This window comes from Devosia pacifica (assembly GCF_014652635.1).
Lineage (GTDB): Bacteria > Pseudomonadota > Alphaproteobacteria > Rhizobiales > Devosiaceae > Devosia > Devosia pacifica.
This window is the reverse complement of the sequence record NZ_BMZE01000003.1, coordinates 501,268-558,938: the sequence shown is the minus strand read 5'-3', so window position 1 is coordinate 558,938 and position 57,671 is coordinate 501,268. Positions and strand designations below refer to the sequence as shown.

Sequence of the window (57,671 nt, the reverse complement as noted above, 5' to 3'; positions counted from 1 at the left end):
CCGGTAATGCCGCCGCGAGCACGATGAGTAAGGAGAGGGAGCCGAAAACCTCAGTTGGAATTGCCGGCACCAGCATAGCCGCGACCAAAGCGCATGCGCCGAACTGAATCACGAGCCTGAGGCGCGCGGAGAGCGGGGAGCGATCGTCCATGAACCCGAGTACCGCCAGCGCTCCACATGCAACGCATAGCACCGCCGCCTGTTGAAAACCGATTGCCCACAATATTCCCCATCCGCAAAGGCTGCCGGCAGCGATGCCAACGCCACCGCCGGTCGGCGTGGGCGCCTTGTGCGATGAGCGTTCGTTGACGCTTGCGATCATCTTCAGGGCCACGGCATGCCGGCGTACCAGCAGCACCGATGCGATGCTGACCAGCAGGGCAAGTCCACAGGCGAGAAGCGCGGTCTGCACGACGTACTCCTGCCGTCAGGCTCGCCCGAACACGTCCTCGATGCGCACGATGTCATCCTCGCCGAGATAGGCGCCAGTCTGGACCTCGATCAACTCGAGCAGAATCTTGCCGGGATTGGCCAGCCTGTGCGTGCACCCCAGAGGCAGGTAGATCGATTCGTTTTCGGTGAGCATCGTCACGTCGCCATCGATCGTCACCTCGGCAGTCCCGCGCACCACAATCCAGTGCTCCGCCCGATGATGATGGCGCTGCAAGGACAGCTGCATGCCGGGTTTGACGAACAGCCGCTTTACCTGGAAGCGCTCGCCCGAAAGGATGGAAGAATATCCGCCCCAGGGCCGATAGGCCGTCTTGTGAATCTCGGTCAGCGCCTGCGTGTTCGGGTTTGCGCGCAGCGTCTTGACCAGAGGCCCGACCTTTTGCGCCTCGCTCAGCTTGCCGACATAAACGGCGTCTTCGCTGGCGATCACAGCAACATCGTCAAGACCCTCGACCACGACATGCGCCTTGTCGGTGACGACCAGCATGTTGCTGGAATTGGAAAGCGTTGCCTCGCCACGGCTGACATTTCCGGCTTCGTCTTTATCCCCGAGTTTCCACACTGCGTCCCAGGCACCGAGATCCGACCACGCGAAACTCACCGGCACGACTGCCGCATGCTCGGTCTTTTCGAACACCGCATAGTCGACCGAAATGTTGGGAGCCTTGGAGAACGGCTCCTCGGCAAGCCGGACAAAATCGAGATCGACGCGTGAGTCTTCGACAGAGCCCAGCGCTGCCGCGTAGGTGTCCGGCGATAGCCGCTGGCACTCATCGAGAAACACTGAGGCCTTGATCATGAACATGCCGGAGTTCCAGGTGAATCCGCCTTCCGCAAGCATCGCCTCGGCGCGTTCCAAATCCGGCTTTTCGATGAAGCGCGCAACCTGATACACCCCGGCGCCGATCGAAGCGCCATTCTGGATATAGCCGTACCCTGTCTCCGGCCGCGTCGCCGTGATGCCGAAGGTCACCAGGTGTCCGGCGCGGGCCGTTGCCGCAGCCATTTCGACAGCCTGCCAATAACTCTCATCCGCATCGACTGCGTGATCCGACGGCAAGACATGCAGCACCGCTTCAGGCCCGGCCTCGCGCATGGCGTAAGCTGCGGCCGCGGCAATTGCCACGGCGGTATTGCGTGCGACCGGCTCGAGGATGGTGCCCATCAAGTCTTGGCCGAGTTCCAGCGCCTGCTCGGCGACAATGAACCGGTAGTCGCTATTGGTCAGCACCAGTGCCGGCGTATAGCGCCCCTTATCGGCAACGCGCTGCAGCGTTTGCTGAAACAGCGTTGTCGGCCCGGTCAGCTCGATAAATTGTTTTGGCCGCGCCGAACGGGACATCGGCCACAGCCTCGTGCCCTGTCCGCCCGCAAGTATCACCGGAACAATCGGATCGCTCACCGTTCACACCACCCTTTTAATTCTGTTCATGCTCAAGCACCGCCGCGCGCGCCGTTGCAAGGCCCCACATAAGCAGATCATCCGCTTCCTGCTGGCTGCCGCTTTCTGTGTAGCAGCGCAATTCCGGTGCATTGCCCGAGGCGCGAAAATGCACGATGTCACCGCTCGCAAGACGCAGGCGCACACCATCCGTCATATCCATATCGGCGACTGGCCCCCGCGCGCCGACCATGGTGCGCATGGCCTCCGGATCGGCGGTGAGTTTAGCCAGCCAGGCACTGCTTGCTGCTGACGGAATCTGCTGCAAACGGTCGCTCGCCGTGTACCGCGATGGCAGCGACGCCACGATGTCCGCCAGCGATTGGTTGCGTTGCCGCGACAGGCTCAGCACTGCAATGATTGGCAGAAGCGCATCACGCGTCGGCAGGGCAGAGAAATCGCTTGTGTCGGAGCCGAGCAGCACCCCGCCATTGGCCTCGAAACCGACAACAGGCGCCAGGGCTTCGCCGGCCGCGAGTTGCATGCCGCCAATGACAAAGGGTGACCCGACACGTGTTCTGTGAACGCTCTTGAACAGGCCAGAAGCCTCGATCGCGGTGCTCGAGGTCACGGGTGTAACCACTGCTTCAGCGCCGAGCCGCTGCGCCGTCAGAAGCCCGACGATATCGCCGCGCAGAAACCGCCCGGTTGCGTCCGAGATCAGCGGCCGGTCGGCATCGCCATCGGTCGAAACGATGGCATCGAGTGCCTGTTTCTCGGCAAAGGCCTGTGCGAGCGCGGTGTCTTCAGCGCGCAGTGCTTCGGTATCGACCGGAACGAAGCTATCGGCGCGTGCCATTGGCAGGCAGGTAGCCCCCAAAGCCTCGAGCACCGTGACCATCAGATCGCGCGCAACAGAAGAGTGCTGATATACGCCGACCGTAAGGCCCGCGAGCGACCACGTTGAGTTAAGGCCCGAATAGCGCTGTGCATAGCGGTCGAGCGCCGCGCCATCGGCTTGGGGAAGATCGACACTTGCCGGTTCCGACTCATGGGTTGCCAGCGATGCCGTGATGCCCGCCTCATCGGCCTTTGTGATCTCGCCTTGCGGCAGATAGAACTTCAGGCCGTTGCGGTCATCCGGGATATGGCTGCCCGTCACCATGATCGCCGGCAGGCTTCGGGTTTGCGCTTCAAGCGCCAGGGCAGGGGTCGGCAGCGTCCCGCAATTGATGCTTGCAACCCCAACGCGCGCCAGCCCCTGCGCGCAGGCGCGAGCAATCTGCGGACTGCTGGCGCGTAAATCCTGCCCGATCAGGACCGCCTCGTGCAGCGAACCTGTCGCCTGTTGGAGATGTGCGACGAATGCCTCGGCATAGGCCGCACAGGTCGCATCGCTCAACTCCGTCACGAGCCCGCGCAATCCACTGGTGCCGAATTTGAGGCTGCCCGTCACGCCTTGGCCTTCCCAAGCTTGGTTTCAGTGGCGACACTAATCCTTGATCGGTCTTCCAATGACAAGCGCTCTACCGCCAAAAAAACACTGGCTTTGGCGGTTTGCGGCGCGTGTTGCCATGCTGCGGCAAGCCCGATAGACAGGGCCAGCTTCGAGACTGGACCGCGCGCATGGACAACAGCACCACCCCGAACCGATCCGAACAGGCTGACGCGCCGAATACCGGCGCCGGGGCGGGACTGAAGGTCGAAGAAATCCTGGCGCGCGTTCGTGCCGAACTCGACTCTGAGCCGCCGGCCCGTCGTGATCCGGTGGCCGCCGGGGTCAAGCGCAGTCCGCGCGCCGATGCGATCGTCATGCCGGCCCTGCCGGATCCGGATGCGGAGCCTGCACCAGAGGCAGGCCGCAAATCTTACAAGCTCGATGATTTCACCGGCCTCGACGAGCGCAATTTCATGCGCGCTGCCTACCGCGTGGTTCTGGGCCGCGAAATGGACAAGACCGGCGAAGCGCACTACCTCGCCGGCCTTCGCTCGGGTCGGCTGAGCATGGTGAACATCCTCGGCGCGCTGCGCTGGTCAGCCGAGGGACGTGCGCGTGGCGTGCAGATCGATGGGCTTTTGCCCGCCTATGTGCTGCAACGGCTTCGCAGCATCCGCGTCGTCGGTCGGGTTCTCGCGCCGTTCGTCGAATTGCTGATGCTGTCGCAGACCATGCGCCAGATGAATCAGCGCATTGCTGCCGCCAATCTGCGCCATCGCGATCTGGTCGAGCACCTGGTGTCGACGCACTCCGCAATGCGGCGCAGCCTGATGAAGTTCGATGCTGATATCGCCCAGCTCGACAAGGATACCAGCGCCACGCGCGGACTGGTCGATGGTGGGGCAAAGCTCGAGATTGCTGCTGCGCGTCAAGAGATGCTCGAGCAGGCAAGGGCACTGTCTCGCGCGATTGCCGAAGTCGGCGAGGCGAAGCCTGAAACTGCCGCACTCTCCCCAGCCGCCGATGCACATGCGCTCGATAGTCTCTATGTCGCGTTCGAGAACAAGTTCCGCGGTTCGACGGACGAGATCGCCAAACGCGTTCGGCGCTATGTGCCGATGTTTACCGGGCTTGCGCCTGTCGCCGCCGGCGAGGTTGTGCTCGATATCGGCTGCGGGCGTGGCGAGTGGCTGAGCGTCCTCACCGAGGCCAATGTGCGCACCCGCGGGCTGGATCTCAATGTTGCGATGGTCGAGGAAGCGCGTCAGCGCGGACACGACGTGGTGGCCGGAGACGCCATCGCGTACCTGCAGCAGCAACCGGGCGAGAGCCTCGCTGGCGTCACCGGCTTTCACATCGTCGAGCATCTGAGCTTTTCGCAGCTGGTCGCTCTTCTCGATGCGGCCTATGCCGCGCTCAAGCCGGGCGGCGCTATTCTGTTCGAAACGCCCAACCCGGAAAACCTCGTGGTTGGCGCGTGCACCTTCAATTACGATCCGACGCACAACAAGCCCTTGCCGCCGGATCTGCTCCGCTTCCTCGCAGAAGCGCGTGGGTTCGAAGCCGGGCGGATCGTCCGCAACGAGAACGATTGCCAACTCGATCGGCCTGAAACCGGTTTTGCGCCGACCGAGGTCAATGACTGGTTCCGCCAGCCTGCCGATTATGCGCTGTTCGCGCGCAAGCCGGACGCAGCGGGTCAGGTCTGATGCGGGTCGGCGTTGCCACTGTCTATACGCCCGGAATTTTCGGCGGCGCCGAGTTTCACGCCGAGAACCTGATCGACGCCATTCGCGACGCGGGACACATGGTCCATCGCATCGCGCTGCCGTTTCAGTATGATCCGCCCGAGGCCTCGGGCCGCGCGCTCGAACTATGCGAAAAGGTCGATTTTTCGCGCTATGGCGGCGGCCAGATCGATACGTTGATCTGTCTTAAGTTCCCCAGCTACGTCATCGGTCACCCCAACAAGCGTGTCTGGCTGCTGCACCAGCACCGCGCCGCCTATGACCTTTACGATACGATTTTCGGCTGGAAGCGCGGGCGGGCGACAACCGATGCGGTCAGAAAGCGGATCATCGCTGCCGACAATAAGGCGCTGGGTGCATTGCCAACGGTGTTCACCAATGCCGGGCGCGTTTCCGAGCGCCTCAAGCGCTATAACGACATCGACTCAACGCCGCTCTATCACCCGCCGCCGGATGCCGGGATTATCAGCTCAAAACCGGCGCTCCCGTACATCTTTGTGCCGAGCCGGCTTGAGGTCCTGAAGCGCCAGGATCTGCTGCTCAAAGCGCTGGCCCGCACCAAGCAACCGATCCAGGCGATCTTTGCCGGCGCCGGCTCAATGCAGCGCCAGTTCGAGGAATTGGCCAAGGGCCTTGAGCTGATGGACCGCGTCAAGTTTCTAGGTGCCATCCCGCGCGCCGAAATGCTCGAACTGTACGCCAACGCGGCGGCGGTGTTCTTCGGCCCTGTCGACGAAGATTACGGCTACATCACCCTCGAGGCCATGCTGGCGCACAAACCGGTCATCACCTGCACCGATTCAGGCGGACCGCTTGAATTCGTCATCGATGGGGAAACCGGTGTCATCAGCGAACCGCAGCCGGCAGACTTGGCCGATGCGCTCGACAGGCTGATGGCGGATCCTGCTCGCGCTGCCGAGATGGGCGAGAATGGCTATCAGCGCTATCGTGCGCTCGATATCTCCTGGAACAATGTCGTTGAGACGCTGCTGGCACCGCAGCCGGCGCTCGCCACAGCAGCGGGCGCACCATGAAGATCGCCATTGTCATCCCGCACCCGGTGCCGCTGGCCCTTGGTGGCGCCGAGAACCTGTGGTGGGGCCTCCAAAAGCACCTGCACGAGAATACCGAGCATTCGTGCGACATCGTCTCGTTGATCTCGCCGGAAGGCTCGTTCTGGGAATTGATTGATTCCTATGAGGCGTTCGCCGAACTCGATCTCAGCGCCTACGATCTGGTGATTTCCGGCAAGTATCCGGCCTGGATGGTCGAGCATCCCAATCATGTTGTTTACCTGCTGCACCGACTGCGTGGGCTCTATGACACCTATCGCGGCGATCTACGCGTGCCCGAGCATCTTGGCAGCAAGCCGGTGCGTAGCCTGCTCGACTGGATGGCCGAGACCGACCCCGATATCGAGCGCGTTACAGAGCTGATTGCACGCGTTAGGGCCCTTCGCGAGCGTGACCTGCCCGAAGAGCTGTTCGCCTTCCCTGGCCCCTTCATCCGCCAGATCGTTCACTATCTCGATGATGCGGCGATGGCACCGAAGCGCATTCGTCGCTACGCGGCCAACGCTGCCAACACCGCAGGGCGCGACCACTATTTCCCGGATGGGGTGCCGGTGCTGCCGCTGCACCATCCGCCGCATCGCACGGACTATTACTGCGAAGACGCCCGCTACTTTTTCACCTCCAGCCGGCTCGATGGCGCCAAGCGGTTCGATCTGATCATCGAGGCGATGCGCCATGTCGATGGCGACACTGAGTTGCTGATCGCTGGTACCGGCCCTGATGAAGAGCGGTTGAAGGCTCTCGCCGCCAACGACAAGCGCATCCGGTTTCTCGGCTATGTCGCCGATGACGAGATGCCGGGGCTTTATGCCAATGCCCTCGCTGTGCCGTTCACGCCCTATGATGAAGACTATGGCCTGATCACGGTCGAGGCGATGCTGAGCAGCAAACCGGTGGTCACGACTTCGGATGCCGGTGGCCCGTGCGAGCTCGTGCGTGACGGTGAAAACGGCTTTATCACCGCGCCAGACCCTGCCAGCATCGGCGCGCGTCTTTCAATGCTTGCGGCGGACCAGAAGCTGGCCAAACGCATGGGCGCCGCCGGGCGCGATGCAGTGGCCCACATTACCTGGGAGAACGTCGCCGAAGCGCTTCTTGAGCAGGACGATGCCATTGCGGCGCCAGCGGTGGTGCAGCGCCGACGGCCCAAGCTGACGATCGCCAACACCTTCCCCGCAGATCCGCCACGAAGCGGCGGCCAGGCGCGCGTTTTTCACCTCAACCGTCATCTGGCGCGGGTGTTCGATATCGACATCGTTGCGCTGTGCTCAGGCGATACCGCCCCATCGCGCCGGCTGATCGCCCCGGGGCTGGTGGAATACTGCGTGCCGCACAGCGAGCGGCACGTCGAAAACCTTCTGGAACTCGGCCGCCACGTTGAGGGGGCACCGATCGATGACGTCACCGCGTTCGAGTGGTGGCGGTTGACGCCGGACTATGTGCAAACCCTCGAAAGTTCGGCCTTTGCCGCCGATGCGATGATCGCCTGCCATCCGTATCTGGTTCGCGCCATCCGCCACACAGCACCCACGCGGCCGATGTGGTATGAAGCGCACAACGTTGAACTAACGCTCAAGCAAAAGATCCTTACCGGTTCTGCGGCGCCGCTGCTGCCGCTGGTCGAGAGCGCTGAGCGCGAAGCCTGGCTCACCGCCGAACGCGTCTACGCGTGTGCGGATCGTGATCTCGAAGAGTTCGCGCGCCTTTATGGTCCGACCCGGGCGCGCCAGCATCAGGTCCCCAATGGCGTTGCGCTCGAAACCATGCCGTATTTCGCGCCGGCCAAGCGCAAGCGTTTGCGCGACGCTGCCGGTTTGCCGAGCAAGGTCGTCGCACTGTTCGTTGGGAGCTGGCACGGCCCGAACGTCGAAGCACTGCAACTGATCATCGATGCCGCCGCCGACATACCGTTTGTCGATGTGATGGTGATGGGTAGCGTTTGCATGCCCTTCATGAAGCGGGAACTGCCAGCGAATATTCATCTTCTGGGCGCGGTTGATGACCAGACCCGCAACGCCCTGTTGGCCAGCGCCGATGTGGCGTTGAACCCGATGCTCTCCGGCTCCGGGACCAACCTCAAGATGCTCGATTACTTTGCGGCCGGCATTCCGGTGATCTCGACGCGGTTCGGCGCACGCGGTCTTCTGGCGCAGCCGGACACGCACTATGTCGAGATGCAGCCGGACGGTCTGGCACAGGCGATCGAGCGTTTCGCCGAGGTGGATCGAGAAGCATGCGAGGTAACCGTCAGCGCTGCGCGTCGGCTCGTTGAAGCAGAGTACGACTGGAAGATCATCGCCGAGCGTTTTCTTCAGGAGCTCGAAGCAACCGGCTTCCCCGTGCCGCGCTAGGTGCTGATGGCTTTGTCGGCGCCGCGGACCACGTCCACTGTGGTGGGAATGTAGGTCTTCCCGTCGAACGGCTCTCCTAGGTTTACGACCGTGAAGATCATCGCCAGGTCGCGCCATTCGTAATTATCGACGAGATGGCTTTCTCCGCCCGAGAGCGCCAGCGACACCGAGTAATTGCCGGGGCCGAGATTGGCATCGAACCGGAAACCGAAGCTGAACGTCTCGCCCTCGGTGACATCGTCTATGCTCTGGTCTGCAAAGAACGTGTTGGTGCCGAACATCGTCTGGCCCAAACGGTCCTTCAGCGCAAAACCGAGCACCAGCTTTTCAAGGTCGGCATGCGCCCGCGCCGTCACCCGCAACTCGACGGGCTTGCCGACCGCCACGGTTTCGACGGCAGTGCCGTTACTGTCGTAAAGGGCGACGGACTCGATGCGTGCGCGCCGATCTCCCGAGATCGTCTGCACACGACCTGACGGATGGGCGATCGTTTCGATCTCCTCGCCTTCTTTCGCCGCGATCAGCGCATTGTAATAGTCCAGAACCTCTTCCGGCGAGCCGTCCTTCGCGACCTTCCCGGCTTCGAGCAGGATTGCGCGGTCGCAAATGCTCTGCAGCGCCGCTTTGTCGTGCGACACAAGGATCAGCGTCGTGCCCTGTTTCCGGAACGAACGGATCCGGTCGAAGCACTTGTATTGAAAGTACGCATCGCCCACCGACAGCGCTTCGTCGACGATCAGCACTTCCGGTCTAAAGGCCGTGGCGACGGCGAAGGCCAGGCGCACCTGCATACCGCTCGAATACACCCGGATCGGCTGCTCGAAATAATCGCCGAGTTCGGCAAAATCCTCGATCTCGGCGATCACGCCTTCGATCTCGGACTGATTGAATCCCATCATGCCGGCTGCCTGAAAGGCGTTCTGGCGTCCGGTGAACTCCATGTTGAAGCCCATGCCAAGCTCGAGGATGGCTGAGATCCGCCCGTTGACGGCGATGGTGCCAGTGGTCTGGCGCATCGTGCCGGTGATCAGCTTCAAAAGCGTACTTTTGCCAGCGCCGTTGCGGCCGACAATGCCGACAGCCTGTCCCGGCTCAACGGCAAAATTGATGTCGCGCAGCACCCAGCGCTCCTCGCTCGGCGCCATCGAAATTCCGCACAGGCTGAGAATGCGGTGCATCTCGCGCTTGTAGCGGCGGAAGGCCTTGCCAACACCGCTGACTGTCAAAACCGGCGCCGTCACAGCACATCCACCATTTCTGCGCTGGCCCGGCGAAACAGCATCAGCGCCAGGGCTAGCAGGCCGACCGCCAAAACACTCAGCCCCAACAGTGCCAGCGGCTGAGGCGGCAGGCCATAAAGGAACGTGCGGTGGTAACTGTCGAGCACCCAATACATCGGGTTGAGCATCAGGATCGGGCGCACGGATTCCGGCAGGATATCGACCATGTAGACGATCGGCGTCATCCAGAAGCCGAACTGCAGGGCAATGCCGACGATCTGGCCAACATCGCGCATGAAAACGTTAAGGACCCCCAGCGACAGCCCAAGGCCGGCCGCGCCTGCAGCGGTGATCAGCGTCAGGAGCGGATACCAGGCAATCGCCGGCAACGGATCATGGCCGAGCAGCACATAGGCCAGCACCACGAGGCCGAAAAACACCAGATTGTTGATGACCGATGAACCAACGACGATGATCGGCAGGACGATGCGCGGGAATGCGATCTTCTTGAGCGCTTCGGCGTTGTCGAGAAAGATGGTGACGCAGCGGTTGATCACTTCGAGGAACAGGAACCAGCCTGAGAACCCGGCGAGCAAGTACAATGAGTACGCGAACCGGTTATCGATCCCCGGCAGGCGCTGCGTCATCAGTGCCGACAGGATGAAAGCATAGATCGCCACCTGTGCCAGTGGCACCAGGATGATCCACAAGAAGCCCAGCCGGCTGCGGGCGACGCGGGAGCGAAAATCACCCTGTATGGATGCGAGAATGAAGTAGCGATATCGCCAGGCGGCACTGGCAAGTGAATTCAGCATGAAGGCTCCGCTCTGCGCGCCGGTTCGCGCCGACCTCTACTCCAAACGTGTGCCGAATGCACCCGCTTCATTGTCGCGTGGTGCGATACCACTGCGCGGTGCGTGCCAGCCCCTCGTCAAGACTCGCAGCCGGGTGCCAGCCGACGCTGTGGCTAAGGCTGGTGCTATCGAGCATCAGTGGCGCCAGCAAGCGTTCGACTTCCGCGGTCTTGCCGGTAACCGTGCCAGCCATCTCGATCAGGCGCGGTGAAACCGGGAACAGCCGAACGGGCACCCCGAGCGCCGCGCCGATGCGCTTCAACAGGTCCGGCAGCGTCACGTCCTCCTGGTCGCTGACGTTGAAAACCCGGTAGCCCGTGGGCTGCGCTGCCAGCAGGGCATCGATCGCCGAAGCGAGGTTGTCGAGCCCGAGATAGCTGCGCCGCGCGCTGATGCTGGCAAAGGGGAGCGGGAGGCCACGCCCAATCAGCCGGAACAGCGACAGCATCCGCGCCTTGACGCCGGGGCCATAGCACAGCGGGAGCCTGAGGGTTGTGATCGCCAGAGGTGTTCGTGCGCCTAGCGCCTGAAGCTGCTCTTCTGCTGACTGTTTGGAACGGCCATAGGCATCGTCTGGTGCCAGCGCGTCTGTTTCGCACGCGCCGGCTGCTGCCGCCGAAGGGGCGTAGACCTTGGAACTGCTCGCGAAAATGAACTGGCTGACGCCTGAAGCTGCGGCCATGTCGGCCAAGGCTGCTGTCGCGCGCGTATTTGTTTCGAAGTATGGCGCCTCATCATTGGCCATCGCCGCTGTGATGTGCGCCCGGCCGGCGAGATGCACCACCGCATCGCACCCCTCGATATGAGCTTGCCATATCGGGTCGCGCGCAAGCGGCAACCGATCGCGTGGTGCCCGTACGATCCATCCGGCAGCCTCGAGCGCCGGAACGACCGCCGAACCGGCAAAGCCGCTTCCGCCGGTGACAAGAACTGTGCGGGTCACCGGCGTTCCTCGATCACCCGCCGATAAAGGCTGACATAGTCATCGATCATGGTCTCGGCGCGAAACAGGTCTTCGGCGCGCGCCCTTGCGGCGGCGCCAAAGCGGCTGCGCATCTCAACGTCGCCATCGAGGCGCTGCATGGCTGTGCCCAGCGCATCGGCATCTGCCGGCGGAATGACGATCCCGGTTTGCCCATCAATATTGATATAGCTGGTGCCGGTCCCAAGCTCGCAGCTGATCATCGGCTTGCCGGCGAACGCCGCCTCAAGCAGTGCCACTCCAAAGGCCTCGGAGCGCAACTGCGATGGGAAGACGAACGCCTGAGACAGCGCCAGCAAAGCGGCCTTGTCGTCGTCACTGACGCGGCCAAGCAGGTGCACATTCGTCCCTGCCAGTGCTTTCAGGTCAGGGTCGAGCTCGCCCTGACCGGCAATCGCGACCGGTAGGCCGGTTGTCTTCGCTGCGCGCAGCAGAAATTCAATACCCTTGTAATAACGCGGTGCACCGACAAACAAAAAGAACCTATCGCCAAGGCGCTGTCGCCAACTATCGAGTGTCGCCGGATCAGGCGGCGCACCGGCACCATCAAGCCCGATCGGGATCACAGACGTCTTGTCGCGATACCGAGCCAGCACCGGGCTTGAGTGAACGTAATTCGGCGATGTCGCGACAATGGCGTCCATGCGCTCAAGAAAGCTGTGCATCAGCGGTGCATAGAAATGCCTCAGCCGCTTCTGCTTGACGATATCAGAGTGATAGGTGGCAACGCTGGGTTTGCCGTGCCGGGCGGCGTGGTGCAGCAGGTCCATCAGCGGCCACGGGTAATGGTAGTGCACAAGGTCGGCTTCCCGCGCCAGCCGCGAGAAATGCGAAAAGGCTGAGAGGGATATTCCCGTCGAGGCGACGTAAAGGTCCTGCCGGGCGGCTTCCGCCCAATGGTCTCCGACCGCGTAGCGCCCCGCCTTTGGCTCACGGCTGAGAAAGAACACGCCGCTGCTCACCCCATGCGCCGCGCTGCCTTGAGCAAGTTGCCAGATTACCCGCTCGATGCCGGTAAAGGAGTCTGGCAGATAGGTCTTGAAGACATGCAGAACCTTCACGGGGTGCTCCGGGCTGGGAATCGGCCGCAATTTGGCTGGCGCTCTTTAAACAATCAAGGCAGCCACGTTCGTGCCTGTTGAAATGCTACCAAGTCGCGACCGTATTACGTGCGTTCATAGGGCCGATCCAGAGCCTGGTAGTTTAACGATATTGAGGTGGATCAAGCAGCTTCGCTAGGTTAACTGCAGAAGGTGGACAGTGAATACAAAGTAAAAATCTAGATTCATGCAAAATTAATATTACCAATAGCTGAATTTGCATCAGAAAATGCGGAGTTTTTCGCGGAAAATGCGGTAATTCGGCTCCTGTACCTCTGAGAACAACAGGGAAATGTTGTTCGAGGAACGTACAATGGGTGCCACTGAAAGAGTTTCCGCCACCGGCGCAAAATTTGTCGACGATCTTCTCACACCGGCCAAGTGGGCCGCCGCCACCATCAGCTACGGCTTCGCCTCCAGCGCCAGCACCTACGGGGCAGGCTATGGTCTTGGTGAGGCCAACGATAGTTTCTCCGGCTTCGATGCGTCTCAGAAGAGCGCGGCGCGCGCTGCCTTCGATGCCTGGTCCGATGTTGCCGGTATCAGCTTCACCGAAACCTCTGCAGACGGCGCCGAGATCCGCCTCGCCAACTCCGGCAAGCCTTCGACCGCCTGGGCCTATGGTCCGTCGACTGCCGGTACTGGCGGCGACGTCTGGATCGGCGATGCGCGCTTCAATGATAACCCGGAACTGGGCAAGTATGCCTATATGACCATCATGCACGAGATCGGACATGCGCTTGGTCTCAGCCATCCGCACGATGCCAAGATGTCCGGTGCCGCGAGTGTCGAGGCTGAACTGCTGGCAGCCGAGGGCCTTTGCCCGTGTTGCGCCGGCGGGCTGCATGATGCAGCAGCCGGGCAGGGGACGCCCTCCGCCGCTCAGGCTGCGTTGTCGGCCATCGATTCAATGGCCTATTCCATCATGAGCTATCGCTCCTATGCCGGCGCCAATATTGGTGGTGGTTACACCAACGAGTCGAACAGCTACGCTCAGGGCCCGATGATGCGCGACATCGCGGCGGTGCAGGCGCTCTATGGCGCCAACTACAACACCCGCTCCGGCAACACCGTCTATCGCTGGAGCGAGACCACCGGCGAGAAGTCGATCAACGGCGTCGGCCAGGGCGCCCCGAGCGCCAACAAGGTGTTTGAAACCATCTGGGACGGCGGTGGCCGCGATACGCTCGAGCTGTCGAACTACAAGGCGGACCTCAAGATCGATCTGTCCGCAGGTGGCTGGTCCGATTTCGGCGGTCGCCAGCTGGCGGATCTCGGCGCCGGCAAGACTGCGCCCGGCAATGTCGCTCTGGCGCAGCTCGTCGATGGCGACACCCGCGCCCTGATCGAAAACGCCGTCGGTGGCAGCGGCAATGATACCATCTCCGGCAATGAAGCCGCCAATCTGCTGATGGGTGGCGCCGGCGATGACCGCCTTGAAGGCGTGGCCGGCAACAATATCCTGGTCGGCGGTTATCTCGGCAACGAACTGGATCTGGTCAGCATCAATGTGCGCGACATGATCTCGGTCGATATCGCCCCGATCAAGGCCGATGGCAACGATACGCTGATCGGCGGCGCCGGCAACGACGTGTTCATCCCCGGCGCCGGCACCAACAGTGTCACCGGCGGCGCAGGTAGCGATACGCTGGTGCTCGACTTTGCTTTCGAGGCGCTCGAGATCACCGGCGATGCCAAGACAACCCTCACCATCAGCTATGATGGCGGCTCGGTAAAGGCCACGGGTATCGAGTTTCTGGCCACCAATGACGGCATCTATTCGCTGCTCGGCCAGCCAGTCACTGCTGCCTCCGGCGAATTCCTCGAAGACATCATGCTGCTCTATAAGGCAGCCTTCGGGCGCGAACTCGATGCCGATGGCGAGGCCTATTGGAGCGGTGTCATCGACAGCAGCGACGACATGCTGCACATGGCCGGCTCGCTTCTCTACTCGCCGGAATTCGGCCAGCGCTTCGGCGAGGTCGAGACGCTCGGCAATGCCGATTACGTCAACCAGCTTTACAACAACGTTCTTGGCCGTGAAGGCGAAGCTGGCGGGCTCGACTACTGGATCGGCCGCCTAGAAGACGGCGCCGACCGCGCCCATGTCCTTCTCGCCTTCGCCCAAAGCGACGAAAACCGCCAGAACGTCTCCCTCGCCACAACTGCCTCGGAGCCGCTGGGCAAGGAAACGGAGATCGTCTCCGTCTCGCATGCCCAGTGGAGCGAGGTTTGGGGGTAGGCTGAAAGAGATGCCGACTCACGGCCGCACAACAAGGAAAGGGGCAGAGAGAAATCTCTGCCCCCTGTTGCTAAGAACGGACCGGTAAAGATGAACTAGGCTACTAAGTTGTCATCGAAAGCCGATGCGCCACCCATTCCCACGAACACCTGCATTTCGCTGTTGGCAACTACACTTCCGTTGGCGTCGATGGCGTTCAATCCGATTGTGAATACGCCATCTTCGTAATCCCATTCCTGACCGTATGTCTTAGAGGAGTAAGCTTGGAGAAATTCTTCAACAAACCCAAAATGGTAGTTTTGCGAGTTCTGGGCAACCTGCGCGCCGCCAACAGCGTCAGTTTCTCCGACGTTGTCAACGAATAGGAGTAGGTCTGGGGCGTTCCATACAGCCTGCGCGTCTTGTAGCGAGAAGTCGTCGGCGTTGACGATCCGGAACGCCTCAAAAGTCCCATCCGATTCGCCACTCAAGGCGTCAAGATCGGTCAGTTCCGCAAAGATAAATGAGGTGCTTTCCGTTGCGTCCAGATCAAAGTAAAGCTCGAACGTGAAGTCGCTGAGGCTGGATTCCGATCCGTTTAAGCCAGTCGCGATCGAAAAGTCGAAACTCCACTCCGCAAATTCGGCCCCGTCGCTCTGGCGGATGTATACACCCCCTTCTGCCTGGAAGTTGCCGCCACCTTCGTTAGTGACGTCGGCGTCGAATCGATCTCTGGCTCTAATTGCCAGTTCGATACCAGCGCCCTCATGGCGAGCAATAACGAAATCACCCTCGCCTGGTATGCCCGAACCGACCCACATGTTGTCACCGTTAAGTGCCGCCGGATCCAATCCGCCGTCGTCGACATCAATGAGGTAGTCCGAGCGGTCCCAACCCTTGTTGTAGTCGAAAACACGAACAGCGTCGTGGGTGGCCGAGCCGTAAGCACTGTCATTGCCCGAAAACACCGGGCGCGCCTCGTAATCGTCCGGAATTCGCTCCAGAAATTCTGTTTCAACATCATCTGGAAGGTTTCGGCCCATCAGCGAATCCTTATTCAAGTTCCCGAGCAAGTTGTCGTGCAGACTTTGGTCGCGAGAATTGGTAACCTTGGCCCCGAAGTCGGTGAAAGGTTCGCCACCGTTCTCGAGGTACCCGACGTATCGAATGCCCGTCTCGATCATGCCGGCGTTTATCTCGTCAACGTAGTAGCCTTCCTGCGAGTCTTCCTCGCGCGCCTTGACGTACTGGTCGTCCCAAATGTCCCAAGCGGCCTTTATGGCGTCGGCCTCGGAGTTATTGACTAGGAACGGTACTTCAATATTCGGAATTACGCCTTCAAGCTCGTAGTTTGCCTCAAGGGGGGAGCCAACTTCGGCTTCATCAATTGTGAGGCCAGTGATATTCAGTTGCCCCGCCCCTGTGACTTCCAGATTTTTCTCATGTAGAGCTGCTGCATGCGCATTAAGTTGAACACTTGCGCCAGTCAACGCGATCTCAGTAACCTCAGCTACTTCATCGGGAGTAAGCGTGACGCTCTGGTTTCCGGCTGCGAGCATCCAATCCCCGTTGACCGTGGATAGCGTAGCCGCCTTTTGAATAGTCAGAACGCCGTCCTCCAGTGTGGCGAGTGGCGTTGGCGTGCCGCCCCCACCTCCACCGCCGCCACCACCCGGTGCCGGGGCTTCGCCTTCATCCGGCGGCGTCTGGCCCTCCGGTGGCAGCGCCAATACCTCTTCGATGGCCTCTTCGATTTCTTCTCCCGTCGGGACACTGTCAGGGTCTGCGGTCACCTGGTTGAGGAATTGCTGGCCGTAAGCTTCCGCATTGGCGCCGCTATAGGCCGCAATTTCTTCCGGTGTGTCGAGGCTTGCGGTGAAAACGTCGGCCGCTGCTTCTTTGTTCTGGATGATCTGCGCATCCTCGTTCTGCGCGCCATCGAGAATGTTGATGGCAATGGTCTCGATCGGCAGAGTGCCGTTGTCGAGCGCATCCGTATAGAATGCCAGCCCCTCGGCATCTGGCTCGCGGCCGAACAGCGCCTGGTAGATCGCCGTCACGATCTCGCTGTTGCTCTGGCCGGCGAAGCGCTCTTCAAACTCCGGCGCATCGGTAAAGGCGGCGATCATCTGCGAGAGATTCTGGCCGTTATCGGTCACCTCATTCCAATATGCGAGGCCTACCGGATCTGCCGGCCGGCCGAAAATTGCTATGTAAACACCCTGTACGCTTGCCATTATACTGCCCTTTGAACGCGAATGACTTTATTGCGCACGCAAGCGGCTCTCGCCCGCTGCGCGTGAAAAAACTGCACAGTGCCTGTGGCACCGCTGCTCTGTCGTGTTTCAGGGATGACGCTCCTCCCCGTGAGGAGAAGCTTAAGTCAGTATAAACGCGTAAATCAATCGTTAAACAAAAATAGAGGTTAATACGTACGTCAGGAGACGGTGAGACACCTAATATCGTTGCAGAAAGTGTGATTTTAGTTCCATGTAAGAATTAAAGCATATGGCAATGTCCGCCCGACGAGGTAGGTGCTGTCACGGTTGCACTCGGACAAGTGAAAAGCCGCGCCGGCCCGGCGGCCGACGCGGCTTCTTACGGCACCGAGTTCATGCGGCTATTGGACGTCGTAATGGAAATTGCTTCCGACAAAGGCGAACAGTTTGTCCACGCCAGAGTCGCTTGCTGAGAACTCAATGCCCACTGCCGCATCGAAGAGCTTGGCGAGTATGTAATCTCCATCGTCGTTTAAATCGTCGATGTATCCGGCAAGTTCTTCAATCCCATCAAGATGCCCATATCCTCCAGTGCGCGTACCTCCCTCGCCCGGTTCATTGTCTCCTTCGCCGAAGCTGTTCACCAGGGTTTGCATGCTCCTCGAGGAACTGCCGATGATGTCCACGAGCTGGATGTAGAGATCGGCGCCGTCGGCGTCATCCGTGTCGAACCCGAGTGTAAACGTGTAGACATCACGATCAGTGTTTTGAAATACACCCTTGTAGTCCGTCTCGTTCTTGGACAGCTCAATGGTTTCCAGCATGCCGAAAACGTCCTCTTCCCCTTGCGAGAAGATCAGGCTGTCCGCCTGAATGCTGTTGCCGAGAGTGAACCCATGGATTTCGAGCGTGCCGGAAAGGCCCTGAAGGTCCACCGTTACGTCGTCGCTGCCATAGTTCTCATCAGAAATGCCGTCAAAGCGCTCTGTGTTGCTGCCCGCGTCGCTAAGCTGCTTCAGAACGAACGCATTGCCGTCGCGCAAGTCTTTGGGTGAGGCGGAAACATACTTATCATCTGAACCTGGTTGGAAGATCTGGCCCAGGGCGATGACCGAATCCGACCCGGCAGTAACCGTGTCGTCTTCCGTCGAGCCAAGGAAGAACCGAATGTCGCCAGTATCGGGCCCGGCGCTGAAGCTGTCGCTCTGTATGGAAAGCGTGACAGGCGGTTCAGAATGGTCGTCACTGCGAACTGCCATGTAGGTTAGGGCCTCATCCTCATTGTCGAAAAAGAATGAGAACATGCGACCTGTATCGCCGCTATTAACCTGAGTCACCACATAGGCAGTCTCCCACCCATTGATGGAGATGCCATCTATGCTTTGTTCTCCATACTCTTCTGCATAGATTCCGACAGGCTCGTCATCCCCCTCGCTTGCATAGTTCTCGAAGATAATATTGCCGAGAGTGCCTTCGAAAAAATTGAAAGGTTCGCCTTTTGCGTAAATCCCGACGCCGCCCCAGGCATTGTCGCTCGTGGTAACATTCGTCAGCGTAATGTTTTCGCTGTCTGAAAGGGTAATGCCGTTGCCGTTTGTCGTCCCCGCCACGCTGACGTCGCCGATCGAGGAATTTGTAACGCCGTTGAAGTCAATAGCTGTCTTCGTGGCGTTGTTTATGTCGATTTCCGAAAGTGTCACCCCGGATAGGGCCTCAGCCGCGTTCTTGTCTGGCGCGATCTTGAGGATAAAGGCCGAGGTGCCCGATGCATTTACGTCAAAGTCGGAAAGGGAAGCTCCTGCAGAGATGCGGAAGGCATAAACGTCCCCCGTGTTCGTAGCAATTGAATGCCCATTGCCGTTAATGGAGATTGCTTCGTCGATATTTAGCCGGCTCTCGATGGTCACGTCGGCGGCCAAATAGACTGCGTCGCCTTCAACGGCAGCGTCAACAGCCTTGTTTAAAGAATCATACCCGGCTTCACTATCCTCGCCATGATACAGCGTTACCAATGAGACGGTCGGGTAAATTTCGGTGGCTTTGCTTTCATTCCCGGCCCGGTCCGTCGCGGTCACGGATATTTCGTAGTCGTCGGGCGCGAGGTCTATATCGGCCCTAAAGTTGCCATTGCCGTCAGCGATCACCGTCAAAGGTGTTTTGTCGTCTATAGTTATCTTTACAGTTGATCCGGCTTCAGCCTTGCCTTCGATAGCAGCACCGCCTTCCACTATTTTGACGTTTGTCGGCGCATCAGGCGGGGTGGTGTCGCGTGAATTGCCACTCCCACTACCACTCCCGCCACCCGATGACGGCGGCGTCGGCTGTGGCGCAGGCTGCTCGCCTTCGCCGGGCTCGCTTGGTCCTCCGGTCGGCGGCAGCGCCTCCACTTCGTCGATGGCCTGCTCGATCTCCTCGTCAGTCGGCACGCTGTCCGGGTCTGCGGTGATCTTGCTGAGGAATTGCTGGCCGTATGCTTCGGCGTTGTCGCCGCTATAGGCCGCAATCTCTTCTGCCGTGTCGAGGCTGGCGGTAAACTTGTTGGCCGCCTCCAGCTTGTTTTCGATGATCTGCGCATCGTCGTTCTGCGCGCCATCGAGAATGCTGATGGCAATGGTTTCGATCGACAGCCCGCCGCTCTCGAGTGCCTCGGTGTAGTAGGCCAGCCCTTCGGGGTCCGGCTGGCGGCCGAACAAAGACTGGTAGATGGAGGTGATGATTTCGCTGCTGGTCTTGCCGGCAAACCGCTCTTCATACTCCGGCGCATCTGTGAACGCCGCGATCATCTTCGAGAGATCCTGGCCGTTATCCGTAACCTCGCTCCAGTAAGCCAGGCCCACCGGATCGGCCGGCCGGCCGAAAATTGCTATATAAACACCTTGTACGCTTGCCATTGTACTGCCCTCTGAAACGCTAATCCTGTGCCCACCACGGGCGAGGGAAGTCTTCTGACGCATGCTCGACCAATTGGATCGAGCGCGTATGCGCTGTTTTCCTTCCCTCGCAAAGATTTAGGCATGTATAATATTGTTAATCAATTGTTAAGTAATTGATTTAGTTAATAAATATGTAGATATACTTATGCGCGAACGCCGAAACTAAACAAGAATATGCGTTGTCCTACGCATTCACACTGATCAGATCGCTTGCCGCTTTGCTGCAGCCGAAATGGCGGGATTGCGCTTGTTTGTGAGGCGCTGCGCGGCTAGACGAGCCTTTTGGTGCACTGGGGCGCTAAGGCATGAAGCTTATTCTGGCGGTCGATCCGATCCGCTACCCGTTGACCGGCATCGGCCGCTACACGCTGGAACTGGCGCAGCATCTTAACGGCATGCCCGAGATCGAAGAGATGCGCTATTTCTCAGGTGTCGGCTTTGTGCCGGATCTGCCGGCGCCTGACATGGTGGGCGAACCTGGACGGCTTGAGCGGATCAGGCTGATCAAGCGCTGGCTCGCGCGCAACAAGGTGCTGCTGGAAGCGCATCGCGCTGTCTCGCACACCCGCCGCGCCCGGGCATTGTCGCAGAGCAAAGAGTGGTTGTTCCACGGGCCGAATTTCTACCTGCCGAAAACGCCCGGGCCGTCAGTGGTCACCATGCACGATCTGTCGGTGTTCACGCATCCGCAGTTTCACCCCAAGGAGCGTGTGCAGCACATGCATGGCGAAATCCGCCTGGCGCTGAAACGGGCGACGATGCTGATTGCGGTTTCGCAGTTCGCCCGAAAGGAAATCGCATCGCATTTCGATTGGCCCCTGGAGCGGGTCGGTGCAGCGCCCCTTGGTGCCAGCTCGGCCTATCACCCGCGCAGCCGGGAGGAGCTGCAGCCGACGCTCTCTCGGCTGGGGCTCGAGGCTGAGGGATACACGCTGTTTACTGGAACGCTCGAGCCGCGAAAGAACCTCGATGGATTGCTGGCCGCCTACGAGCAACTGCCGCAGGCCCTGCGCATGCGGTTCCCGCTGATCCTCGCGGGATATTCGGGGTGGAACAATGAGGCGATCGTGGCGCGGCTCGATCGGGCAAAGGCCGCCGGATGGGCGCGACATCTTGGTTTCGTCGCCGAAAATGATCTCCCGGCGCTGTTCGCCGGTGCGCGGGCGTTTGCCTTCCCCTCGCATTACGAAGGGTTTGGCCTGCCAGTCCTCGAGGCGATGGCCTCCGGCGCGCCTGTCGTCACGGCCGATGTGGCGTCTTTGCCTGAGGTCGCGGGCGATGCCGCAGCACTATGTGAACCAACCGATATTGAGGCGCTTGCAGCTGCACTGCATCGTGCGCTGGAAGACGAGGCATGGAGGGCAGGGGCGCGTGAAAAGGGCCTCGCCCAAGCTGCCCGCTTCAGCTGGCAACAATGCGCAAACGACACCGTGTCGATCTATAAGCAGGCAATGCAGTTCGCCTGAGGTTGGCGGCGCAATGCGCCGCCGGCCCTTTGGCGTTCGACGCGTTTAAGCCGTTAGCGCCAGCTGGCCCACATCGTCGAGCAGTTCCAGCGCGCCGACAATGGAGATGGAGCTGCCATCAGACATCACATTGGTCCAGATGCCCACCTCGCTGGCCTCGAGGTCATGCAGGTCGTGCTGCTCGATCAGCAATTTGCCGTCGCGCGCTGCAACATCGAAACCGCCCAGCCCGCTGACGATGTGCTGCAGCATGGACTGCAGGGCGTCGACCGACATACTGGTTTCAGTCGCGAAGCCAACGTTTGAAAGCACGTCGTTCATATTGTCGAAATTTATGCTGAACGCGCTCGACTCTGGAGTCTTGGCTTCAAGGCCGAGTTTGGGACTAAGCGAAACCGTCAACGGCGTGTTGGCATCGGTGTCCGACCAAGACCAGTTGAACGTCTTGCGCAACACGGCTTCGGCTTCATCGTAGGTACTGGTCGGCTTGGCCGCGCCAGTGCCGGTCGTGCCCTGGGATGTCTCGCCGGCTGCTGCACTCGTTGCCGCTTCGGCACTGGTGCCGCTGCTCGGCTGGCTTGCTTTTGTGGCTTCGGTTGCCGTCGCGGCGGTTGCCGGCTGTGCGGCATCAGCATCCTCTGCCGGCGCCGGCACTGCCTGCGTCGAAAGCTTCGTCAATACGGGCGCTTCAATCGGCAAAGGGACGGCCATTTGCGCTGCGGCCAAATCGATCTCCTGAACGATGGAGATGGATGGCTGACCAATTTGCTGGGCGCCGCCGTCCTGCGTTAAGTCGACCACCGCCTCGGTTGAGGCATCGCGGAAGAACTCCACATTCGTCTGGTTCGAGCCGTCCAATGCCAGGGCGTCGGTCTCGGCATCATCGAAGCTGAGGATCTCGGTGCTCAAAAGGTTTGCCCCGAGTTCCTTGCCGCCTGCGCTTTGCAGCAGATGATCCGAAGCCAGAATGATGCTGGCCAGCGCAGCAATCGCGACCGGGCTGTCTACCGTATCGAAAAGCCGTCCCATGACGCTCTGCGCGCGGGCAATATTATTGACGCCCTCTTTGCGCAGATCCGTGTTTGCCCCACCGGCTGCGGCTTCACGGGCATAGGCCTGGCTGGCATTGTCGAGCTTGAATAGCAAGAACACCGCCGAGATCGACATGATCACCTTGGCCGCGGGATGCAGCACCACATTCGAGGGCCGCTCGCTCTTGATCTCGAGATATTGGCGGACCTCAAGTTCGAACTGTTCGATCAGCGACCCGATGTCGTTAGCGGTAATGCGGATCGAGAGCGGATCGCACACCAGCACGCATTTGCCGTCTATCCGGGCGACATGCATGAATACATCAAGCGTACCGGGATCGAAGAAAGCCATCCAGGGCTCGCCCTGGTCGCTGAGGCCGCGATCCATTCCGATAGACACACCATTTTGCGTCAGCAGGCGGTGCGCCCGAAAGAAATCGGCGAGTTCCTGTTGCGACCAGTCTAGATCCTGCTCGCAAGCGTTTCCGGCCTTACGCCGAAACGAGAGAACACCCATGCGTGCCTTCCACTCCCTCAAAGGCCCTGAACTTGCCGGTCCCCCGACCTATCGGAATTTCCGAAAGGCTCAGCAAGACGCCGCGACAACGCGCAGGCCTGACCCCAAATAAAGACAGAAATGAATCAGTAAACCAAAACGACATGCCGCTTTTATGAGCCGCCATGATTAACACAATCATGACGGCGGTCCAGTGCAGGCATGCAACGCCCAACAAATTTGATCGGCCTATTGCTCGCGCATGCCTTTGGCGAAGGCATCTTCCAGCGGGCGCACCAGATACTGCACCAGCGTGCGCTCACCGGTGGCGATGATGATGTCGGCCGGCATGCCGGGCATCAGGCGCCCACGGATCTCGTCGGGGACATCCGCATCGTCCACGCGCACCCGCGCCATGTAATAGGGTTCGGCGCGGCTGTCCTCGGGCTGAATGACGTCCTGCGACAGCACTTCCACCTGCCCGAAGATCACCGGCGTGGTGCGGCTCTGAAATGCGGCAAAGCGCACCTCTGCGCGTGCTCCCGTATCGACGCTGTCGATATCGAGCGGCCGCACGCGTGCATTGACGATCAGGTCGTCCTCGAGCGGAATGATGTCCATGATCGGTTCCGCACTCTGGATCACGCCCTGGTTGGTGTGAATGCGTATGCCCTGCACCATCCCGCGCACCGGCGAAATGATCATTGTGCGGTCGAGAACATCGCGCGCCTGAACCACACGCTCGGAAACCTCATTGAGCTGGTCGCGTATATCGCGCAGTTCCGAGCCGGCACGTTCCTTGAACTCCTGGTTGATCTGAACGATCTGAAGCTCGGTTTCGGCCACGTTCTGCTTGATCTTGGCGATCTGCGCCGTGATCGAGCCAACCTGTCCCTGCAGTTCCATCTGCTGGCGGGTCAGTTGCGATAGCTGGTTGGTGGCGACGATACCGGATTGCTGACCCGTGGTCAGGCGATCGACCTCGTCGGTAATCGATTCGCGCTGCTGTTCAGTCGCCTGCAACTGGGTTTCGAGTCCTGCAATTTCCTCGTTGAGCTGCTCGATGCGCACTCGCAGAATATCAACCTGCCCGTCCTTGGTCGCCTTACGGTCGGCAAAGAGGGTTCGCTGTAAGGTAACAGCGGCCTGCTCCTGTCCGTCTTCGGACAGCAGAAGATCTTGCGGGAACTCGATTTGGTCGGCGTTGACGCTTTCTGCCACGAGCCGGGCTTCAGTCGCCTGCAAAATTGTCTGGCGTGTGCTGAGGACCGTATAGTTGCCCTGCGCCTGCGTCGAATCGAGGCGCACGAGCGGTGCGCCAGCCTCGACGACATCGCCTTCCTCAACGAAAATCTCGTCGACAATGCCGCCTTCAAGGTGCTGGATAGATTTGCGGTTGGATTCAACCGAAACCACACCGCTCGAAACCACGCCGGCCGCCAACGGTGCCGTCGCCGCCCATGTGCCGAACACGCCGAATGCGAGCGCAATCGTTGTGTAGCCCGCGATAACGTAGGGGCGGGGCGAGAAACTGTTGGTCTCTTTGCCGCTCTTGTTGCGGTTGCCGATGGCAAGAACCATGAATCACCTCAATGCCTGGTGGGGCAAGCTATCAGTGCTGGCGGGATCACTTGCAAGTCACGCCCGCTTGAGCAAATCCGTATTGTTACGCAGACATCTGGCCGATCTGCGCGGCGTTCTGGCGCCCCCCGGGAGCAGCCTTCGGCTGCAGGACCTCGCGGGTCGGACCGAATGCGCGCATGCGGCCATCCGCCATGATCAGTGTCTTGTCGGAAAGGGCCAGCAGCCCCATTTTGTGGCTGACAAAAACAACAGTCCGCCCGTTCTCTTTGAGCGCCTTGAGCGCCTGCACGAGGGCGTCCTCGCCCTCCATGTCGAGATTGGCATTCGGCTCGTCGAGCACCACAAGCGCCGGATCATCGAACAGCGCGCGGGCCAGGCCGACACGCTGGCGCTGACCGCCGGACAGTTGCTGGCCACCGACGCCGATCTGCGTTTCATAGCCGTCGGGAAGGCTCTGGATCAGCTCGTGACAGCCCGCCTTCTGAGCCGCCAAGATCACCTGGTCGGATGTCGCCTCGCGGAAGCGCGCGATGTTCTCAGCGATGGTGCCGGCAAACAGCTCGACGTTCTGTGGAAGGTATCCGAGATATTGGCCGAGCTCGTCCCGGTTCCAGTGGTCCATTTCTGAACCATCGATGCGCACGGTGCCGGCCAGCGGGTGCCACACACCAACAAGCGCGCGCACGAGGCTCGACTTACCGGCGCCGCTCGGGCCAACGAGAGCCAGTGTCTCACCGGCAGCGATTTCAAACGATACGCCCTGAACGATCGGTGTGCGCGATCCGGGCGCCGCGATAACCAGCTGCTCGGCCGACACTCGTCCTTCCGGGCGAGGCAACTGGGTGTGCTGCTCTTCGCCGGGGACGGTCGCGAACATCTGCTTGAGGCGGGCATAAGCCTGGCGGGCGCCGATGACCTGCTTCCACTGGCCGACGACCTGATCGACCGGGGCAAGCGCGCGCCCCATCATGATTGAGGCAGCGATCATCATGCCCGGCGAGATCTGTCCCTCCAGCGCCAGATAGGCGCCGGTGCCGAGAATGGCGACCTGCAGGCCCATGCGCACGAATTTCGACATCGACAGCAGCACGCCGGCGCGGTCGCTGGCGATGGCCTGCATCTCGAGCATACGGCGATGCATCGTTGCCCAGCGGCTACGCAGGTGCTGCTCCATGCCAAGGGCGCGGATCACTTCAACGTTCTGCAGTGTGGTGTTGGCGAAGTGCTGGGCTGCCTGCGAGTGGCTGTTGGCTTGCCCCAAGGTCTTGCGCGTCGTGACTTCGTTGAGAACCGCCAGAACGAAGATTATCACGGCGCCGCCTGTCGCAACCCAGCCGAGCAGTGGGTGAAACACGAAACAGATAACCAGAAACACCGGAACCCACGGCACGTCGCAAAGCGCGATCAGACCTGTGCCGGTGAAAAATTCACGCAGCCGATCGATATCCATCAGCGCAAACTCGGAGCGCGACGCCGGTTGCGTCAGCGTGCTCGTAACCACGCGGTTGAACAGCGGACTCGAAAGCTGATTGTCGAATCGTAGTCCGGCGCGCACCAGAACCCGCGAGCGCAGCCATTCCATCACGCCGTAAACCGCAAGCATCGCGACAGCGATCCCCGTCAGCACCAGCAGCGTCATCTCGCTGCGGCTTTGCAGCACCCGGTCATAGACCTGCAGCATGTAAAGCGGACCGACGAACATCAGCGCGTTAATTGCCGCGCTGAAAACAATCGTCGTGACCAAGACCGAACGATAGGTCTTGAGGGCGTCGGAGAAGACGTTATTTCCGTTCATGAAATACCTACGCGGTTGCGGTGCCCGAAATGGGGGCCATACGCCGATGCCAAATACCTGGATGAGCGTCGGGCGAACAATAATAATCCCGGGGCCCGTTATTCACAATCAGGCAGAACAATGTCTCATAAAGGAGATCAACAAAGTGTTCTCGTGCGTACACGTCCCTCGTACCGCGCGGCGGCCGCGCGCACAAGCCCGCTGGCCGGGGCAGATGCCTCACAAAGTGGACCGAACTAAGGCATGTGCCGAAAATGTCGCACGGGCGCAGCGTGTTGGAGCAACGCCGCGCCCGTAGCGTTTCAATCTTAGAAGAAGAAGCCGTCAGCGAAGGCGGCCTGAATGTTCGCCATGTTCTCTGCGGAGGCGGAGAAGCCGACCAACGCTTCATAGACCGAAACGTCTCCGGCCGCATAAAGCTCGGTCCAGTAGGAGAAGCCGGAATCGTCGGCTTCACGTCCCAGAATGTTGCTGTAAAGCGCCTCGATAAAGGCCTCGGCGTTGTCGACGAGTGCTCCGTAAGTCGCCTGGAACTCTTCGGAGACAATGAATTTTTCGGCGGCACTCTGGTAGGTTTCCGCACCGGCATCGAGACGGTCGAGCCACCAGCGGAAGCCTTCACTGTCGGGTTCGCGGTTCAGGCTCGCGCCATAAATTGCATAGAGGTCGCCCGCCGACCCATCGTAGTCGAGCGCCACCGTGCCATCGAGGAATTCGAGGCGATCAAGATCCGTCAGCGTGTCGTCGATGCCGGCCCCGAAGATATGCGCCGTATTGCCCTCGACGGTAATTTCAATGCCGCTATAGGGCAGGGTGTAGGTCACGACATTCAGGCCGTCGACCTCGGTGACGACGCCGGTTGTCGGCTCCTCGGGGGTCGTCGGGGTGCTGCCGTCTCCGGCAAGGCCTGGCACATCGGCGAGAATGGTGGATGGATCGTAGTCCCTGAGCGCTGACAGCAACTCCTGCTTGCCGGCTTCGACCAGTTCCGGATGATCCCAGATATAGCGCAGCAGTTCTTCGGTCTGCGGCGTCAAGGCTCCTGGAGGCGCTGTGTTGATGATCGTTTCAACCGGAAACATCTGGGTCAGATCGCCATACGCCTCAAGCGTATCGATCGTCACTTGGATGGATAGTTCGGCGAATGCTGTAAAATCGAATTCCATGTTTCCTGCCCCACGTTGGAAATTACTGTCGTCGAGCGGGATAGACTTTCAGAAGCGCTCGGCAACCTCGCGCAACGCTTAAGGCAGTCACCGGGAGCGGGGTATACCGGGTTCAGGGTATTGACGCGATATTTCGCTTAACGAACGAAGCTTTAGTCCCAGATCGAGAACATCGCGTTCTCGACATACCGCAAGTGTTCGCTCATCGCAGTGCGGGCACCCTCGGGATTGCCGGAAAGGATCGCTTCAACGATTGCCTGGTGATCGACCAGAATATGGCTGCGCAACTCGGAAATTTCAGCCAGATGCGAGTGAAAGCGACGGTCGAGATCTTCGTTTCGGGACCGCCAGAGCGTCGCCAGAACCTCACGCAAAACGCTGTTGTTGCAGGCATCGGCGATGCTCATATGCAGCATCTCGTCGCGGCTTGATGACCATTGGCCTTGCTGGGTATCCCAGCGCATGTCGGCAATAACACCTTGCAGCCGCTTGTGGGTTGCCTCGTCGGCATTCTCGGCCGCAAGCGCCGCGGCTTCCGGTTCGGTCATAAGCCGCACCTTCATCACCTCGACCGGCGAATGGCTTTGATCGAGGACCTGAACCCCATTGACCCCGCGACGAACAAACGCGCCAACACCGACTCGAATATCGATAAGTCCGGCGACCTCGAGCGCAATCAGCGCTTCGCGCACCGTCGGTCGGCTGACCCCGAGTTCGGCCGCGAGGTCCCGTTCCGATGGCAGTTGCTGATCGGCAGACATCGCGCCGGTGGCAATCAATTCGCGGATCTGGTCTGCGATCTGGACGTAAAGTTTGCGGTTGGACACCGACTGAAGCTTCATCATTCCCCCAACAATGCCCGAACGGCACGGGCGATGCACTAGCTAACTTACAGCCGGCAAGAGGCGAAGTCTACTGGTCAGGCCACTTGACAGCCAAGCAGCCTGAGTTCATCGTGTTGGCGTTTGCTGGGGAGGGGAGGCCTTCGCAGCGCAGAAATTGCAGACCGGCGCCGGGCGCCTGAGGAGGACGAGCGTGAACGAAGCCATTTCCGTCAAAGATCTGGTGTTGGCAGAGGACAAGAAGGACTGGTTCGTCGCCGACCGTTTCGGCATGTTCATTCACTGGGGGCTGTACGCACTCGGTGCACGCCATGAGTGGCTGAAGAACCGCGAGGAAATTGCGCCGGAGGACTACGAGAAGTACTTCGAGCATTTCGATCCCGACCTTTACGATGCACGCGAATGGGCGCGCCGCGCAAAGCAGGCCGGCATGAAGTATGCCGTTCTCACCAGCAAGCACCATGAAGGCTTCTGCCTGTGGGACAGTCAGGTCACAGAGTATAAGGCGACCAATACGCCGATTGGCCGTGACCTGCTCGCCGAGTACGTGGAGGCATTCCGGGCCGAAGGTCTAAAGATCGGCTTTTATTACTCGCTGATCGATTGGCATCACCCCGATTTCACTATCGACGTGCACCATCCGCAGCGCAATCATCCGGGCGTCGAGCAGCTCAATTCCGGCCGCGACATGACCCGCTATGCGGCTTACATGCGCGACCAGGTGCGCGAGCTGCTGACCAATTACGGCAAGATCGACATCATCTGGTTCGATTTCAGCTACCCGAAGCGCGAGTATCGCGGTCTGCCCGGCAAGGGCCACAAGGATTGGGAAAGCGACAAGCTGCTGGCTCTTGTGCGTGAGTTGCAGCCGGGCATCATGGTCAACAACCGCCTCGATCTGCTGGAGGAGGAGGGTTACCTGCCGGACATGACGACGCCAGAGCAGTACACGCCACGCGTCGCCCCGACGATCAAGGGCCAGGAGGTCACCTGGGAGGCCTGTCACACCTTCTCCGGTTCATGGGGTTATCACCGCGACGAAGATACCTGGAAGGATCCCGACCAGTTGATCAAGCTGCTGGTCGACTCGGTATCGCTTGGCGGCAATCTGCTGATGAATGTCGGCCCGACCGGGCGCGGCACCTTCGATGAGCGCGCCAACCAGGCGCTTGAGGCATACGGCGAGTGGATGCGGCTGCATGGCCGCTCGATCTACGGCGCCGGCGTGTCCGAGTTCGAGGCGCCGCGTGACTGCCGCTTCACGCAGCGCGGCGATCGGCTCTACCTGCACATCTATAGCTGGCCGTTCCGGCACATCCATCTCGAGGGTATGGCGGGCACATTCGACTACGCACAGTTCCTGCACGACGCCAGCGAAGTCCACTGGCTCGAGTCTGCCGAAGAGGTCGACAGCAATGTCGGCGTGGCGGTGCCGAAGGGGACGGTGACTTTGGAGCTTCCCGTCAAGAAACCCGGCGTGACGGTTCCGGTGATCGAGCTCTTCCTGAAGCGCTGATCATCTTTTGCGAGGGGAGGGACGGCGCGGGGCGTCGTCCCATCATGGTCATCAAAGGAGGAAACCATGAGGACACTGACTAGACTGACTGCCATTGCGCTGCTTGGCGCAGCTTTGCCATTGCAGGCCGCGATAGCCCAGGACGAGCCTGTGACGCTCACCTGGACAATGTGGAGCGGTAGCGACGCCGAAACCGCCGTGTGGCGGCACTTGGCAGACATGGTCACCGAACAGCATCCGGACATCACCATCGACCTGCAGACGGCATCATGGGGCGATTACTGGACCCGGCTCCCGGTCCAGGCCGCTTCCGGCCAGTTGGGCGATATTGTTGCGATGCAATCGCTGCGTGCGCCGAACTTCTACCAGATCCTCGAGCCTCTCAACGAACGCATTGATGGCGACGGCTTCGACATCGATGCCTTCGATTCCTCGATCGTCGGTGGCCTTTCTGTCGATGACACCGTCTATGCGCTGCCATACGACGTCGGCCCGTGGATGATCTTTTACAACAAGGACCGCTTCGAGGAAGCCGGGGTCGAACTGCCAGAGCCCGGCTGGACAATCGAAGATTTTACCGAAAAGGCGCAGGCTCTCACCAGCGACGGCAATTACGGCTTCGGCTTCTATCCGGTCGACTACGCCATGTTCTCCTCGGCACTGGGTGTCGATTATCTCGACGAGGACGGCAACCTTGCGCTGAACAGCCCAGAAGCTGTCGGTGCAGCCGAAACGCTTGCCAACCTCGTGACCGAACAGGAAGTGGCGCCTGTTGTCGCCAGCGGTCCGGATTCCGGCACGATCACCAGCGGCCGTTTCGACTCCGGCAATATCGCAATGTATGTCGATGGTCCGTGGGTGATGGTCAACAAGGCCCAGGATGTCGATTTCGAGATCGGTCTGGCGCCGCTGCCGCGTGGTGAAGGCGACCTTGAAGCCGTGACCGCAGGCTCCGGCTTCGGTATTGCGGCAACCAGCGACAACAAGGATGCTGCGTGGAGGGCCATCCAGGTTCTGACAGGCCCTGAAGCGCTCGAATATCTTGGTAGCGAAGGCCGTGCCCTGCCGGCGCGGACTGCCCAGCAGGCCTCCTGGTTCGATGTTGCCGCCGCAGATGTCTATGGCGCCCGCGAAGCGCTCGAATACTCCCTCGAGCACTCGGCCACCTACGAGATCACCAGCAACTGGAACACGGTCGAGAACCTGATGAACCAGTACTTCCCGCTGGCGCTGACGGGCAACCAGAGCCCGCAGCAGGTGATGGACACCATCCAGTCGCTCGCAACCCAATAGGGTCCCCCCAGCACCGCGGGGCGTACGCCCCGCGGTGACCCTTTGGCGAGGTTATCATGTCCCAAACGTCCGAGCCGCTTGCCACCTCACGGCGCCCCACTTCCATGGCGCGAAGGGAAGCAGGCACCGCGATCCTTTTCCTGCTGCCCAGCCTGATCGGCTTTCTGGCCTTCATGCTCTTTCCCATCGTCGCTTCGCTGGGGTTGAGTTTCACCAACTGGTCTTTGCTCGCGCCGCCGTCTTTTGTTGGCCTCGCCAACTTCCAGCGGCTGTTCACGACAGATCCGATCTTTTTCACGATCCTCGGCAACACGCTGTTCTTTACGGCCGAGTACCTCGTCCTCAACATCGTGATCTCCATCGGCCTCGCTGTCTGGATCTCGAGCCTCAAGATCGGTCAGCGCTGGTTCCGCGTGATCTTTTTCATGCCGACTTTCACCCCAACGATCGCCGTCTCGATCGTCTGGCTCTTGATCTTCACGCCCGGCGGGCTGATGGATTACGTGCTCGATCTGTTGCAGGTGAACTTTCCGAACCTGCTGCTTGATCCCAATCTCGCCATGCAGGCCGTCATTGTCGTCACGCTTTGGGCGAGCGTCGGCTACAACATGATCCTGTTCAACGCTGCGCTCGATCTCGTGCCGCAAAGCTATCTCGAAGCTGCCAAGATCGACGGTGCCAATGCCTGGCAGCGCTTCTGGTACATCCGTCTGCCGATGATTTCGCCGACCATCTTTTTTGGCACGGTGATGACCGCGATCACGGCGCTTCAGGTCTTCGACCAGATCTTTGTTCTGACCAGCGGCGGCCCCGGTTCGTCTACGGCAACGCTCGGCTACGCCATCTATCAGAACGGATTTCAGAACTATCAGATGGGCTACGCCTCATCGATGGCCTGGGTGATGTTCGTCCTGATCATGATGCTCACCGGCTTCCAGTTCTGGCTCCAGCGTAAATGGGTGCATTATGACAGCTGAAACCGCTTCGCCAGCATCGTCGGCCAAAGCCGGGCGCAAATCCCGCCGGCGCAAGCGCTCGGCCGCGTCTATCGGCCTCGATGTCCTCAATCACGGCCTTTTATGCGTCGTCGCGCTGTTCTTCCTGTTCCCATTCTTTTGGATGGTTTCGAATGCAGTGCGCGGCAATGCCGAGGTGCTGGCCATCCCGCCGCGGCTGTTTCCCAATGAATGGCAGTGGGGCAACTTCGTCGAAGCCTGGCTCTACCTGCCGTTCGGCCAATTCTTTTTGAACAGCGCGATCGTTGCCGGCAGCGTCACAGCGATCACGGTTGTTGTGTCGGCACTGGCCGCCTATGCGTTTGCTCGCCTGCGTTTTCCGGGGCGTGAGGGCATCCTCGTCGCCTATCTCGGCACGCTGATGATCCCGCAGGCCATGCTTGTCATACCGCTGTTTCTGATCATCAGCCGGGTGGGTTGGATCAACACCTATCAGGGCCTCATCCTGCCTATGGCGTTCTCTTCGTTCGGCGCATTCCTCTTGCGCCAGTTCTTCCTGTCGATTCCAAAAGAGCTCGAGGAAGCGGCGCTGATCGATGGCGCATCACGCCTGCGGATTTTGGTGTCGATCTTTGTGCCGATGGCAATGCCGGCGATCGGTTTGCTGTCGCTGTTCACTTTCATTGCACAATGGAACAACTTCCTGTGGCCGCTGATCGTTGTGAACGGTATGGACAAGGCAACGCTTCCACTCGGCCTCACCATGTTCCAGACACAGCAGGGCACGGCCTGGAATTACATCATGGCCGGCGCGACCCTCTCAATGATCCCCGGCGTCATCCTGGCGGTTATCCTTCAGCAGTTCATCTACAAAGGCATCACCATCGGCTCCGGATTCGGGGGGCGCTGAGATGGTAAGAATTACCGGGCTGACGACCCACGACCTGCGGTTCGACACGTCCTCGTCCCGTGATGGTTCGGACGCGATGAACCCTGATCCCGACTATTCGGCGGCTTACGTCGTGCTTGAGACCGATAGCGATCTTGAGGGGCACGGGCTCAGCTTCACCATCGGCCGTGGCAATGAAGTTGTCTGTGCCGCCATCGAGGCGCTGCGCGCACGTGTCATCGATCTCGATCTCGATTGGATCGCGGCCGACCCCGGCCGCTTCTGGCGCCACGTCACCGGCGATAGCCAGTTGCGATGGATCGGCCCCGACAAGGGCGCCATCCATCTTGCCACGGGTGCGGTCGTCAACGCCGCCTGGGATCTTCTGGCAAAGCACGCCGGCAAGCCTGTATGGCGGCTCGTCTCCGAGATGAGCCCCGAACAGCTCGTGCGGTGCATCGATTTTCGCTACATCACAGACGCCGTTACCCCCGAGGAGGCGCTCGCAATTTTCGAGCGTGCCGAAGAGGGTAAGGCCGAGCGTATCGGAATTCTCGAAGCTGAAGGATATCCGAGTTACACCACATCGGCCGGGTGGCTCGGTTACTCGAACGAAAAGCTCGCAAGACTGGCGCGCGAGGCTGTCGAGGCAGGTTTCACCCACCTCAAGCTGAAAGTCGGCCGGGATCGCGACGACGACATCCGGCGCCTCTCGATCGTCCGCGATATCATCGGCCCGGACCGGTTGTTGATGATCGATGCCAATCAGGTCTGGGAGGTCGATGAAGCGATAGACTGGGTGGGTGCGCTCGCGCCTTACCAGCCCTACTTCATCGAAGAGCCGACAAGCCCTGATGACGTTGCGGGGCATCGAAAGATCCGCGAGGCAATCGCCCCGATCCGCGTGGCGACCGGCGAGATGTGCCAGAACCGTATTTTGTTCAAGCAGTTCATCGTCGAGGACGCCCTGGACATCGTGCAGATCGATGCCTGTCGCCTCGGTGGGCTGAACGAGGTTCTGGCAGTCCTGGTCATGGCCGCCAAATACGGCAAGCCTGTATGGCCGCATGCCGGTGGCGTTGGGCTATGCGAATACGTCCAGCATTTGTCGATGATCGACTATCTCGCGGTGTCCGGCACCAAGGAAAACCGGGTGATCGAATTTGTCGATCACTTGCATGAGCACTTCGTCGACCCGTGCGTCATCCGCAACGCCGCATACATGCCACCATCGCGACCGGGTTTTTCCATCGAGATGAAACCGGATTCGATCGCAGCGCACAGGTTTCAGGCCGGATGATGCAAAGCAATCTTATTTTGGTTTCCGACCCTCGTGTGCCGATAGCAGAAACCGCGCCAGCACCTCGGCCACTGCATCGCTGTGGGAGGCTTGCGCGAAGGACGCTTTCGCAGCATCGAGCGTTGCCGCAGGCACCTGCTCCTTCCGCAGATCGACAAGCGCCAGAGCATAATCGTCGCTGAATTCAGGATGCGGCTGAAGGCTCATCGCCCGGCCATTGTTGTAGACGAGGCCGGCATGTGGGGTGAACGGGGAAGCAAGGATCGTCTGTGCTTCTGGTGGCGCCTCAACCACCTGATCTTGGTGCGAGCAGGCGACCTGCACCAGTTTGGGTAGTGGATCGAGGACACTGCTCGTGCTGGTTCTCGTATAGTCGTGTCGGCCTATCCCCCAGCCGCCCGGCGCGCGTGCTACCTGACCGCCCAGCGCATCCGCCATGATCTGGTGACCAAAGCAGATACCGACCATCGGTACGCCCGCCGCATGAGCCTTTTGAATGAAGGCACGAAGCGGCTCGATCCATCTAAGATCATCATGGACACCGGCGGGAGACCCGGTGATTGCGACACCTTCAAGTGTTTCCGGATCAGGCAGCGCAATCCCGTCCTCAACAGTCACCGTATCGAATGAGAACTCGCCAGGCGCAGCATTGGCGAACATACGCCGGAACATCTCGGGGTAGGAGCCATACTGGCTTTGTAGCGGGCCGGGCACCGCGCCCGTTTCAATGATCGTGAGTTTCATGCTGAAGCCTTTTGGCATTCGCATACAAAAAGCGGCGGCCCCGGGCAATCCGGTGCCACCGCATGTCGAGCGAACGCAGCGTGGTAATCAGGCGGCTTGCGGCTCGAAGTCTAGAGCAATGCCGTTGATGCAGTAGCGCAAGCCTGTCGGCTCCGGACCGTCTTCGAAGACGTGTCCCTGATGCCCGCCACATCGGCTGCAATGAACCTCGGTGCGGGTCATGCCAAGCGTATTGTCTACCGAAGTGCCGATCGCACCCGGCAGGTAGTCGTAAAAACTGGGCCAGCCGGTACGGCTGTCATATTTGGTTTCAGAAGCGAACAGAGCCTGCTGGCAGCCAGCGCAGGTGAATGTGCCGGCGCGGTATTCCTCGTTAAGTGGCGAGGTATAGGGGCGCTCAGTGCCATGTTCGCGCAGGATGTAGAACTCTTGTTCGGTCAGCCGCTCGCGCCATTCATCGGCGGAAAGACTCACTTCAAAGTCACCTTCTGCTGCGATGCTAGTCGAATCCGGCCGCAGCCCAAAAACCAGACCAGTGGTCACGAGTGCGCTGCCGGCAAGCAAAAGCGAACGTCTGCTGATAGTCATGTCGGTCTCCTATCTGGAACCGCTGAATGAGAACCGCACCCGGCGACGGAGGCGACGCCGGGTGCGGCCTGACGTGCAATATTTAGACCCTGGGCATGGTCATTGCACGTCACGGCTTGGTGACACGGGGGAGCGCCACCAAGGCTTGCCCGAAAGGCAAAAAACCCTTCGAGCAAAAAACTGCTTACTCGGCAGCCGGGGTCAGCACGGCGTCGATGACGTGGATCACGCCATTGGACTGGCGCACATCGGCGATCGTTACGTTCGCCACGGTGCCGTTCTCGTCGGTCACAGTCACGCCGCCATCATCGGTCGTTGCGAGGGTCAACGTGCAACCGCCGACAGTGTCGACCATATGCTCGCCGCCATCATCTTCGACCATCGACACGATATCTCCGGACATTGCGAGCGCCGGGATCACATGACAGCCAAGTACCGTCTGCAGCTGCTCAAGGTTTTCTTCCATCAGCAGTGTGTCGACAGTGCCTTCCGGCAGAGCTGCGAAGGCTTCGTTGGTCGGTGCAAGCACGGTGAACGGGCCTTCGCCGGACAGCGTGTCGACAAGGCCAGCTGCCTGGACAGCGGCAACCAGAGTGGTGTGGTCAGCCGAGTTGGCGGCATTCTCGACGATATTCATTTCCGGCGACATTTCGGCGCCGCCTACCATCGGGTTTTCCTGTGCAAACGCTGCGCCCGAAAGCGAAGCGGCGCCCAGCATGGTGGAGACTGCGATAGCGCGTAGTGCGAATTTCATAGCTCGTTCCTTCCTTGGATCGTCCGTATTTTTTTTGATCGGACGCCTGTAGGTACGAGTACTCTTGAATGCCAGTTTCGGGCCTAGAGCCTTTTTTCTTGGTTTTTTTCGGTGATCCGGCACCGCTAGATGGGCGTAGCTGCGCCTTGCGCGACAACTGGGCCTGTTGGATCGCCGGTCGGCGAACCGCCTTCCGGCTCGAGCGTGATGGCGAGTACCGATCCTGGACCCCATTCGGGCGCGACATCGGGACCGACCCGCACTTCGTTGCGGGTCATTGCCTCGATCACCCCCATCGAAATTGGCGGGTTCTCTCCCTGTATCGCCCACAGCTCGAAATCCTGCTGCGGCCCGGCAACGCCTGAAAGGCCTACGAGCCGGACATTGCCGCTCTCGGAATCATAAAGGGCAACGAACTGCACATCGCTACCTTCGGCCTGCAGCGCCGCAACAAGTTCTGTCGCGAGTTGCGTGCTCGACGGCTGCGGCATCATCGTTGCCAAGCCGACGGCAAGTACTGCTACTGCCAAGGCGCCCGCCGCAAGGCCACGCCAGAGCGCAAGATTGTGCCACAGTCCCGCCAGTCCGCCACGTGCTTCCGCGCGTCCGAACAAGCGCTCCTCGGTAAGCCGTTGCAGCCGCTCGGGTGCGGGGACATCGCCGAATTGATCATCGAGCGCAGAGAAATGCCATTGCCACAGACGTTCCTCGCGCTGCAGGCGGGGGTCGGCCTCGATCTGAGCGCGCACGGCCTCGTGCTGGCCGCTATCCAGCAGGCCGAGCACATATTCCGCGACCAGAGCCCGTTCGCCGTCTGGCTGGGTCGTGATGTCGGTTTCGTCGCTCATCCGGTCAGGCAGTCTCTCAATCGCATCAGGCTGCGGCGCAGCCAGGTTCTCATGGTGTTGATCGGCACGTTGTGGCGGTTCGCCAGTTCCTCGTAGCTGTATCCGTCGAGATAGGCGCCTCGCACTGCATCCGCGCGGTCCGAGGCAAGCTCGCCAAGGCATGCTTCGATGCGCGCGCGCTCGTCCCGTCCCATTGTCCGATCCTCGGGATCGGGCGATGAATCGGGTATTTCAAGCGCCGTCTCGATCGTCTCGGAAGTCGGTCTGCGGGCGCGCAGGATGTCGAGGCAATGATTGCGCGCTACCGCCACCAGCCAGCTGATCGGGCTTGAGCCACCGGGAACGAACCGGTCCGCCCTCTGCCAGATCTTCACGAACACTTCCTGAAGCGCTTCTTCCGCTTCCGCTCTGTCCTTTAGAATACGGAGGGTTACGCCAAAGAGTTTCGCACTGGTGCGCTGATATAGCTGGCGGAAGGCTGAGCGGTCGCGCAAAGCCACGCGCTGAATGAGCCTCGTCACCTCCGCCGAAGTTTCTGCCACGTGCCGTGCCCTCCCGATCACGCAACGCTACCTGTTTACTGAGGAAGTTCAAGCAATTCACGCCCGCAGTGATCGAAAATGCGGCAATGCCGTTTCACTCGAGGGCAAAATTCGCTAGACCGTCCAACGCCGCGCCCGCTCAGTGAGGAAAACTCCGTCATGTCCGACCAGATCACGGCCGAAGAACTCAATGACCGCTTCTCGCATGACGCGGGAATTCTCGCCAAGGCTCTGCCCTATATGCAGCGCTATGAAGGCAAGACGGTTGTCGTCAAATATGGCGGGCATGCCATGGGAAACCCGGCACTGGGCCAGGCTTTTGCGCGCGACATTGCACTGCTGAAGCAGTCCAAGGTCAATCCGATCGTTGTTCACGGCGGCGGGCCGCAGATCGGGCGCATGCTGGAATCGATGGGCATCGAATCCAAGTTCGAAGGCGGTTTGCGTGTGACCGATCAGCGTACCGTCGAGATCGTCGAGATGGTTCTGGCCGGCTCGATCAACAAGGAAATCGTCGCGCTGATCAACGCCGAAGGCGAGTGGGCCATTGGCCTGTGCGGCAAGGACGGCAACATGGTCTTCGCCAAGAAGGCCGAAAAGACCTTCAAGGACCCGACCTCCAATATCGAGCGTGTGCTCGATCTCGGCTTTGTCGGCGAACCTGTCGAGGTCGACCGTACTCTGCTCGATCTGCTGGCGCGCTCCGAAATGATCCCTGTGATCGCCCCGGTCGCCCCGGGCCGCGACGGGCATACATACAACATCAACGCCGACACCTTCTCGGGGGCAATCGCTGGCTCGCTCGGCGCCAAGCGCCTGCTGTTCCTGACCGATGTTCCCGGGGTGCTCGACAGCGCCGGTGAACTCATTCCCGAGCTTTCAGCGCGCCAGGCACGCCAGCTCATCGCTGATGGCACCATCCATGGCGGCATGATCCCGAAGGTCGAGACCTGCCTTGATGCGTTGGAGCGCGGCGTCGAAGGGGTTGCCATTCTCAACGGCAAGATGCCGCACGTCGTCCTTATCGAGCTGTTTACCGAGCATGGTGCTGGCACGCTGATCGTGCGCTAGCTATAATGCCGCGCATCGTATCGGGAGATCTGGCTGATGGCAGGACATCGGATCTTTTCGGTCAGCGTTGAAAGCGTATATCCACTCTACATCACCAAGGCTGAACGCAAGGGCCGAACCAAGGCGGAAGTCGACACCATCATCTGCTGGCTTACCGGCCACGATGAACGCTCGCTCGAGTCCGCCCTCAGTCTGAGCTTTGAGGAGTTCTTCGGGACAGCGCCCCGGATGAACCCTTCGCGGTTTCTGATCAAAGGCGTGGTGTGCGGGGTAAGGGTGGAAGACATCGAAGACCCGACAATGCGCGAGATCCGTTACCTCGACAAGCTGATCGACGAACTGGCCAAAGGCAAGGCGATGGACAAGATTCTGCGCTGTGAACCTGCTGCCGAAGCCTCTCCGGGAAGTTAGGTGAAACTTACATCTTCTTCTGCCACAATGACAGAATGACCGCACTTGCCCCATCCCTCGGGGCTGCCGAGCTGCGCAGCCTCAGCCACGTCACCGACTGGGTGTTCGACCTCGACAACACCCTGTATCCGCGTACCTGCAATCTGTTCGCGCAGATCGATACCAACATGACGAACTACGTCATGGAGCTGACCAAGCTCGATTTCGAAGCGGCGCGCGATCTGCAAAAGCAGCTTTATCGTGACCACGGCACGACCCTTAACGGGCTGATGACCCAGCATAAGGTCGACCCGGACCATTTTCTCGATACGGTCCATGCCATCGACTACTCCCCGGTTGATGCGCATCCCGAGTTGGTCGAAGCCATCGCGGCGCTTCCAGGTCGCAAGTTCATCTTCACCAATGGCGATACCGGACACGCACGGCAGGTCCTCCGCCGGCTGGGTGCCGATCACCTGTTCGAGCATGTCTTCGACATCCGGGCGATGACCTATGTGCCAAAGCCCCACCGCCAGGCCTATGATGGTTTCCTTGCGCGCCACGGCATCGATCCGACGGCTGCGGTGATGTTCGATGACCTCGAAAAGAACCTGAAGGTGCCGCACGAGATCGGCATGGTGACGGTACAAGTTACCGCTGGCTCAGACTTCGTTCACGAGCAGGTCGACGCATGGGAGCTCGATCGCACCCGGCAGGAGCACGTCCACCACATCACCGAGGATCTGGCACACTTCCTGCGAAACCTGCCCTGATTACTGTCTCGATCTAGACCGCGTTCGCCAGCAGCGACTTGCGCTGCCAGATCGCAAGCGGCCGCGCTCCCTCAACTGTGCTCTTGAGCTCGTAGCCTTCGAGTAATGCGTCGATCGCCGGGTCTTCGCGCGCCCAATCGAGCCAGTTGATGCCGTCGATGCCCGCGAGAATGAGGTCGGGCTGGTTGCGCTGCAGATCGATCCTGAGCTGCTCGCGCTCGATCGCCTCCAGCGCCTCCGCCTCCGCTACAATCGCTGGCGACGCCTGTGGACTCAGCTTGCGGCGGACGGCACCCAGCGCCACCCAAAGGCAAGGACCGGAGTTGCTCAGCTTGGCATCGAGCCGCCGATGCAGGGGGCTCGCTACATCGAGATGCGTTGTGAGGTTGGCGATCGTCATTCCGCTCGGCATCGGCTCGAGCAATTCGTGCAGCGTTGCGCTGGCGCGATAGTCGCCCATACTGCCGATGGCAGGCGCAACGCACAGCGCCGTGGCGGTTGCCAGCCCGATAGCGCGGTGAGTGATGCCGGGTTTGATCCCGGAATAAAACCGCAGGGTCAGCACCAGCGTTGCCAGTATCAGGGCGGGCAACAGATGGTAGGTAAAGCCCTTACCCTGAATGAGGTAAGCGAGGTAAAATCCGGCCGCAGCGGCAAGCCACTGAGCATAGGGGGATGTCAGCATCTCGCGCCTGTAAAGCGCGAACGTTGCGAGTGATATAAAAAGCACCAGCAGGGACGGCGGCTGTACGACAAGCTGCAATAGCGTGCCGCGGTCGCTTACATAGGCCTCTGCTGCAAGTGGGAGCATGTCCGTGAAGAACGCCGGGAACCATGCCCAGACACCGAGCCAGTAAGCGATCACAATCGTGCCGGCGAGGACATGCTCGGCATTGAAGATTGGACGCAGAGAGCGCGCTTGATACGCGCTCACCAAAGCGGGCAGCAGAATTGCCAGCGCGAAATGCGGCTTGATGGCCATAGCCATGCCGCCACCGAGACCGCCGAGGACTATTTGAAAAACCCCGGGAGATCGTGCCGCGGCGCGCATCACCTGATTGCCGAGGAGCGGCAACAAGAAGAGAAGCGCGATATGCTCTCGCTCGGCAAAGTGCGGGCCGGGCAGCAGAACGAGCGCGATCAGGCCGATAGGCCACCAACCGGCAATCTTCTGATCGAGGCCGACCGTCTTCAGCGCTCTAAGGCAGAAAAGGCTCGCGGCAACGGCCAGCGCGAGAACGCCGAGCACCACCAGATGCTCCGGCGCAATCGAGAAAATCTGTCCCAGCCAGACCGCAGGCAGATACAATAGCGCGGACATTGGCGGGTTGAGTTCGCGGATGTCGATGTAAAGCTGTTGTCCCTCCAGCATACGCTCGCCGACAGTCAGCAACCAGGATACGTCAGGGTTTAGACCCAAGCCGATCTGGATCGCATAGGCGCAAAGCAGCGCACCGATTGAAAGCGCCCAGGCGATCAGCCGCATCAAGCCAGTCCGACAGTTGCGTATTGCGCGCCCAGCGGAACCCGCCGTAGCCCTGCTTCGATCGCCCGCGCCCAACCGGCGGCCGACGGCAGGAACAGGAAGTTATGGCTGCTGACCTTGCTGCAACCGGCAGCCTTCAGCAGCTTCTCTGACCGCCTTGGGGCCAGCAGAACCGCATCGGCATCGAATGCGCAGCGTGACACTGCAAGGCGCGTCAGCGGATTAAACGGGTTGTGTTCGATAATGATCACCAGCCCTCCGGGACGAACGACCCGTCTCATTTCCGCTAAGAAAGCGTCCCATTGGCTCGGCACAACATGGTGCATGACGCAGGCGGTGACGGCGAGGTCGAAACCGGCGTCGGCATAGGGCAGGCGGTCACCACTTGAAGTGCTGTAGGTCGCGAATGGGTTTTCACGACGTGCACGCGTGATTGAGCGTTCGGAGACGTCGCAGCCGTCGATTGAATCGAACCGGTCCTTGATGTGCGCATGGAGCCGGCCCACGCCACATCCGATATCCACAAGCCTTGCGGATTTCGGATCGCCGAGATGCTTGCGCGCAAGGCGCTCGAGAAGATCAGCCTTTGCCTGCATGAAAAAGTCATGGCGCAAGCCTGAAAAGCTGATCGAGTCCTCAACGATGCTCTCGTACTCGTCCTCGATCTTGTCGAACGTCAGTTCACTCATGCGCTTCTCTTTTGGGGCACGGAGTGCTCATTGATTGCGTGGTCGAAGCCCACGCGCCGTTCAACGATGTAGAGCGGGCGGTTCTTCACCTCGGAATGGATCCGCCCGACATACAGTCCAACGATGCCGGTCATCAGCATGTTGACGCCGGAGAGCAGCGAGACAATCGCAACTGTAGAGGCCCAGCCATCGACAAGGCCCTCCGTCCAGAACAGCGCGCGCAGCACCACATAGGCGCCAAAGGCAAGGGCTGCGGCCGAGATCATCGCGCCGACATAGATCGCGGCCTTGAGAGGCGCGTCCGAGAAACTGACAATCGCGTTTGCCGCAAGGCTCAGCATCTTGCGCAGCGGATACTTGGTGGAGCCAGCGGCGCGCGGATCACGCTCATACGGTACCGAAGTCTGCCGAAATCCGATCCACGCAAACATACCGCGCACATATCGATTGTACTCGGGCATTGCGAGGAAGGCATCGACCGCCGCTCTGTCGACGAGCCGGAAGTCCCCTACATCGCGTGGAAGCTCGATCGTCGAAAGCCGGCTCAGGGCACGATAAAAAACATGCGCTGTTGCCTTCTTCAGGAATGGCTCGCCCGCTCGCTTGGTGCGCTGCGCGTAAACCACCTCATAACCCTCGCGCCATTTTGCGATCAGATCGAGCGCAACTTCAGGAGGGTCCTGCAGGTCGGCATCGAGAATGATAACGGCATCGCCGGTGGCAGCGCGTAGCCCGGCGCTAACCGCAATCTGGTGGCCGAAATTCCGCGCGAAGCGAATATATCTGTATTGTGGATTGGTGCGCGCCAACTCTGCGAGAACGATGGCGCTGGAATCGCGGCTGCCATCATCGACGAAGATGATCTCGCAGCGTCCATCGATCTTCTCCGTCACCCGCGCCAGCCGATGCAAGAGAAGCGGCAGAACGGCTTCTTCATTATAAACCGGTATGACGAAGCTGAACGCTGTCTTGCCCATGGATGCCCCAGCACATTGCGTGCAAAGCATCACCGGACAGCCTTAAGATCCGCTTAAGTGAAGGTGTTGCTGGGGCCTACATAGTATTGACGTGCAGAATGTTTCCGTCCGGATCCTTGAACCAGATCATCTTCATATCGCCGGAACCGTGGATATCACCTTCAAGGCCCAGCTCCGGATAATGTTCGAACACGACGCCTTTCGCCTTTAGCTTTGAAACCAGGGATTCGATATCGCTGGCGCCACCCCAGACAACGGCATTCGCCTTGTTGGTCCCGGCAAACTGCGAGGGATAGACGACAAGACTGGTCCTGCCCGTCTTGAACACCATCACCCCTCCCATGCCCTCGTCCAGCAATTCGAGACCAAGGGTTTCGGCATAAAACTCGCGAGCGCGACCAATGTCGCTCACCGCGATGATGGCGGATGAATCAAGATCATTGAGCATCGTGAACCTCCACGGCTGGCGAGCATCAAACGTCGATGCGCGCCTAAGGTTCACGAGCCTTAGTCGCGTCTCAGGCGAAAACCCGCGCGCCTGCGCCGGACTGCCTGAAAGCGGTGTCGTTGTGGTAGATTTGGCGGATATCGTCGCCGTTCAGCCAGTGCTCACCGGATTTCAGCAATGCCCCACGAAGGCTGACGGGCGCCGCCTGCTCCATCGCAAAGCGGATCGCGGCAGCAGCAGTAGTGAAATGCCTGTGGCCCTGTGCCTGGGCTGTTTCGGCATCGCTGCCAAGAAACAGGTCAGCGGGAATGTTCAGATTGATTGTTCGCATGGTCTCTTGTTTCCGGCGCCTTCTTGGCGCCAATGATTGCCGACCTCGCGCTTCCAACAGCCTGGCCGGACGAGAAGTCCTGGCTCCCGGTGTGGATGCAGCGAAATCTGCGGGAAAATGATGTGACCGCCATCCGAGCGATGTACGTGGTCACTGAAATGAAGTGTCATGCACTCGACCAAAAGACTGGGCGCCCTAGGCGCGATTCAGCCAGAAAGTACAGGGAGAGTATGACATTGCGACAACGCGCAAAACTGTTCGGCGCGTAAGCCGATGCTTCTAGATAGGGGCAACGGGCATTAAGATCAAGCCGTGTCCTGTCCGCCGGATGCGTGGAATGGCGCTTGGCGGCCCGCTGGCACAGGGCTAGACTCCAAATTGCACGTGGCTCCCGCCGCTCCAAACCTTCGTCGTCCGCCAGCCCCGGCCACGGCCCACTGCATCAAAAATGCTTGCTGGCGCAGCACGACGTTTCCGACTGAACAAGAGGATTTTGCTCATGCAGTACCGCCGTCTTGGCAAGTCTGGCCTCAAGGTCAGCGAGTTCTCTCTTGGCTCCTGGGTCACCTTCGGCAAGCAGGTAGACGAGAAAGAGGCCATGAACATCATGTCCCTGGCCTATGATCAGGGCATCAACTTTTTCGACAATGCCGAAGGCTACGAGGCAGGAGTTTCCGAGGCGCTTATGGGTGATGCGCTGCAGAAGCTTGGCTGGGGCCGCGATACATTCTCGGTGTCCTCGAAGGTCTACTGGGGCGGCGACAAGCCCACGCAGCGCGGCCTTTCGCGAAAGCACGTCACCGATGCCTGCCATGCTGCGCTCAAGCGTCTGAAAGTCGATTATCTCGATCTCTATTTCTGCCATCGTCCGGATATCGAAACGCCCATCGAAGAAACGGTGCGCGCCATGCATGACCTGATTACACAGGGCAAGGTGCTGTACTGGGGCACCTCGGAATGGTCCGCGCAGCAACTGACCGAGGCCTGGGCTGTCGCGAAGGATCTCAAGATCTCGCCGCCAGTGATGGAGCAGCCGCAATACAATCTGTTCGTGCGCGATAAGGTCGAAGGCGACTACCGCCCGCTCTATGACCTCATGGGGCTCGGCACCACCATCTGGTCGCCGCTCGCCTCTGGCATCCTGACCGGCAAATATAATGACGGAATTCCCGCCGACAGCCGCCTTAACCTTCCCGGGTACGAATGGCTGAAAAAGGCCTGGGAGAGCGAAGATGGCAAGCGCCGGCTCGAGAAGATCAAGCAGCTCGCGGATGTAGCGAAGGACATCGGCATGCCGATCCATCACCTTGCGCTCTTGTGGTGCCTTGCAAATCCGCACGTATCGACAGTCATTCTCGGGGCTTCGAAAAAGAGCCAGCTTGAGGACAATCTCTCGGCGCTCGAGCACAAGGATCGGCTGACGCCGGATGTGCTTGCTCGGATCGACGAGATCATGGGCAACAAGCCTGCAGAGCCGCAAACCTTCTGACCCGTTGGTGCCGGTGGGGAGGCTCTCCGGCACCACGCAACCACCAGGCACATGAGACAACCCTCCAGCGGCCCGATCACGCCGGATCAGATGAGCTTTGCCGAGCGCATGGCGAATCTGCGCCATCTCGGCAGCCTGTTTCGGCAGATCTGGCGCACTAGCCGCTTTCTGACGTCCGCCAGCATCGGGCTGCGCCTTATCAAGGCGCTGCAGCCGGTGGCGATGCTCTATGTCGGCAAGCTCATCATCGATGAGGTAGTGCGGCTAACCGGAATTGTCTCTCCAGGCGCCGACCTGGAAACGCTGTGGCAGAGCGGCGCTCTCGCCACCGTCGCCGTTCTGCTGGCGCTGGAATTTGCGCTTGTCATCGGCAATGACCTGCTGACCCGGGCGATCTCGCTGGTCGATAGCGTTCTCGGCGAACTGCATTCCAACACCGTGAGCGTTGATTTGCTGCGGCATGCGGCCCGGCTCGATCTGCTGCATTTCGAGTCTCCTGAGTATCAGGATCGCCTCGAACGCGCGCGCCGCCAGGCTGCGAGCCGCAACTCGGTCTTGTCGCAGATTTTCGGCCAGGCTCAGGACATCATCACCGTCGCAACGCTCGCCGCCGGCCTGTTCGTTTATGCGCCTTGGCTCATACTGTTGCTGTTCATTTCGATGTTTCCGGCCGTATGGGGCGAGCAGCGCTTCAATCTCCGGGGCTATGCCCTCAATCGTGGCCGCACTCCGGAGCGTCGCCAACTCGAATATGTGCGCTGGATTGGAGCGCGACCGGAAACCGCGAAAGAGGTCAAGCTGTTCGGCCTCGGTGATTTCCTCGTCGAGCGCTTCAAAACACTGGCCGGGGCCATCTTCATCGATAACCGAAAGCTCGCTGTTGATCGCGCCATCTGGGGCGGCGTGTTCGCTGCGATCTCGACCCTGACTTACTATGGCGCCTACGCCTATATCGTGTGGCGCACGATCTCTGGTGATTTCACGATCGGGGATCTCGCATTTCTGTCCGGCTCATTCCTGCGCCTCAACGGGCTGTTCCACCAGATCATGCTGGGGTTCACGCAGGTCGCCGGCCAGTCGCTTTACCTCGATGATCTGTTCAGCTTCTTCGAGCTCAAGCCGTCAATCGTCGAGGCCGACGACCCGAAGCCGTTTCCGGTGCCGATCAGGAGCGCCATCCGGTTCGAGAATGTGGGATTCCGCTATCCCGAGTCGGATCAGTGGGCCATCCGTAATCTCAGCTTCGAGATCGCAGCGGGCGAGACGGTGGCGCTGGTGGGTGAGAACGGGGCGGGCAAGACCACCATCGTCAAACTGTTGACGCGCCTCTACGATCCGGATGAAGGGCGCGTGACAGTCGACGGCATTGACCTCAAACAGATGTCAGCGCGCAGCCTTGCCGAAAATATCGGCGTGATCTTTCAAGACTTCATGCGCTTCAGCTTCACCGCCGGAGAGAATATCGGCATCGGCAATATCGAGCATATGGAGGACGAGGAGCGCATACGTCAGGCCGCGGACCGCAGCCTCGCCGCTGATGTGATCTCGGGCTTTCCCGACGGGTATGCGCAGGTGCTGGGCCGCCTGTTCAATGAGGGTCGGGACTTGTCCGGCGGCGAGTGGCAAAAGATCGCCATCGCACGCGGCTATATGCGCGATGCTCAGGTCATGGTCCTTGATGAACCGACATCGGCGCTCGATGCGCGCGCGGAAGCGGAAGTCTTCGGCCGCTTCACTGGTCTGGCCGAGGGCAAGACTGCCCTGTTGATCTCCCACCGGTTTTCGACCGTGCGCGTTGCTGACCGAATAATCGTCCTCGAAGGCGGCCGCATCATTGAGGAGGGGCCTCACGAGGATCTGGTGGCCGCCGGCGGGGTCTATGCAGATCTTTTCGAGATACAGGCCGCCGGCTACCGCTGAACCGCGTCAGGGCGTCACCAGAACACGCCCCTTGATCTTGCCGTCGAGAATGCGGTCTGCGGCATCCGGAAGGCCTTCGAGGCCAATCTCTTCCACCAGCGCTTCGTATTTGTCGAAATCGAACAGCTTGCCGAGCCGTTCCCACGCGATCACGCGCGGATCGTAGGGTTGCATCACGCTGTCGATCCCCGCGAGCGTCACGCCCCGCAGAATGAACGGCAGAACGCTGGTCTCGAAATCGATGCCGGCGGCGTTGCCGAGCGAGGCGACAGCGCCCCCATAGGAGATCTGCTTGAGCACCCGGCCGAGAATGCTGCCCCCGACGGTATCGATGGCACCGGCATACCGAGCGCTGTCGATCGGCCTGTCCTCCGGCGCCATGAAGCCCTGCCGCTCAACGATTTCATCGGCGCCAAGCGCCTGGAAATCGAGCTCCCCTGGCTTGCCGGTCAGCGCCGCAACCTTATAACCGAGCGTCTTCAGCAACATGATGCTGATCGAGCCGACGCCGCCGCTGGCGCCGGTCACGAGGATCGTGCCGCTGTCCGGGTGAATACCAAGCTCTTCGAGGCGGGTGATTGCGAGCATGGCCGTCAGCCCCGCTGTGCCGAGCACCATGGCCTTTCGTGCATCAAGAGACTTGGGCAGTGGCACCAGCCAGTCGGCATTGACCCGCTGCTTCTGCGAATACCCGCCCCAGTGCAGTTCGCCCACGCGCCAGCCAGTCAGGATCACGCCATCGCCGGGCTTGTAGCGGTCATCGCTGCTATCCTCGACGGTGCCGGCGAAATCGATCCCTGCAACGTTTGGATAGTTGCGCACCAGGCCGCCACGCCCGGTCAGGCAGAACGCATCCTTGTAGTTTAGCCCGGCATGGTCGATGGCAACCGTAACATTGCCGTCGGGCAGGGCGTCGTCCTCAAGCGTTTCAACCTGTGAAGTGATTGAGCCGTCTTCGCGCTGGCGACTGACGAGAGCTTTGAAAGACATCGGACCTCCTCGGTATGCGTGCGAACAGCGGGTCCGCGGCAATCAGTTTGGATCTGTTGGTAAGGGGTAGCGCTCGACCTCCGCGAGAAGTTCCAGCATGCCTGCGATCTGCGCCTCGGCCAGTGCCTTGCCCTTTTCGGCAGTAGCGATCGCTGCATTCCCTGCTGCGCCCTTTGGATTGACGTCCGAAGCGATCCACGCATAGGCGTGGCTCGATCCGGTCGGACGAAGATATTTGTAGTCCGCCTCGTCACTGCGGTGAACCGTCACGAAATCCTCCGCCTTTGACATGTCGACGAGATGCGGCTGAAAATGCAGCATCAGCGAGGTTTCCGCATCGCCGCCATGAATGCCGTGGCGGCGTTCCTCTTCGCTCAGCACTCCCTCGGGCTGCGGAAATCGCCAGCCGCTGCGTACCGCTAGCATGCGGGCCCGCACCCGCAGCTCGCGCGCGACAATCGACATGATGTCCTCGTTGCCGCCATGCGAATTGACAAGGATGATCTTCTTGATGCCGGCGCGCGCCACCTCGAGCCCAACCTGCGTCCACGCTTCGATCAGATTGGTTGCCACATGGCTGATCGTGCCGCGCGCCCAGATATGTTCGTTGGACTTGCCGATGCTCATCACCGGCAAAATCCGCACATCCATTGCCGCCGGAATACGGGGCGCCAGCATGTCCAGCATGCCTTGGTTGATATAGGTGTCGACGCCCACCGGCAGGTGCGGACCATGCTGCTCGACCGCCGCGATCGGCAGGATGGCGATGGCTTTTTCGGGGTCAAGCGAAGCAAATTCGGGCGCGGTGAATTCTGTCCACCAGATCTTGCGGGGCATGAGTTTTCCTTCAGGCTGGGCCGGCGGCGATGACTTCAATCTCGACGACGAATTCGGGGCGGGCAAAGCCCGACACGATCATCAGGGTCGAGGCGGGGTAGGGTTCGGCAAACAGCCGGTTTCTTACCGCCATGTACTCTGACAGGTGCTCGCGCCCGCTGACATAGGCGTTGATGCGAATGGCGTTTGAAAGGTCCATGCCGGCCTCCGCAAGAATTGCGGCGACGTTGTCGAAACAGACCTTTGTTTGTTCGCCGCAGGTTGGCGGCACCGTGCCGTCGGCCGTTATCCCCAGTTGGCCCGAGCAGAACACCAATTGCTGGCCTTCTGGCACCGTCATGCCGTGGCTATACGGTGCAAAAGGCGGGTGGATCGTCGCGGGATTGAGGGAAGTGCCCATAATGTCGGCTTCCTTTTTGAGAGGCATATGAGCCAGTTGGCGGGCATGAGACAACCCTCTTGCCATGCGGCAATTGCACACGTGATGAGCAAAATGTGCATATGACGAATTTTTTGGCTTCACAAGCGGGGCAGAAAAAAGAAAAGATTGGGCAGTCGCTTTGATGCGCACAAGAATTCAGCAGGCGGAGGGCCTGCCAACAGGGAGACGCCCAGTATGAACCTATCACGCAGCCTTGCAGTCCTGCCGGTGATGGCTCTGGCCGGTCTGGCCAGCCAAGGGCAGGCGCAGGAACTCGACCAGGTAACCTTCGCCACCAATTGGCTCGCCCAGGCAGAGCATGGCGGCTATTATCAGGCCGTGGCAGATGGCACCTACGAGGAATATGGCCTCGACGTCACCATCCGCCCCGGCGGGCCGCAATCCCCGGGCCGGCAGCTGTTGATAGCGGGCCAGGTGGAATTCTACATGGGCGGCATGTCGACAATCGACGCGGTCGATGAGGGCATCCCGGTGGTCACCGTCGCCGCCATCTTCCAGAAGGATCCGCAAGTTCTTCTCGCGCATCCCGACGCACCGTTCGAAAGCGTTGCGGATCTCGCCGATGCTTCGAAGCTCATCATTGGCCAATCCAGTTTCTTCGATGGTTTCTTTCCCTGGATGAAGGCCAATTTCGAGGGCTTCTCGGACGACATGTACGAGCCCTACACGTTTAATCCCGCACCGTTCATCTCCGACGAAATGTCGGTGCAGCAGGGCTATCTTACCTCCGAGCCGTACGAGATTGAGCGCCAGGCCGGCTGGGCACCGAAGGTATTCCTGCTCGCCGATTACGGCTATGCGCCCTATTCCACGACGATCGAGACCCGCACCGAACTGGTCGAGAACGAGACCGACATGGTGCAGCGTTTTGTCGAAGCCTCGATCATCGGCTGGTACAATTACCTTTACGGCGACAACACCGCAGCGAACGATCTGATCAAGACCGACAATCCGGAAATGACGGACGGACAGCTCGCCTATTCCCTCGAAAAGATGAAGGAATACGAGATCGCCGTTTCCGGTGAAGCCATCGATCAGGGGATCGGCTGCATGACGGATGAGCGCTGGCAGACCTTTTACGACGATATGATCGAGGCCGGTCTTTACGAAGAGGGCATCGATATCTCGCAAGCCTACACCACGCAGTTCGTCTGCAATGGTGTCGGCACCGATCTTGCCAGCGCCGAATAGTTCGCGCTGGTCTTTCGGCGCGGATATGCGATCCGCGCCGTTTTCACCCTAACCCGGGTAGTTTGACGTGACAGACACAGCCTTCGCCGAAGCGCCAGCCGCGCAACAGGCCCCGCCACGCCGCCTCGTCGTGACCATGCAGAACGTCTCGAAAATGTTCTCGAACGGCACTCTGGCCCTCAAGGACATGTCGCTCGACGTCCGGCCCGGAGAATTCATTTCCCTACTCGGCCCGTCTGGCTGCGGAAAGTCGACGGCATTGCGGATCATCGCCGGACTTGGGCAGGCCTCGACCGGTACCATTGATTGGCCGAGTTCGAAGATCAATTCCAAGGGCCTGCCGGAAGGCGATGTCGGCTTCGTTTTTCAGGAGCCGACATTGATGCCGTGGCAGACTGTGTTCGGCAATGTCTACCTGCCGCTCAAGCTGCGCGGCGTGTCAAAATCGGCGGCGCGTGAAAAGGTCATGGAGAATCTCGCAAGTGTCGGGCTTGCCGATTTTGCTGAGGCCTATCCGCGTGAACTGTCCGGCGGCATGAAGATGCGCGTGTCGATCGCGCGGGCGCTGGTCACCCGCCCGAAGCTGCTGCTGATGGACGAGCCGTTCGCCGCCCTTGATGAAATCACCCGTCAGAAACTCAACGATGACGTGCTCGATCTTTGGGCGCGCACCGGCGTCACGGTGATCTTCGTCACCCACTCGGTCTACGAGTCTGCCTATTTGTCGAACCGCATCGTCGTCATGCGCGCGCGTCCCGGCCAGGTCTTTTCCGATCTTGAAATTGACCAGCCCGCTGAGCGCGACAGCGCCTATCGCACGTCCGAAGCCTATCGCGAAATCTGCGAGATGGTGTCGGATTCGCTGCAGACCGCCATTCATTCCGCGGAGAGCTGAGATGAGCGAAGCCACAGCCAGTGACCATATCCGCGAGGAGCGTGTACGGCGCGAAGCCGAGGCGCCCGCGACCCCGGCAACCGTCGAAACCGAAACCAAGGGCACCGATAGCGCCGTCACCATTGTGCGCCCGCGGATGACCAACCGCGAAAAGATCCTTCAGATCGTCGTGCCCATCGTCGCGCTCGGTCTCGGCATTCTTGCCTGGCACCTGTTCGTCACTCTTAACGAGGTCCCGACCTATATTCTGCCGGGGCCCGTCGACACGGTGAACGCGCTGCTGTTCGATTCCGCAACGCTCTGGCCGGCCCTTTGGGTCACTGTCAGGATCACCTTCTCGGCCCTTGCTGTCGCACTGATCGGTGGGGTTATTCTCGCCATTCTCATCGTGCAGTCGCGCCTGTTCGAACTGGCCCTGTTTCCGTTCGCCGTCATTCTACAGGTCACGCCGATCATCGCGGTAGCGCCGCTGATCCTCATTTATGCGCCCGATACGCCGACCGCATTGATGATCTGCGCCTTCCTCGTCGCCTTTTTTCCCATTCTGTCAAATACAGCGCAGGGCCTGAAGAGCGTCGATCATAACCTGATGAACCTGTTCGAGCTTTACGGCGCAAAGTCCTGGCAGACCCTGTTGTTTCTGAAGATCCCCGGCTCGATGCCCTACTTCATGGCGGGGCTGCGCATTGGCGGCGGGCTGGCGCTGATCGCTGCGGTGGTCGCCGAGTTTGCTGCCGGCTCGGCCGGGCAGGGGTCTGGGCTCGCCTTCCGCCTGCTCGAGAGCCAGTATCGGCTGAACTTGCCGCGGCTGTTCGCAGCGCTCATCCTATTGTGCTGCACCGGCATCGCCATCTTCGCGTTGACGTCCTTCATCTCCTGGCTGACGCTCCACAAATGGCATGAAAGCGCCATCAAGCGGGAGAATTGAGACTGTGACGATAGAGACCCCAATGACAGGCGCCGATCTGGTTTTGGCGAATGTCAGTATTCCAAAGGCCGTCTACGACGATCCACAATCAGGTGCGTTAACGCGCTGCGACATCACCATCCGCGATGGTCTGATTGCTGACATCGCGCCGGCCCACACCACACGCAACCGCCTTGGCCGCGTCGAGCATGACGGCGGGCTGGTGTTGCCGTGCTTTACCGATATGCACACGCATATCGACAAGGGCCATATCTGGCCACGCAGGCAAAACCCCGATGGCACTTGGGCGGGCGCGCTCGGCGCTGTTCTTGCAGATCGCGAGGCGAACTGGGCGGCAGAAGATGTCGAACGCCGCATGGATTTCTCTTTGCGCTGCGCGTATGCGCATGGCACCGCAGCCCTGCGTACGCATCTCGATATGGCCCCGCCTCAGCACGAAATCAGCTGGGATGTCTTTGAAAAGACCCGTGATGCCTGGGCCGGCAAGATCGAACTGCAAGGCGTAGCGCTTCTGGGGCCGGATGCCATTCTTGATCCCGATGCGCTCAAAGCCGTCGCGACACGCACCAAGGCAGCCGGCGGCGTATTGGGTGGATCGTCTGGCGTCCACCCTGAAAACCGTACAATCATGCTGCGCCTTGTCGAGACTGCCGGCGAACTCGGGCTGGACCTCGATCTGCATACAGACGAAACCGGCGACCCATCGGCAGATGCGCTGAAGTCGCTGGCCAAAGCCGTTACCGAAACCGGCTATCAGGGCCGTGTCACGGCTGGGCATTGCTGCGTTCTTGCGATGCAGGGCGAGGATGTCGCCAAGGAAACGATCGAGCTGACAGCAAAGGCTGGCATCGGCGTGGTGTCACTGCCCATGTGCAACATGTATCTGCAGGACCGCACGCCTGGCGGCAACGCCGTTCGCACGCCTCGTTGGCGCGGCGTCACCCTCGTCAATGAATTGCGCGCTGCCGGCGTCCCGGTCACCATCGCCTCCGACAACACGCGCGATCCATTCTACGCCTATGGCGATCTCGACGGTTTCGAAGTCCTGCGAGAGGCCGCGCGCATCACCCATTTCGATCATCCGCAATCCGAGGCCTGGACCTGGTTGCGCGCCATCGGCGCCGACGCCTCGAAGCAATGCGGCTTTGCGCACTCTGCGACAATTGCCATCGGCCAGCCGGCAGACCTGATCGTCTTCGGCGCCCGCAACTGGAGCGAGTTGATGGCGCGTCCGCAGTCCAATCGCCTCGTCCTGCGCGACGGCCTGCCGATCGAGACCAGCCTGCCCGATTACCGTGAACTCGACGACCTTATGGGAGCCCGCCAATGAGCATTGCAGAATTCCGTGCCGCCCTCGGAGATATCCCGGTCGAGGATCATCCGCGGATCGTTCAGCAGCGCAGCCGCGACCACTACTGGTATTCGCCCATTCTTAAAGCCCGTCTCGATCAGGTGACGGCTGAAATCGTCGTGTCTCCACGCAGCGTCGAAGAGGTCAAGACCGTCCTGCGCGAGGCGCACCGGCATGGTGTGCCGATCACCCCGCGCGGCGCTGGCACCGGCAATTACGGCCAGGCCATGCCGCTGTCAGGTGGTGCCATGCTCAACCTGATGAACCTCGATAAGGTTATCGAGATCACGCCGGAACGCGTCCGTGCGCAGGCCGGCATCGTTCTCGAAAAGCTCGATGAAGCGACAAAAGCCGCCGTCGGCGGCGAGCTGCGCTTTCACCCCTCGACCTATCGCATGGCCAGCCTTGGTGGCTTCATCGCCGGCGGTTCCGGCGGCGTCGGATCGATCCGTTGGGGCGGCCTGCGCAATCTCGGCTCGATCCTCAGGCTCAAGGTCATCACCTGCGAAGCCGAACCGCGTGAACTCGAACTGACCGGCGAGGACATCCTCAAGGTCGCGCACGCCTACGGCACCAATGGCATCATCGTCGAAGCCGAAATGCCGCTGGCGCCGGCTTATGAGTGGGTCGACATGATGGTCGGGTTCGACGATTTCATCGACGCATGCCGCTTCGCCGAGGCGGTGGGACGCCAGGACTCGCTGCTTCTCAAGGAACTCTCTCCCTGCGCAGCACCAATTCCGCAGGACTATTTCAATCGCCACAAGCCCTACATCAAGGACGGGCAATCGGTGGTGCTGATCATGGCGGCGCCTGTCGCCGTCGACCCCTTGCTGGTGCATCTCGGCCATCATGGTGGCGAACTTCTCTACCGTGCCGACAAGATCGGTGAGACCGAAAAGCGCCGCCTGCCGCCGATCTACGAGCTCGCCTGGAATCACACGACCCTGCGCGGCCTCAAGGTCGATCCCTCGATTACCTACCTGCAGACCCAATATCCCACCCTCGAGCACGTGGAGCGGATCGTCTCGATGCTGGGCGACGAGATGCCGATGCATATCGAGATGACCCGGTTCGATGGCCGCGTGGTGTTTTCGGGCCTGCCGATCGTGCGCTACACGAGCGAGGAGCGGCTCGAAGAGATCATCCGCATCCACGAGGAAAACGACTGCCTAGTGTTCAACCCGCACCGCTTCACCCTCGAGGAAGGCGGCATGAAGCGGACCGATCAGGCCCAACTTGCTTTCAAGCACGATGCTGACCCCTCGGGGCTGCTCAATCCCGGCAAGATGATCGCCTGGGACGATCCGGATTTCGATCTGAATTCCGGTCGTGCCTGGCTCTTCACCGGCCTCGAACCGGCAAAGGGTGCTGCGTGAATGCGGGTCCACGTCGTTCACGCTCACCCGGTTGAGACCAGCTACAACCGTGCCCTGTTTCATGCAGCCGTTGAAACGCTGACCGAGGCAGGGCACGAAGTCGATGCCCTTAGCCTTTATGATGAAGGGTTCGATGCCGTCCTGAGCCGCGAGGAGCGGTTGAACTACCATGAAGTGCCAGGCAACCTGACCCCGGCCGTGGCGCCTTATGTCGAGCGTCTTCGGGCCGCCGAAGCGCTGGTTTTTGTCCATCCGGTCTGGAACTACGGCTACCCGGCAATCCTCAAGGGTTATTTTGATCGCATCTACCTTCCGGGTGTCAGCTTCGTGCTCACAGGCGGAAAGAACAATGAAACCGGCACGCTCGTGCCGAACCTCAAGAACATCAGGAAAGTCGCGTTCGTTACCACCTATGGCGGCAATCGATGGCGCACCATGCTGATGGGTGATCCGCCGCGCCGGCTCGCACGGCGCTGGGCCTGGGCGACGTTCCGCACCCAGCAGCCTCCGAAATACCTGGCGCTCTACGACATGAACAACAATGGCGAGGCGCAACTCAACGGATTTCTCGACAAGGTCAGATCGGAGCTGGCAAGCCTTTAACCTGGCTCAGTTTTTCCCACGCGCACCTTTGCATCGGTCCTCTTGGCGTTTAAGTCCCTAAAGACGCGAGAGGAAAAAGGAGGCGCGCTATGCCAGATACCAACATCATGCCGGGATTGGGCTTCGGAACATTCGGACGGACCGGAGACGAGGGAATTGCGGCAATCACCACTGCGCTCGAGACCGGTTACCGGCACCTCGATACCGCTCAGGTCTATAACACCGAGCGCGAAAACGGCGAAGCAATCCGCCGCTCGGGTATCGCGCGCAACGAGATCTTCGTCACCACCAAGATCGATCATTCCAACTTCGCCGACGGCACGCTTATTCCCTCGCTGGAAAAGAGCCTCGAGGCGCTGCAGCTCGATCAGGTCGATCTCACCCTCATTCACTGGCCATCGCCAAATGGCGAGATCGCCCCTGAGGTATACTTGCCGCAGCTTGCTGAAGCGCAACAGCGCGGCCTCACCAAGCATATCGGCCTGTCGAACTTTACCATCGCCCTGATCGATAAAGCCGAGGAAATCCTCGGGCCCGGCACCCTGCTGACCAATCAGGTCGAACTCAACCCGTTCATGCAGAACCGCAAGCTTGCCGATTACTGCATGAAAAAGGATATCCGCATCACCTGCTATCTGCCGATCGCCAAGGGACGCCTCGGTGATGAGCCGAAGTTGCGAGAGATCGCCGAGCGACATAATGCAACTGTCGAGCAGGTCGCGGTGGCCTGGGAGCTTGCCCGCGGCTACGCCGCAATCCCCACCTCCAGCAAGGCGGAGCGCATTCGCTCGAACTTCAAGGCGCTGGACCTCACGCTCAGCCCCGATGACATCGAGTTGATCGACACAATCGATCGGGGCGATCGTCGCATCAATCCTGACTGGGGTCCCGATTGGGACTGATCTCAGGTGCCGGGCGGACAGCCATTCGCCCGGCTTTACTCTCGCATTAACCCTATTGCTTGCCACTTCCTTAACGGGATAGGTCGCATTGAAGGCTCTACCTTTGCTAATTGGTGAGCCTGAAATGAAATACGCAATCCCAACCCTCATTGGCTGCGCACTGGTCCTGTCGGCCCCCGCTCAGGCGGCCGATCTCGGCTGGGGCGGAGCACCGGCCAGCACTCCCGTTTATGACCCGATGCCCGTCTCCAACTGGACCGGCTTTTACGTCGGCGCCACCGGCGGTTATGGCTGGGGCACCCTGTCCACCACGCCCGCTGCGGGTGGCCCCACCACCGAAGAGAATACCGGTGGCTGGCAGATCGGCGCCGAGGCCGGCTACAACATGGATTTCGGTGGCTTCGTGCTCGGCGCTGAAGGCGACCTGCAGTGGACCGATCTCGGCTACAGCCAGGACCTTGGCGCAATCGGCGAACTCAATGCCAAACTCGATGGCTATGGTACCGCCCGCTTGCGCGCTGGCGCGACCTTCGGTCAGGTGATGCCGTTCGTCACCGGCGGTGTTGCCGTCGCCCGTGGCACGGCCAGCATCACCGATCCTGCCGGGGTCACAACCTCGCAGAGCAACACGCACGTTGGCTGGGTCGTCGGTGGTGGTCTCGAGGCAATGGCCGCCGAGAACATCACGCTCAAGGCCGAATATCTTTATCACGATGTCGGCTCGCAGACCTACACCACCATCCCGGGCGGTTCAGTCGATGCCGGTCACAATTTCGGCGTCGTCCGCGCCGGCATC

Annotated in this window: 50 protein-coding genes (1 of these 50 running past the window's edge); 23 read left to right on the top strand and 27 right to left on the bottom strand. The window is 60.3% G+C overall.

What is annotated here, in order from left to right; all coding sequences use genetic code 11:
• The 3 genes in view from IE127_RS15540 to IE127_RS15530 are tightly spaced (at most 16 nt apart) and all read right to left on the bottom strand, a layout consistent with a single transcriptional unit that may run on beyond the window.
• Positions 1-412, bottom strand: the 5' portion of a protein-coding gene (locus IE127_RS15540; RefSeq protein WP_189426615.1) for an MraY family glycosyltransferase. It extends 605 nt beyond the left edge of the window; only the first 412 of its 1,017 coding nucleotides appear in the window; it begins with the start codon at positions 410-412; the stop codon falls past the left edge of the window.
• Positions 413-427: 15 nt separating this feature from the next.
• On the bottom strand, positions 428-1,855 hold the full coding sequence (locus IE127_RS15535) for a mannose-1-phosphate guanylyltransferase/mannose-6-phosphate isomerase (protein WP_189426614.1): 1,428 nt from the start codon (positions 1,853-1,855) through the stop codon (positions 428-430).
• Between the two features lie 16 nt (positions 1,856-1,871).
• Positions 1,872-3,290 carry a phosphomannomutase gene (locus IE127_RS15530; RefSeq protein ID WP_189426613.1) on the bottom strand — a complete coding sequence of 473 codons (1,419 nt, stop codon included), beginning with the start codon at positions 3,288-3,290 and terminating at the stop codon, positions 1,872-1,874.
• A gap of 170 nt (positions 3,291-3,460) precedes the next feature.
• On the opposite strand from IE127_RS15530, the gene IE127_RS15525 reads away from it, so the two are divergent.
• From IE127_RS15525 to IE127_RS15515, 3 genes are read left to right on the top strand one after another with little or no spacing between them, the layout of a single operon-like run.
• Positions 3,461-4,981: a class I SAM-dependent methyltransferase gene (locus tag IE127_RS15525; RefSeq protein ID WP_189426612.1), complete on the top strand. Its 1,521-nt coding sequence runs from the start codon at positions 3,461-3,463 to the stop codon at positions 4,979-4,981.
• Entirely contained in the window at positions 4,981-6,054 is a 1,074-nt protein-coding gene (locus tag IE127_RS15520; RefSeq protein WP_189426611.1) for a glycosyltransferase family 4 protein, read from the top strand. The genes IE127_RS15525 and IE127_RS15520 overlap by 1 nt, the downstream gene beginning before the upstream one ends.
• Positions 6,051-8,444, top strand: coding sequence for a glycosyltransferase family 4 protein (locus IE127_RS15515; RefSeq protein ID WP_189426610.1), 2,394 nt, complete (start codon positions 6,051-6,053; stop codon positions 8,442-8,444). Before IE127_RS15520 ends, IE127_RS15515 begins: the two co-directional genes overlap by 4 nt.
• Here the strand turns inward: IE127_RS15515 and IE127_RS15510 are convergent.
• From IE127_RS15510 to IE127_RS15495, 4 genes are all read right to left on the bottom strand, one after another.
• Positions 8,441-9,685, bottom strand: coding sequence for an ABC transporter ATP-binding protein (locus IE127_RS15510; protein ID WP_244640224.1), 1,245 nt, complete (start codon positions 9,683-9,685; stop codon positions 8,441-8,443). The two genes, IE127_RS15515 and IE127_RS15510, sit on opposite strands and share 4 nt — an antisense overlap.
• Entirely contained in the window at positions 9,682-10,479 is a 798-nt protein-coding gene (locus IE127_RS15505; RefSeq protein WP_189426609.1) for an ABC transporter permease, read from the bottom strand. Before IE127_RS15505 ends, IE127_RS15510 begins: the two co-directional genes overlap by 4 nt.
• 67 nt (positions 10,480-10,546) lie before the next feature.
• Complete coding sequence (locus IE127_RS15500; RefSeq protein WP_189426608.1) at positions 10,547-11,461, bottom strand: NAD-dependent epimerase/dehydratase family protein; 915 nt, start codon at positions 11,459-11,461, stop codon at positions 10,547-10,549.
• The gene (locus IE127_RS15495) at positions 11,458-12,561 is read right to left on the bottom strand and encodes a glycosyltransferase (protein WP_189426607.1); all 1,104 of its coding nucleotides are present in this window, start codon (positions 12,559-12,561) and stop codon (positions 11,458-11,460) included. The genes IE127_RS15500 and IE127_RS15495 overlap by 4 nt, the downstream gene beginning before the upstream one ends.
• A gap of 352 nt (positions 12,562-12,913) precedes the next feature.
• Between IE127_RS15495 and IE127_RS15490 the strand changes: the two genes are divergently transcribed.
• The gene (locus IE127_RS15490) at positions 12,914-14,842 is read left to right on the top strand and encodes a DUF4214 domain-containing protein (protein ID WP_189426606.1); all 1,929 of its coding nucleotides are present in this window, start codon (positions 12,914-12,916) and stop codon (positions 14,840-14,842) included.
• Positions 14,843-14,937: 95 nt separating this feature from the next.
• Here the strand turns inward: IE127_RS15490 and IE127_RS15485 are convergent, their stop codons facing one another.
• Both IE127_RS15485 and IE127_RS15480 read right to left on the bottom strand, forming a co-directional pair.
• Complete coding sequence (locus tag IE127_RS15485; RefSeq protein WP_189426605.1) at positions 14,938-17,058, bottom strand: DUF4214 domain-containing protein; 2,121 nt, start codon at positions 17,056-17,058, stop codon at positions 14,938-14,940.
• Positions 17,059-17,441: 383 nt separating this feature from the next.
• Entirely contained in the window at positions 17,442-19,823 is a 2,382-nt protein-coding gene (locus IE127_RS15480) for an Ig-like domain-containing protein (protein WP_244640272.1), read from the bottom strand.
• 455 nt (positions 19,824-20,278) lie between these two features.
• On the opposite strand from IE127_RS15480, the gene IE127_RS15475 reads away from it, so the two are divergent.
• The gene (locus IE127_RS15475) at positions 20,279-21,439 is read left to right on the top strand and encodes a glycosyltransferase family 4 protein (protein WP_189426603.1); all 1,161 of its coding nucleotides are present in this window, start codon (positions 20,279-20,281) and stop codon (positions 21,437-21,439) included.
• Positions 21,440-21,484: 45 nt separating this feature from the next.
• On the opposite strand, the gene IE127_RS15470 is transcribed toward IE127_RS15475, so the two are convergent.
• From IE127_RS15470 to IE127_RS15450, 5 genes are all read right to left on the bottom strand, one after another.
• Complete coding sequence (locus tag IE127_RS15470) at positions 21,485-22,987, bottom strand: hypothetical protein (RefSeq protein WP_189426602.1); 1,503 nt, start codon at positions 22,985-22,987, stop codon at positions 21,485-21,487.
• Positions 22,988-23,215: 228 nt separating this feature from the next.
• Positions 23,216-24,547, bottom strand: coding sequence for an HlyD family type I secretion periplasmic adaptor subunit (locus IE127_RS15465; protein WP_189426601.1), 1,332 nt, complete (start codon positions 24,545-24,547; stop codon positions 23,216-23,218).
• An 85-nt stretch (positions 24,548-24,632) separates the two neighbouring features.
• Complete coding sequence (locus IE127_RS15460; protein ID WP_189426600.1) at positions 24,633-26,345, bottom strand: type I secretion system permease/ATPase; 1,713 nt, start codon at positions 26,343-26,345, stop codon at positions 24,633-24,635.
• 308 nt (positions 26,346-26,653) lie between these two features.
• Positions 26,654-27,511, bottom strand: coding sequence for a DUF4214 domain-containing protein (locus tag IE127_RS15455; RefSeq protein ID WP_189426599.1), 858 nt, complete (start codon positions 27,509-27,511; stop codon positions 26,654-26,656).
• Positions 27,512-27,663: 152 nt separating this feature from the next.
• Positions 27,664-28,353 carry a FadR/GntR family transcriptional regulator gene (locus IE127_RS15450; protein ID WP_189426598.1) on the bottom strand — a complete coding sequence of 230 codons (690 nt, stop codon included), beginning with the start codon at positions 28,351-28,353 and terminating at the stop codon, positions 27,664-27,666.
• A 193-nt stretch (positions 28,354-28,546) separates the two neighbouring features.
• Here IE127_RS15450 and IE127_RS15445 point away from each other — a divergent pair, with 193 nt between their 5' ends.
• From IE127_RS15445 to IE127_RS15425, 5 genes are all read left to right on the top strand, one after another.
• Complete coding sequence (locus tag IE127_RS15445; RefSeq protein WP_373297329.1) at positions 28,547-29,869, top strand: alpha-L-fucosidase; 1,323 nt, start codon at positions 28,547-28,549, stop codon at positions 29,867-29,869.
• 66 nt (positions 29,870-29,935) lie between these two features.
• Positions 29,936-31,162, top strand: coding sequence for an ABC transporter substrate-binding protein (locus IE127_RS15440; RefSeq protein ID WP_189426597.1), 1,227 nt, complete (start codon positions 29,936-29,938; stop codon positions 31,160-31,162).
• Between the two features lie 56 nt (positions 31,163-31,218).
• The gene (locus IE127_RS15435) at positions 31,219-32,139 is read left to right on the top strand and encodes a carbohydrate ABC transporter permease (RefSeq protein WP_189426596.1); all 921 of its coding nucleotides are present in this window, start codon (positions 31,219-31,221) and stop codon (positions 32,137-32,139) included.
• On the top strand, positions 32,129-33,028 hold the full coding sequence (locus IE127_RS15430) for a carbohydrate ABC transporter permease (protein WP_244640222.1): 900 nt from the start codon (positions 32,129-32,131) through the stop codon (positions 33,026-33,028). The genes IE127_RS15435 and IE127_RS15430 overlap by 11 nt, the downstream gene beginning before the upstream one ends.
• Position 33,029: 1 nt before the next feature.
• Complete coding sequence (locus tag IE127_RS15425; RefSeq protein WP_189426595.1) at positions 33,030-34,307, top strand: L-fuconate dehydratase; 1,278 nt, start codon at positions 33,030-33,032, stop codon at positions 34,305-34,307.
• A gap of 12 nt (positions 34,308-34,319) precedes the next feature.
• Here the strand turns inward: IE127_RS15425 and IE127_RS15420 are convergent, their stop codons facing one another.
• The 5 genes from IE127_RS15420 to IE127_RS15400 form a co-directional block, all read right to left on the bottom strand.
• Positions 34,320-35,051 (bottom strand): type 1 glutamine amidotransferase, encoded by a 732-nt coding sequence (locus tag IE127_RS15420; RefSeq protein ID WP_244640221.1) that lies wholly within the window; start codon positions 35,049-35,051, stop codon positions 34,320-34,322.
• A gap of 87 nt (positions 35,052-35,138) precedes the next feature.
• The gene (msrB, locus tag IE127_RS15415; RefSeq protein ID WP_244640269.1) at positions 35,139-35,633 is read right to left on the bottom strand and encodes a peptide-methionine (R)-S-oxide reductase MsrB; all 495 of its coding nucleotides are present in this window, start codon (positions 35,631-35,633) and stop codon (positions 35,139-35,141) included.
• Positions 35,634-35,823: 190 nt separating this feature from the next.
• Positions 35,824-36,393: a fasciclin domain-containing protein gene (locus tag IE127_RS15410; RefSeq protein WP_189426592.1), complete on the bottom strand. Its 570-nt coding sequence runs from the start codon at positions 36,391-36,393 to the stop codon at positions 35,824-35,826.
• A gap of 125 nt (positions 36,394-36,518) precedes the next feature.
• Complete coding sequence (locus IE127_RS15405; RefSeq protein ID WP_189426591.1) at positions 36,519-37,241, bottom strand: anti-sigma factor; 723 nt, start codon at positions 37,239-37,241, stop codon at positions 36,519-36,521.
• Entirely contained in the window at positions 37,238-37,783 is a 546-nt protein-coding gene (locus IE127_RS15400; RefSeq protein ID WP_189426590.1) for a sigma-70 family RNA polymerase sigma factor, read from the bottom strand. Before IE127_RS15400 ends, IE127_RS15405 begins: the two co-directional genes overlap by 4 nt.
• Positions 37,784-37,942: 159 nt before the next feature.
• Here IE127_RS15400 and argB point away from each other — a divergent pair, with 159 nt between their 5' ends.
• Genes argB through IE127_RS15385 form a run of 3 tightly spaced genes read left to right on the top strand, consistent with a single transcriptional unit; the run spans position 37,943 to position 40,017 of the window.
• On the top strand, positions 37,943-38,854 hold the full coding sequence (argB, locus tag IE127_RS15395; RefSeq protein ID WP_189426589.1) for an acetylglutamate kinase: 912 nt from the start codon (positions 37,943-37,945) through the stop codon (positions 38,852-38,854).
• 36 nt (positions 38,855-38,890) lie between these two features.
• The gene (locus IE127_RS15390) at positions 38,891-39,265 is read left to right on the top strand and encodes a DUF2200 domain-containing protein (RefSeq protein WP_189426588.1); all 375 of its coding nucleotides are present in this window, start codon (positions 38,891-38,893) and stop codon (positions 39,263-39,265) included.
• Between the two features lie 35 nt (positions 39,266-39,300).
• A complete protein-coding gene (locus tag IE127_RS15385; protein ID WP_189426587.1) occupies positions 39,301-40,017 on the top strand; it encodes a pyrimidine 5'-nucleotidase in 717 nt (238 codons plus the stop codon).
• Between the two features lie 13 nt (positions 40,018-40,030).
• Here the strand turns inward: IE127_RS15385 and IE127_RS15380 are convergent, their stop codons facing one another.
• The 5 genes from IE127_RS15380 to IE127_RS15360 form a co-directional block, all read right to left on the bottom strand.
• Positions 40,031-41,503, bottom strand: a complete 1,473-nt coding sequence (locus IE127_RS15380; protein WP_189426586.1) for a hypothetical protein — start codon at positions 41,501-41,503, stop codon at positions 40,031-40,033.
• Positions 41,503-42,192, bottom strand: a complete 690-nt coding sequence (locus IE127_RS15375) for a class I SAM-dependent methyltransferase (protein WP_189426585.1) — start codon at positions 42,190-42,192, stop codon at positions 41,503-41,505. Before IE127_RS15375 ends, IE127_RS15380 begins: the two co-directional genes overlap by 1 nt.
• Positions 42,189-43,169, bottom strand: coding sequence for a glycosyltransferase family 2 protein (locus IE127_RS15370; protein ID WP_189426584.1), 981 nt, complete (start codon positions 43,167-43,169; stop codon positions 42,189-42,191). The genes IE127_RS15375 and IE127_RS15370 overlap by 4 nt, the downstream gene beginning before the upstream one ends.
• 76 nt (positions 43,170-43,245) lie before the next feature.
• Complete coding sequence (locus IE127_RS15365) at positions 43,246-43,617, bottom strand: VOC family protein (RefSeq protein WP_189426583.1); 372 nt, start codon at positions 43,615-43,617, stop codon at positions 43,246-43,248.
• A 70-nt stretch (positions 43,618-43,687) separates the two neighbouring features.
• A complete protein-coding gene (locus tag IE127_RS15360; RefSeq protein WP_189426582.1) occupies positions 43,688-43,948 on the bottom strand; it encodes a hypothetical protein in 261 nt (86 codons plus the stop codon).
• Positions 43,949-44,447: 499 nt separating this feature from the next.
• On the opposite strand from IE127_RS15360, the gene IE127_RS15355 reads away from it, so the two are divergent.
• Together IE127_RS15355 and IE127_RS15350 are read left to right on the top strand one after the other, a co-directional pair.
• Entirely contained in the window at positions 44,448-45,437 is a 990-nt protein-coding gene (locus tag IE127_RS15355) for a potassium channel beta subunit family protein (RefSeq protein ID WP_189426581.1), read from the top strand.
• Positions 45,438-45,488: 51 nt separating this feature from the next.
• On the top strand, positions 45,489-47,357 hold the full coding sequence (locus IE127_RS15350; RefSeq protein WP_189426580.1) for an ABC transporter ATP-binding protein: 1,869 nt from the start codon (positions 45,489-45,491) through the stop codon (positions 47,355-47,357).
• Between the two features lie 6 nt (positions 47,358-47,363).
• On the opposite strand, the gene IE127_RS15345 is transcribed toward IE127_RS15350, so the two are convergent.
• The 3 genes from IE127_RS15345 to IE127_RS15335 are packed head-to-tail and all read right to left on the bottom strand — an operon-like array spanning position 47,364 to position 49,584.
• Complete coding sequence (locus tag IE127_RS15345) at positions 47,364-48,347, bottom strand: MDR family oxidoreductase (protein ID WP_189426579.1); 984 nt, start codon at positions 48,345-48,347, stop codon at positions 47,364-47,366.
• 42 nt (positions 48,348-48,389) lie between these two features.
• Positions 48,390-49,184, bottom strand: a complete 795-nt coding sequence (locus IE127_RS15340) for a creatininase family protein (protein ID WP_189426578.1) — start codon at positions 49,182-49,184, stop codon at positions 48,390-48,392.
• A gap of 10 nt (positions 49,185-49,194) precedes the next feature.
• Entirely contained in the window at positions 49,195-49,584 is a 390-nt protein-coding gene (locus tag IE127_RS15335) for a RidA family protein (protein ID WP_189426800.1), read from the bottom strand.
• A gap of 216 nt (positions 49,585-49,800) precedes the next feature.
• Here IE127_RS15335 and IE127_RS15330 point away from each other — a divergent pair, with 216 nt between their 5' ends.
• The 8 genes from IE127_RS15330 to IE127_RS15295 form a co-directional block, all read left to right on the top strand.
• Positions 49,801-50,817 (top strand): ABC transporter substrate-binding protein, encoded by a 1,017-nt coding sequence (locus IE127_RS15330; protein WP_189426577.1) that lies wholly within the window; start codon positions 49,801-49,803, stop codon positions 50,815-50,817.
• A gap of 67 nt (positions 50,818-50,884) precedes the next feature.
• A complete protein-coding gene (locus tag IE127_RS15325; RefSeq protein WP_373297328.1) occupies positions 50,885-51,712 on the top strand; it encodes an ABC transporter ATP-binding protein in 828 nt (275 codons plus the stop codon).
• A 136-nt stretch (positions 51,713-51,848) separates the two neighbouring features.
• Positions 51,849-52,640: an ABC transporter permease gene (locus tag IE127_RS15320; RefSeq protein WP_189426798.1), complete on the top strand. Its 792-nt coding sequence runs from the start codon at positions 51,849-51,851 to the stop codon at positions 52,638-52,640.
• Between the two features lie 22 nt (positions 52,641-52,662).
• Entirely contained in the window at positions 52,663-53,970 is a 1,308-nt protein-coding gene (locus tag IE127_RS15315) for a cytosine deaminase (protein ID WP_189426576.1), read from the top strand.
• A complete protein-coding gene (locus tag IE127_RS15310; protein ID WP_189426575.1) occupies positions 53,967-55,370 on the top strand; it encodes an FAD-binding oxidoreductase in 1,404 nt (467 codons plus the stop codon). Before IE127_RS15315 ends, IE127_RS15310 begins: the two co-directional genes overlap by 4 nt.
• Positions 55,371-55,973 (top strand): NAD(P)H-dependent oxidoreductase, encoded by a 603-nt coding sequence (locus IE127_RS15305; RefSeq protein WP_189426574.1) that lies wholly within the window; start codon positions 55,371-55,373, stop codon positions 55,971-55,973.
• 89 nt (positions 55,974-56,062) lie between these two features.
• Positions 56,063-56,875, top strand: a complete 813-nt coding sequence (locus IE127_RS15300) for an aldo/keto reductase (protein ID WP_189426573.1) — start codon at positions 56,063-56,065, stop codon at positions 56,873-56,875.
• A gap of 124 nt (positions 56,876-56,999) precedes the next feature.
• Positions 57,000-57,671, top strand: a 672-nt coding sequence (locus tag IE127_RS15295) for an outer membrane protein (RefSeq protein ID WP_189426572.1), incomplete at its 3' end; no start/stop codon positions are given.

Coding starts and splice junctions, on each gene's coding strand:
- IE127_RS15525 (WP_189426612.1), top strand. CDS start 3,461: ATGGACAACAGCACCACCCCGAACCGATCCGAACAGGCTGACGCGCCG.
- IE127_RS15520 (WP_189426611.1), top strand. CDS start 4,981: ATGCGGGTCGGCGTTGCCACTGTCTATACGCCCGGAATTTTCGGCGGC.
- IE127_RS15515 (WP_189426610.1), top strand. CDS start 6,051: ATGAAGATCGCCATTGTCATCCCGCACCCGGTGCCGCTGGCCCTTGGT.
- IE127_RS15505 (WP_189426609.1), bottom strand. CDS start 10,479: ATGCTGAATTCACTTGCCAGTGCCGCCTGGCGATATCGCTACTTCATT.
- IE127_RS15490 (WP_189426606.1), top strand. CDS start 12,914: ATGGGTGCCACTGAAAGAGTTTCCGCCACCGGCGCAAAATTTGTCGAC.
- IE127_RS15485 (WP_189426605.1), bottom strand. CDS start 17,058: ATGGCAAGCGTACAGGGTGTTTACATAGCAATTTTCGGCCGGCCGGCA.
- IE127_RS15480 (WP_244640272.1), bottom strand. CDS start 19,823: ATGATCGCGGCGTTCACAGATGCGCCGGAGTATGAAGAGCGGTTTGCC.
- IE127_RS15475 (WP_189426603.1), top strand. CDS start 20,279: ATGAAGCTTATTCTGGCGGTCGATCCGATCCGCTACCCGTTGACCGGC.
- IE127_RS15470 (WP_189426602.1), bottom strand. CDS start 22,987: ATGGGTGTTCTCTCGTTTCGGCGTAAGGCCGGAAACGCTTGCGAGCAG.
- IE127_RS15465 (WP_189426601.1), bottom strand. CDS start 24,547: ATGGTTCTTGCCATCGGCAACCGCAACAAGAGCGGCAAAGAGACCAAC.
- IE127_RS15460 (WP_189426600.1), bottom strand. CDS start 26,345: ATGAACGGAAATAACGTCTTCTCCGACGCCCTCAAGACCTATCGTTCG.
- IE127_RS15455 (WP_189426599.1), bottom strand. CDS start 27,511: ATGGAATTCGATTTTACAGCATTCGCCGAACTATCCATCCAAGTGACG.
- IE127_RS15450 (WP_189426598.1), bottom strand. CDS start 28,353: ATGAAGCTTCAGTCGGTGTCCAACCGCAAACTTTACGTCCAGATCGCA.
- IE127_RS15440 (WP_189426597.1), top strand. CDS start 29,936: ATGAGGACACTGACTAGACTGACTGCCATTGCGCTGCTTGGCGCAGCT.
- IE127_RS15435 (WP_189426596.1), top strand. CDS start 31,219: ATGTCCCAAACGTCCGAGCCGCTTGCCACCTCACGGCGCCCCACTTCC.
- IE127_RS15430 (WP_244640222.1), top strand. CDS start 32,129: ATGACAGCTGAAACCGCTTCGCCAGCATCGTCGGCCAAAGCCGGGCGC.
- IE127_RS15425 (WP_189426595.1), top strand. CDS start 33,030: ATGGTAAGAATTACCGGGCTGACGACCCACGACCTGCGGTTCGACACG.
- IE127_RS15420 (WP_244640221.1), bottom strand. CDS start 35,051: ATGAAACTCACGATCATTGAAACGGGCGCGGTGCCCGGCCCGCTACAA.
- IE127_RS15410 (WP_189426592.1), bottom strand. CDS start 36,393: ATGAAATTCGCACTACGCGCTATCGCAGTCTCCACCATGCTGGGCGCC.
- IE127_RS15405 (WP_189426591.1), bottom strand. CDS start 37,241: ATGAGCGACGAAACCGACATCACGACCCAGCCAGACGGCGAACGGGCT.
- argB (WP_189426589.1), top strand. CDS start 37,943: ATGTCCGACCAGATCACGGCCGAAGAACTCAATGACCGCTTCTCGCAT.
- IE127_RS15390 (WP_189426588.1), top strand. CDS start 38,891: ATGGCAGGACATCGGATCTTTTCGGTCAGCGTTGAAAGCGTATATCCA.
- IE127_RS15385 (WP_189426587.1), top strand. CDS start 39,301: ATGACCGCACTTGCCCCATCCCTCGGGGCTGCCGAGCTGCGCAGCCTC.
- IE127_RS15380 (WP_189426586.1), bottom strand. CDS start 41,503: ATGCGGCTGATCGCCTGGGCGCTTTCAATCGGTGCGCTGCTTTGCGCC.
- IE127_RS15375 (WP_189426585.1), bottom strand. CDS start 42,192: ATGAGTGAACTGACGTTCGACAAGATCGAGGACGAGTACGAGAGCATC.
- IE127_RS15370 (WP_189426584.1), bottom strand. CDS start 43,169: ATGGGCAAGACAGCGTTCAGCTTCGTCATACCGGTTTATAATGAAGAA.
- IE127_RS15365 (WP_189426583.1), bottom strand. CDS start 43,617: ATGCTCAATGATCTTGATTCATCCGCCATCATCGCGGTGAGCGACATT.
- IE127_RS15360 (WP_189426582.1), bottom strand. CDS start 43,948: ATGCGAACAATCAATCTGAACATTCCCGCTGACCTGTTTCTTGGCAGC.
- IE127_RS15355 (WP_189426581.1), top strand. CDS start 44,448: ATGCAGTACCGCCGTCTTGGCAAGTCTGGCCTCAAGGTCAGCGAGTTC.
- IE127_RS15350 (WP_189426580.1), top strand. CDS start 45,489: ATGAGACAACCCTCCAGCGGCCCGATCACGCCGGATCAGATGAGCTTT.
- IE127_RS15345 (WP_189426579.1), bottom strand. CDS start 48,347: ATGTCTTTCAAAGCTCTCGTCAGTCGCCAGCGCGAAGACGGCTCAATC.
- IE127_RS15340 (WP_189426578.1), bottom strand. CDS start 49,184: ATGCCCCGCAAGATCTGGTGGACAGAATTCACCGCGCCCGAATTTGCT.
- IE127_RS15335 (WP_189426800.1), bottom strand. CDS start 49,584: ATGGGCACTTCCCTCAATCCCGCGACGATCCACCCGCCTTTTGCACCG.
- IE127_RS15330 (WP_189426577.1), top strand. CDS start 49,801: ATGAACCTATCACGCAGCCTTGCAGTCCTGCCGGTGATGGCTCTGGCC.
- IE127_RS15320 (WP_189426798.1), top strand. CDS start 51,849: ATGACCAACCGCGAAAAGATCCTTCAGATCGTCGTGCCCATCGTCGCG.
- IE127_RS15315 (WP_189426576.1), top strand. CDS start 52,663: ATGACAGGCGCCGATCTGGTTTTGGCGAATGTCAGTATTCCAAAGGCC.
- IE127_RS15310 (WP_189426575.1), top strand. CDS start 53,967: ATGAGCATTGCAGAATTCCGTGCCGCCCTCGGAGATATCCCGGTCGAG.
- IE127_RS15305 (WP_189426574.1), top strand. CDS start 55,371: ATGCGGGTCCACGTCGTTCACGCTCACCCGGTTGAGACCAGCTACAAC.
- IE127_RS15300 (WP_189426573.1), top strand. CDS start 56,063: ATGCCAGATACCAACATCATGCCGGGATTGGGCTTCGGAACATTCGGA.